Source organism: Rhodococcus sp. TAF43 (genome assembly GCF_052113525.1).
Classification (GTDB): Bacteria; Actinomycetota; Actinomycetes; order Mycobacteriales; family Mycobacteriaceae; genus Prescottella.
Genome location: NZ_JBFRDL010000004.1, coordinates 114,587 through 172,257 on the forward strand (window position 1 = coordinate 114,587; position 57,671 = coordinate 172,257).

The 57,671-nt window shown below is 69.9% G+C and carries 33 protein-coding genes and 1 pseudogene (2 of these 34 running past the window's edge); 20 read left to right on the plus strand and 14 right to left on the minus strand.

What is annotated here, in order from left to right; all coding sequences use genetic code 11:
• The 6 genes from AB4Z09_RS04720 to AB4Z09_RS04745 all read left to right on the plus strand — a co-directional run.
• A protein-coding gene (locus AB4Z09_RS04720; protein WP_442239270.1) for an ABC transporter substrate-binding protein crosses the window boundary here: on the plus strand, positions 1-5 show its 3' end. 1,609 nt of this gene lie to the left of the window's left edge; 5 of the gene's 1,614 nt are visible here — the last part of the coding sequence; its start codon lies off the left edge, out of view; the stop codon is at positions 3-5.
• Positions 6-68: 63 nt separating this feature from the next.
• Complete coding sequence (locus tag AB4Z09_RS04725) at positions 69-1,022, plus strand: ABC transporter permease (protein ID WP_114722107.1); 954 nt, start codon at positions 69-71, stop codon at positions 1,020-1,022.
• Positions 1,015-2,124 (plus strand): ABC transporter permease, encoded by a 1,110-nt coding sequence (locus AB4Z09_RS04730; protein ID WP_114722106.1) that lies wholly within the window; start codon positions 1,015-1,017, stop codon positions 2,122-2,124. The genes AB4Z09_RS04725 and AB4Z09_RS04730 overlap by 8 nt, the downstream gene beginning before the upstream one ends.
• The gene (locus tag AB4Z09_RS04735; RefSeq protein WP_442239271.1) at positions 2,121-3,200 is read left to right on the plus strand and encodes an ABC transporter ATP-binding protein; all 1,080 of its coding nucleotides are present in this window, start codon (positions 2,121-2,123) and stop codon (positions 3,198-3,200) included. Before AB4Z09_RS04730 ends, AB4Z09_RS04735 begins: the two co-directional genes overlap by 4 nt.
• Positions 3,200-4,189, plus strand: a complete 990-nt coding sequence (locus AB4Z09_RS04740; protein WP_442239272.1) for an ABC transporter ATP-binding protein — start codon at positions 3,200-3,202, stop codon at positions 4,187-4,189. Before AB4Z09_RS04735 ends, AB4Z09_RS04740 begins: the two co-directional genes overlap by 1 nt.
• A 40-nt stretch (positions 4,190-4,229) precedes the next feature.
• Positions 4,230-5,648 (plus strand): amidase, encoded by a 1,419-nt coding sequence (locus tag AB4Z09_RS04745; protein WP_174913616.1) that lies wholly within the window; start codon positions 4,230-4,232, stop codon positions 5,646-5,648.
• A gap of 7 nt (positions 5,649-5,655) precedes the next feature.
• Here AB4Z09_RS04745 and AB4Z09_RS04750 read toward each other — a convergent pair whose 3' ends face one another.
• On the minus strand, positions 5,656-7,119 hold the full coding sequence (locus tag AB4Z09_RS04750; RefSeq protein ID WP_174913613.1) for an MFS transporter: 1,464 nt from the start codon (positions 7,117-7,119) through the stop codon (positions 5,656-5,658).
• 228 nt (positions 7,120-7,347) lie between these two features.
• On the opposite strand from AB4Z09_RS04750, the gene AB4Z09_RS04755 reads away from it, so the two are divergent.
• The 4 genes from AB4Z09_RS04755 (at position 7,348) to AB4Z09_RS04770 (ending at position 11,762) form a co-directional block, all read left to right on the plus strand.
• Positions 7,348-7,800 carry a hypothetical protein gene (locus AB4Z09_RS04755; protein WP_442239273.1) on the plus strand — a complete coding sequence of 151 codons (453 nt, stop codon included), beginning with the start codon at positions 7,348-7,350 and terminating at the stop codon, positions 7,798-7,800.
• 112 nt (positions 7,801-7,912) lie between these two features.
• Positions 7,913-10,264, plus strand: a complete 2,352-nt coding sequence (locus AB4Z09_RS04760; protein WP_442239274.1) for an ATP-binding protein — start codon at positions 7,913-7,915, stop codon at positions 10,262-10,264.
• A gap of 113 nt (positions 10,265-10,377) precedes the next feature.
• A complete protein-coding gene (locus AB4Z09_RS04765) occupies positions 10,378-11,538 on the plus strand; it encodes a Rieske 2Fe-2S domain-containing protein (protein ID WP_442239275.1) in 1,161 nt (386 codons plus the stop codon).
• A 44-nt stretch (positions 11,539-11,582) separates the two neighbouring features.
• Entirely contained in the window at positions 11,583-11,762 is a 180-nt protein-coding gene (locus tag AB4Z09_RS04770; protein WP_254622665.1) for a hypothetical protein, read from the plus strand.
• A 49-nt stretch (positions 11,763-11,811) separates the two neighbouring features.
• On the opposite strand, the gene AB4Z09_RS04775 is transcribed toward AB4Z09_RS04770, so the two are convergent.
• On the minus strand, positions 11,812-12,006 hold the full coding sequence (locus tag AB4Z09_RS04775) for a hypothetical protein (RefSeq protein WP_442239276.1): 195 nt from the start codon (positions 12,004-12,006) through the stop codon (positions 11,812-11,814).
• A gap of 155 nt (positions 12,007-12,161) precedes the next feature.
• On the opposite strand from AB4Z09_RS04775, the gene AB4Z09_RS04780 reads away from it, so the two are divergent.
• Positions 12,162-12,290 carry a hypothetical protein gene (locus AB4Z09_RS04780; RefSeq protein WP_258557907.1) on the plus strand — a complete coding sequence of 43 codons (129 nt, stop codon included), beginning with the start codon at positions 12,162-12,164 and terminating at the stop codon, positions 12,288-12,290.
• Positions 12,291-12,462: 172 nt separating this feature from the next.
• Here AB4Z09_RS04780 and AB4Z09_RS04785 read toward each other — a convergent pair whose 3' ends face one another.
• From AB4Z09_RS04785 to AB4Z09_RS04800, 4 genes are all read right to left on the minus strand, one after another.
• Positions 12,463-13,311 (minus strand): 3-hydroxybutyryl-CoA dehydrogenase, encoded by an 849-nt coding sequence (locus AB4Z09_RS04785; protein WP_114722098.1) that lies wholly within the window; start codon positions 13,309-13,311, stop codon positions 12,463-12,465.
• Positions 13,312-13,473: 162 nt separating this feature from the next.
• Positions 13,474-13,647, minus strand: a complete 174-nt coding sequence (locus tag AB4Z09_RS04790; protein WP_174913599.1) for a hypothetical protein — start codon at positions 13,645-13,647, stop codon at positions 13,474-13,476.
• Positions 13,648-13,813: 166 nt separating this feature from the next.
• The gene (locus tag AB4Z09_RS04795; RefSeq protein WP_442239277.1) at positions 13,814-14,971 is read right to left on the minus strand and encodes an acyl-CoA dehydrogenase; all 1,158 of its coding nucleotides are present in this window, start codon (positions 14,969-14,971) and stop codon (positions 13,814-13,816) included.
• A 178-nt stretch (positions 14,972-15,149) separates the two neighbouring features.
• Positions 15,150-15,917, minus strand: a complete 768-nt coding sequence (locus AB4Z09_RS04800) for a TetR family transcriptional regulator (protein WP_114722096.1) — start codon at positions 15,915-15,917, stop codon at positions 15,150-15,152.
• A gap of 225 nt (positions 15,918-16,142) precedes the next feature.
• Here AB4Z09_RS04800 and AB4Z09_RS04805 point away from each other — a divergent pair, with 225 nt between their 5' ends.
• Positions 16,143-40,679 (plus strand): non-ribosomal peptide synthase/polyketide synthase, encoded by a 24,537-nt coding sequence (locus AB4Z09_RS04805; RefSeq protein WP_442239278.1) that lies wholly within the window; start codon positions 16,143-16,145, stop codon positions 40,677-40,679.
• Positions 40,680-40,853: 174 nt separating this feature from the next.
• Here AB4Z09_RS04805 and AB4Z09_RS04810 read toward each other — a convergent pair whose 3' ends face one another.
• The gene (locus tag AB4Z09_RS04810; RefSeq protein WP_442239279.1) at positions 40,854-42,458 is read right to left on the minus strand and encodes an acyl--CoA ligase family protein; all 1,605 of its coding nucleotides are present in this window, start codon (positions 42,456-42,458) and stop codon (positions 40,854-40,856) included.
• Between the two features lie 147 nt (positions 42,459-42,605).
• Here AB4Z09_RS04810 and AB4Z09_RS04815 point away from each other — a divergent pair, with 147 nt between their 5' ends.
• Positions 42,606-43,457: a helix-turn-helix transcriptional regulator gene (locus AB4Z09_RS04815; protein ID WP_174913588.1), complete on the plus strand. Its 852-nt coding sequence runs from the start codon at positions 42,606-42,608 to the stop codon at positions 43,455-43,457.
• Here AB4Z09_RS04815 and AB4Z09_RS04820 read toward each other — a convergent pair.
• Positions 43,447-44,727, minus strand: a complete 1,281-nt coding sequence (locus AB4Z09_RS04820; RefSeq protein ID WP_442239280.1) for an MFS transporter — start codon at positions 44,725-44,727, stop codon at positions 43,447-43,449. The genes AB4Z09_RS04815 and AB4Z09_RS04820 overlap by 11 nt on opposite strands.
• A gap of 74 nt (positions 44,728-44,801) precedes the next feature.
• Between AB4Z09_RS04820 and AB4Z09_RS04825 the strand changes: the two genes are divergently transcribed.
• From AB4Z09_RS04825 to AB4Z09_RS04850, 6 genes and pseudogenes are all read left to right on the plus strand, one after another.
• On the plus strand, positions 44,802-45,509 hold the full coding sequence (locus AB4Z09_RS04825; RefSeq protein ID WP_442239281.1) for a FadR/GntR family transcriptional regulator: 708 nt from the start codon (positions 44,802-44,804) through the stop codon (positions 45,507-45,509).
• A gap of 44 nt (positions 45,510-45,553) precedes the next feature.
• A pseudogene (locus AB4Z09_RS04830) lies at positions 45,554-45,968 on the plus strand (gamma carbonic anhydrase family protein).
• 237 nt (positions 45,969-46,205) lie between these two features.
• The gene (locus tag AB4Z09_RS04835; RefSeq protein WP_174913586.1) at positions 46,206-47,366 is read left to right on the plus strand and encodes a magnesium and cobalt transport protein CorA; all 1,161 of its coding nucleotides are present in this window, start codon (positions 46,206-46,208) and stop codon (positions 47,364-47,366) included.
• A gap of 250 nt (positions 47,367-47,616) precedes the next feature.
• The gene (locus AB4Z09_RS04840; protein WP_114722163.1) at positions 47,617-48,144 is read left to right on the plus strand and encodes an OsmC family protein; all 528 of its coding nucleotides are present in this window, start codon (positions 47,617-47,619) and stop codon (positions 48,142-48,144) included.
• A gap of 63 nt (positions 48,145-48,207) precedes the next feature.
• Positions 48,208-49,281: an ATP-dependent DNA ligase gene (locus AB4Z09_RS04845; RefSeq protein ID WP_174913583.1), complete on the plus strand. Its 1,074-nt coding sequence runs from the start codon at positions 48,208-48,210 to the stop codon at positions 49,279-49,281.
• Positions 49,282-49,284: 3 nt separating this feature from the next.
• Positions 49,285-50,331: a DNA polymerase domain-containing protein gene (locus AB4Z09_RS04850; RefSeq protein ID WP_174913580.1), complete on the plus strand. Its 1,047-nt coding sequence runs from the start codon at positions 49,285-49,287 to the stop codon at positions 50,329-50,331.
• 32 nt (positions 50,332-50,363) lie between these two features.
• Here the strand turns inward: AB4Z09_RS04850 and AB4Z09_RS04855 are convergent, their stop codons facing one another.
• Complete coding sequence (locus AB4Z09_RS04855; RefSeq protein WP_442239282.1) at positions 50,364-51,395, minus strand: phosphotransferase family protein; 1,032 nt, start codon at positions 51,393-51,395, stop codon at positions 50,364-50,366.
• Positions 51,388-52,533, minus strand: a complete 1,146-nt coding sequence (locus tag AB4Z09_RS04860) for a hypothetical protein (RefSeq protein WP_174913575.1) — start codon at positions 52,531-52,533, stop codon at positions 51,388-51,390. The genes AB4Z09_RS04855 and AB4Z09_RS04860 overlap by 8 nt, the downstream gene beginning before the upstream one ends.
• 147 nt (positions 52,534-52,680) lie before the next feature.
• Here AB4Z09_RS04860 and AB4Z09_RS04865 point away from each other — a divergent pair, with 147 nt between their 5' ends.
• Positions 52,681-53,274, plus strand: coding sequence for a TetR/AcrR family transcriptional regulator (locus AB4Z09_RS04865; RefSeq protein WP_442239296.1), 594 nt, complete (start codon positions 52,681-52,683; stop codon positions 53,272-53,274).
• 86 nt (positions 53,275-53,360) lie between these two features.
• On the opposite strand, the gene AB4Z09_RS04870 is transcribed toward AB4Z09_RS04865, so the two are convergent.
• The 4 genes from AB4Z09_RS04870 to AB4Z09_RS04885 form a co-directional block, all read right to left on the minus strand.
• Complete coding sequence (locus AB4Z09_RS04870; RefSeq protein WP_114722089.1) at positions 53,361-53,612, minus strand: WhiB family transcriptional regulator; 252 nt, start codon at positions 53,610-53,612, stop codon at positions 53,361-53,363.
• Positions 53,613-53,637: 25 nt separating this feature from the next.
• Positions 53,638-54,180, minus strand: a complete 543-nt coding sequence (locus AB4Z09_RS04875; protein ID WP_442239283.1) for an HNH endonuclease — start codon at positions 54,178-54,180, stop codon at positions 53,638-53,640.
• Between the two features lie 402 nt (positions 54,181-54,582).
• A complete protein-coding gene (locus AB4Z09_RS04880) occupies positions 54,583-57,192 on the minus strand; it encodes a hypothetical protein (protein ID WP_442239284.1) in 2,610 nt (869 codons plus the stop codon).
• Between the two features lie 21 nt (positions 57,193-57,213).
• Positions 57,214-57,671, minus strand: partial view of an SMP-30/gluconolactonase/LRE family protein gene (locus tag AB4Z09_RS04885; protein WP_442239285.1) — the 3' portion only. 379 nt of this gene lie beyond the right edge of the window; only the last 458 of its 837 coding nucleotides appear in the window; the start codon falls outside the window, past its right edge — the gene reads right to left on this strand; its stop codon occupies positions 57,214-57,216.

The following is a 57,671-nucleotide window of genomic DNA, read 5'->3' on the forward strand; positions in this document are numbered from 1 at the left end:
CCTAGCCGGCGATCTGCCCACACGGACAGCAGGGATGCTCATGGATTCAGGAAGGAGGCGGTGCGGAGATGGCGAGAACAGTGATCGATAAGATCGTCGAGTTGATCGTCGTGCTCTTCGTCGTCAGTCTCGGTACGTTTGCGCTCGTGTCACTCATCCCGGGTGATCCGTCCGTCGCGATGCTGGGCGAGGGGCACACACCCGAGGAGTACGCGCAGGCGCGGGCGGACATGGGTCTCGACGACCCCTTCCTCACGCGATACTGGCACTGGTTGTCCGGTGCACTGCAGGGCGACCTGGGGCAGTCGATGGTGCCGCCGCAAGGGCCGGTGACCGAGAGCATCAGCGCCGCAATGCCGGTGAGTGTCCAGCTCGCCGTCATGGGCCTGTTCATCGCGATCGTCGTCGCGGTGCCGTTGGCGATGTGGTCCGCCCGTCACCAGGGTGGCTGGATCGACCGTGCGATCAGCGCCTGCACGTTCGGTGTGCTCTCGATCCCCAGCTTCCTGTCGGGCCTGCTGCTGATCATGGTCATGGTCAACTATCTCGGCTGGTTCCCGCGGTCGCAGTGGGTGCGGGTATCGGAGGGACTCGGCCAGAACCTCTACCACGCAATCCTTCCGGCGATCACGATCAGCCTGCTGGAGATGGCGATGTTCATCCGCATCCTGCGCAGCGACCTGGTCATGACGTTGAAGGAGAACTTCATCCTCGTCGCCAAGGCGAAGGGCATGTCGAATGCCCGACTGCTCTTCAGTGATGCGTTGCGGCCGTCGTCGTTCTCGCTCATCACGATGCTCGGCATCGTCCTCGGTTCGATGATCGGCAGCACCGTGATCGTCGAGACGCTGTTCTCGTTGCCGGGCATGGGGTCGCTGATCGTCCGCGCCGCACAGCAGGGCGACATGCCGATGGTGCAGGGGGCGGTCCTGGTGATCGCTCTCGTCTACGTGGTCGCCAACGGCGTCATCGACATCGCGTACGGATACCTCGACCCAAGGAGCCGACGAGCCCATGTCTGACACGACGACCGACGACATCGAAATGCCGGCCATCACCGGCCGGGCACTCGACGACGCGAACGCGGAGGAGCTGGCGAACGCATCGGATCTCGCCGAGCGCCGCAACCTGTACCGGGTCGGTGCGATCCTCACCGTGGTGGGCCTGATCGCCGCCGGTGTCGGACTCGGGGCCGCGGGAGTGGTGATGGGAGCACGCCTCGCGATCTTCGCGGTCGGGCTCGTGGCGCTCTACATGGGCGTGCGCCGCCTCGGACTGGCCCGCTTCGGATCCGACTTCGATCTGACCTTCATCCTGTCCTGCGCGTGGCTGACGGTGCTCATCGTGGCCGCGGTGATCGCGCCGCTCCTGCCGCTGGCCGAACACGAGGACACCACCAAGACCCTCAGCGCCAAGAGCTACGCCGAACCGAGCCTGTTCTCGGCGCATCCACTCGGCACCAACAACTTCGGCCTCGACATGCTGGCCCGGTCCATCTATGGAGCACGTTCCTCGCTGATCGTCGCGGTTGCCGCGGTCCTGATCGGCATCCTCGTGGGTGGGGCGATCGGCATCATCGCCGGCTACTTCGGCGGCAAGGTCGACCGGATCATCGGGGTGTTCACGAACTCGTTGCTCGCGGTGCCCGCGCTGATCCTGCTGATCGCACTCGCGTCGGTCCTCGAGCCGAACCTGCGCAACATCTCCTTCGCGCTGGCCGTGCTCGCGATACCCAGCATGGTCCGCATCGCTCGTGCCAACACCCTGGTGTTCTCGCAACGTGAATTCGTGCTGGCGGCAAGGGCGATGGGAGCCACGAAGTGGCGGGTCATGGTGCGAGAGATCGCGCCCAACGTCGCGCTGCCGCTCCTCTCGTTGGGCATGGTGATGATCTCGGTGATGATCGTCGCGGAGGCATCCCTGAGCTTCCTGGGGCTGGGCATCCAGCCGCCGTCACCGACCTGGGGAAACATGATCTCCGAGGGTCAGGGCAAGGTGTTCGAGCAGCATCCGTACATCGTTCTGGTGCCGGGCCTGTTCCTGTTCCTGACGGTGTTCTCCTTCAACCTGGTCGGCGAGAAGGCCCAGAAGCGCACGGGCGGAACACGGGAGGTGAAGCTGTGAGTAGCAACGAGCCATTGTTGACGGTGGACAACGTGTACACCAGGTTCCGCACCAAGCGCGGACAGCTCCGCGCCGTGGACGGCGTCTCGCTCCGGCTCGACGCCGGCGAGACCCTCGGGCTGGTCGGCGAGTCCGGGTCCGGCAAATCGGTTCTGGGCCAGACCATCATGGGGCTGGTGTCGACCGACGGGCCCGCCAAGGTGACCGGCAGCGTGCGCTTCATGGGCCGGGACATGCAGTCCCTGACCCGCAAGGAGCAGCAGCAGCTGTGGGGCAAGGACATCGCGATGGTGTTCCAGGATCCGATGTCGGCGCTCAACCCGTTCAAGCGCATCGGAACCCACGTCACAGAGTCCCTCCGCGCGCACCTGGGTCTCGGCAAGGACGAGGCTCGGGCGCGGGCGATCGAACTCCTGCGCAAGGTCCGGATACCCGAACCCGAGCGGCGGATGGATCAGTACCCGCACGAGCTGTCCGGCGGCATGCGTCAGCGCGTAGTGATCGCGATGGCGCTGGCGTGCGACCCGAAACTGACGATCGCCGACGAGCCGACAACCGCGCTCGACGTGACGGTTCAGAAGCAGATCCTCGAGCTGCTCGAATCGTTGCGTGTCGAGTTGGGCATGGCCGGAATCCTCGTCAGTCACGACCTGGGCGTGGTTGCCGGGCAGACGGATCGCGTCGCGGTCATGTATGCCGGACGGATCGTCGAGACGGCGCCCACCCGGCAGCTGTTCGGCAGCCCTCGGCATCCGTACACCGAGGCGTTGCTGGCCGCGGTGCCTCGGCTCGAGCAGGAGCCGCACACCACTCTCGAATCGATCGAGGGTGGCCTGCCGGACATGACGAAGCCGCAGCAGGGGTGCTCGTTCGCGTCCCGCTGCCGCTATGCACAGCAGAAGTGCCTCGAGGTGGTTCCCGAGCTGACGGTGTGCRCCGACACCGCGGGTGCGCGGCACCCGCACGAGGTGGCGTGCCACTTCCCGCTCGGCGGCCCCGAGGCGCAGGACACCGCGGACACCCAGGCGGAGGCCGGTGCCGCGTCGGGCACCAAGGTGAGAGTGGAGAGCATCTGATGACGGCAAGCGGAGTTGCGCAGGCGCGGACGGAGCGGAAGCCGGTCCTGGCGGTCGAGGATCTGGTGGTCGAGTTCCCGGCCGGCCGCAACCAGACGGTGCACGCGGTGTCGGGGATCAGCTTCGACCTCGTGGCGGGCGAGACCCTCGGCATCGTCGGCGAGTCGGGCTGCGGCAAGTCGACCGCGGGACGCGCGGTCCTACAGCTGCCCAAGCCGAAGTCGGGGAGCGTCCGGCTCGACGGGACCGAGCTGACGGCGCTCAGCGCGTCGGAGCTGCGCAAGGTGCGGGCCCAGATGCAGATGATCATGCAGGACCCCATCTCGTCGCTGAACCCGCGCCGCAAGGTCAAGCACCTGGTGACCGAGGGGCCGCGCATCTGGGGTTCGAGGGACCGCGCGAAGCTCGAGGAACGCGCGCGGAACCTGCTCACGGCAGTGGGACTCGACCCGGAGATGGTGTGGGATCGRCTGCCGGGAGAGCTGTCCGGTGGCCAGTGCCAGCGCGTCTRCATCGCACGGGCGATGATGCTCGAGCCGAAGCTGCTGATCTGTGACGAGCCGGTGTCCAGTCTCGACGTGTCGGTGCAGGCACAGATCCTCAACCTGCTCGAGGCCACCAAGAAGCGGTTCGAGTTCACGATGATCTTCATCGCGCACAACATGGCGGTGGTGAAGAACATCAGCGACCGGGTGATGGTGATGTACCTGGGGAAGGTCTGCGAGGTCTCGCCGTCCTCCGACATGGAGAACATTGCGCTGCACCCGTACTCGAAGTTGCTGCTCGCCTCCATCCCGGACCCCGATCGGCACCGGGACGACGTCGAGACGATCGAGCAGATCGAGGGCGACCTGCCCTCGCCGCTGAATCCCCCGTCCGGATGCCGATTCCGGACGCGCTGTCCGCTCGCCACCGAGCGTTGCGCCGCGGAGGAGCCCCAGCTGCGAAATGTCGGCGAAAACCATTACGTCGCTTGCCACAACGTCTGACACCGCCGTCTCGGCGACAGGCGAACGCTTGGAGGATTGTATGGAGAACTTGTTCGACGACCAGGACATGACCGGACTGGCGGCGTCGATCCGGGACGGGGACGTCTCGGCTCGTGAGGTCGTGGAGTTCTCGATCAGCCGCCTCGCGGAGCGCAACCCTGCGGTCAATGCGGTGGTCAGCGAGCGCGCCGAGGCGGCCCTGGCCGAGGTCGACGCCGGTCTTCCGGACGGCCCGCTGCGCGGGATCCCGTTCCTGATCAAGGATCTTCACGCCGATGTGGCGGGCCTGCCGACCAGCAACGGCTCGCGACTGTTCGCGGGACGCGTCGCGCAGCGCGACACCGAACTCGTTGCCCGCTACCGCCGGGCCGGCCTCGTCGTCATCGGCAAGACCAACACCCCGGAGTTCGGCCAGAACGCGAGCACCGAACCGGTCCTGTTCGGGCCGACGCGCAACCCCCGCCGCCTCACGCACGGGGTGGGTGGTTCGTCGGGCGGCGCGGCCGCGGCGGTCGCGGTGGGCATCGCGCCCGCCGCGCACGCCAGCGACGGCGGTGGCTCGATCCGAATTCCGGCGTCCGCCAACGGACTCGTGGGCCTCAAGCCGTCGCGCGGGCGGATGCCGTCGGGCTCGCCGCTCGCGGGGCCGCTGTCGGTGGAGCACGCGGTGACGCGCAGCGTGCGCGATACCGCGCTGCTGCTCGATCTCACGTGCGGTCCCGCCGTGGGTGCGCCGTTCGGCATTGCTCCGCCCGCACGCCCGTACGTGCAGGAAGTCGGTGCCGATCCCGGCAGGCTCCGCATCGGCATCACCACGGTCATGCCGAACGGTGAACCGGTGCACCCGGATTGCGCGGCCGTCGCCTCCGATGTCGGCGTTCTGCTGGAGAAGCTGGGGCACAGCGTCGAGACCGCCGCCCCCGTGTTCCACCCGGACGCGCTCGCGGCGGCCATGCGGTACCTCATGTCCGCTCCGATGGCGGTCGAGATCGACCAGCGTCTGGCCGAACTCGGCCGGGAACTGCGCGACGACGATCTCGAGACGATGGCCCGCGTGCAGTACGACCGCTGCAAGTCGGACTCCGCGACCGATCTCGCGTTCGCGTACACCGAACTCGAGCGGACGGCGCGGGACATCGGCCGGTTCTTCACCGAGTACGACCTGCTGCTCACTCCGTCGCTCGGGGCTCCCACCCCGCCGCTGGGCCTGCTCGACGCGATGAATCTCGAGGCCATGTGGAAGCACGCCGGCATCTACGGTGCGCTGACATCGCCGTTCAACAGCGGCGGTCAGCCCGCGATCTCGCTCCCGCTGGGCAAGGATTCGACGGGTCTGCCGCTCGGTGCCCAACTGGTGGCCGCGCACGGGCGTGAGGATCTGCTGATCCGGATCGCGTCGCAACTCGAGGCGGCGTACCCGTGGAACACCGCCCCGGTGTGGCCCGCGGTCCAGGACTGACCGGCGGTCAGTCTGGCGGCGGCTGGACGGCGGGCGCGGTGACGTCACAGTGCGGTTGGCACGCGACGGACTCGCCCGCCTCCTCCGCTGCCGGTTCCTCGGCCACCGTGCGGCGGGGGATCATCGCTGCCGAGATCGCGGCACCGATCAGCAGTAGTGCGGCGCAGATCAGCATCGCGATCCGGAAGCCCGACCCGAACGCGGCGGGATCGGTGAGCGCCTCGGTGCCGATGCCGGCGAGTCCGGGCAGGGCTGCGACCGCGAGCAGTTGACTCGTGCGGGCCACCGCGTTGTTCACACCCGACGCGATCCCTGCCTGGTCCGACGACACCGAGCCGAGCACGGCCGCGGTGAGGGGCGCGACGAGCGCGGCCAGGCCCAGGCCGAACACCAGGACAGCGGGCAGGACCTGCGTCGGATACGACGCGTCGGGGCCGATCCGCAGCATCAGCAGCAACCCGGCGGCGGCCAGCAGCGGACCCACGGTCATCGGGATCCGTGGCCCGTGGACCTGCGCCCACCGGCCGGCCCGCGACGACAGCAGCAGCATCAGGATCGTGATCGGGAGCGATGCGACACCCGCCGCCAGCGGGGAGTACCCGGACACGATCTGCAGCTGCAGCAGCAGCAGGAAGAACACGCCCCCGAGCGCGGCGTACACCGCGAAGGTCACGAGGTTCGCGGCCACGAACACCCGCGACGCGAACAGTGAACTCGGCACGAGGGGATACCGGGCGTGGCGCTCGACGAGCACGAACGCCGCGAACAGCGCGATCCCGGCGACGCTCATCCACGCCGTCTTCTCGATCAGCCCGTACGTGAGGGCGCCGAGCGCGAGCGCCGCCAGAATCGATCCTGCGAAGTCGAGTCGCTCGGGCGGGTGCGGGTCCCGGGTCTCCGGAACGTGCCGCGCCGAGACCCACACGACCGCGACCGCGAGCGGGAGGTTGATGAGGAACACCGACCGCCAGCCCGCGACCTGGACCAGCCACCCGCCCAGCAGCGGTCCGACGGCGGCCGCCACCCCGCCGAGCCCGGACCACATTCCGATCGCGGCACCCTGGTCGTCGTCCTCGAACGATGCCGAGATGATCGCGAGACTGCCCGGTGTCAGCAGCGCCGCACCGACTCCCTGCAGGAGCCGGGCCGCGACGAGCGTCGTGACGTCCGGAGCCAGCGCGCACAGCCCCGAGGCGACCGCGAACCACACTGTTCCCCAGATGAATACGCGACGACGTCCCCATCGGTCGCCGAGTGCGCCGCCGAGAAGGATCAGCGACGCGAGTGTGAGGGTGTAGCCGCTGAGCGTCCACTGCACGCCCGCGACCTCGGCCCCGAGGTCCTCGGCGATGCGTGGCAGCGCGACATTGACGACAGTGCCGTCGAGCATCGCGAGCGAGGATCCGAGGACGGTGGCCGTCACGACCCACCGGCCCCGCGCCGACTTCAGGTGAAGCGCCGGAGCGGTCATGTCTTCGATGGTGCGCCTCTGATCGGGGTGACGGGAACCCCCGACCGATGGCCGCGGTTCATGAGGGGACTGTGAGAGTTCACCGGTCACCCGCCCGGATCGCCGCATTCGGTGTGTGTGTCGGGCTACCGTGCCCCGATCGGATTCACAGGCGAACGAGGGGGGAACGGCATGTACTCGACGTGGGGCGAAGCGAAGCGGGTCGGGCGAGCGGCGGCAGTCGGAACGATGTGTATTGCGGCTCTTCTGCTCTCGTCGTGTTCCGGCGAGACGGACCCGGAACTGCCCGTCCCGATCACGACCACCCCGGTCACATCGACACAGCCGCCGGTCGCCGCGCCCACGCCGGCGCAGCTGAACGCCAACCTCGCCCGCGCGTTCGACGCCGGCATCCCGGCGGCCGACAAGATCACGCTCGTCCAGGGCGCCGCGGCCGATCCGCAACTGATCGACCAGGTGGTGGCGGCCGCGAAGGCGAACAAGGCGGTGGTCGAGGTCGTCGACGTGACGGATCTCGGCGACGGCTCGGTGGTCGCGACGGTGGCCATGCGCCTCGACGGTCAGCCCACCCCGGAGAGCGTCATGAACTTCGTGGCGGAGGACGGAGTCTGGAAGCTGTCGCAGGACAGCGCGTGCGGCATCGTGAGCGTGGCTGGGCTGACATCACCCGCCTGCGGGTGAGCGGCGAGAACATCTCGGAATCGTCGAGGCGGGTGATCTGACACGCGCTCGACGGCATCCCTCCCGGCGTACCGTGAAAATGTCGGGGCAGGGTGACGGAAGTGACGGTTCGATGACGCTCGCCGTACGTGGCATGGTCGGGAACCTGCCCATGGCGCTGACCAGTTTCGTCGGCCGTCGTCGCGAGTCGAGCGAGGCACGGCGGCTGCTGTCCACCGCGCGCCTGGTGACACTGACCGGGATCGGCGGGGTCGGCAAGTCCAGGCTCGCGCTGCGGGTGGCCGAGGATTCGCGAAGGGCCTTCGGTGACGGTGTGCGGCTGGTCGAACTCGCCGAGGTCCACGACCCGGAGTCGCTGAAGGATACGGTCGCGATTGCCGTCGGGTTGCGGGTCCGCGCCGCACGGCCGCCGCTGGACATGCTGGTCGAGTACCTGGCGTCGCGTCGGCTCCTGTTGGTGATGGACAACTGCGAGCACCTGGTGGGGGCGGTCGCGGCGCTGTGCGAGGCGCTGTTGCGGAGGTGTTCCCACCTTCGGATTCTGGCGACGAGTCGCGAACCCCTGGGAATCGGCGGGGAGGCGATCCTGCGGGTTCCGCCGTTGACGGTCCCGGATCCGCAGCGCGCACCACCGTTGGACGGGCTTCCCCAGTACGAGGCGGTCACGTTGTTCGTCGAGCGCGCCACGGCCGCCGTTCCCGAGTTCCGGCTCACCGAGGAGAACCGGGGCGACGTCGTCGGGATCTGCCGGCAGCTGGAGGGTCTGCCGTTACCGATCGAACTGGCAGCGGCGCGATTGCGGGCGATGTCCGCGGCGCAGATCCTGGACCGGCTGACCGACCGCTACCGGTTGTTGAACAGGGGCAGCCGTTCGGCGCCGACTCGACAGCAGTCGCTGCGTGCGTGTGTCGACTGGAGCCACGACCTGTGCTCGGAGCAGGATCAGATGCTGTGGCGCCGGTTGGCGGTTTTCGCAGGCAGCTTCGAGTTGGACGCAGCCGAGGGCATCTGCTCCGAGGGCTCCGCCGAGGACGAGCTGTTGGACGGCGTCGCGTCTCTGGTCGACAAGTCGATCTTGATCCGGGAAGAGCCGGGCATTGCCGTGAGGTACCGGCTGTTGGAAACGATCCGCGACTACGGACAGGAGAAACTACGTGAGTCCGGCGAGCATCTGGCGTTCGTGCGGAGGCACCGGGACTGGTACGAGCGGCTCGTGTCGCGGGCCGCGGACGAGTGGATCAGTCCCCATCAGGTGGAGTGGATCGCTCGGCTCGAACGCGAGCAGCCGAACCTGCGCGACGCGCTGACGTTCAGCATCGCCGGGAACGAGGAGGAAGCCGCCGCCGGGCTGCGGATGGCCACCGCGTTGTATCCGTTCTGGCTCTCCCGCGGTCGGCTCAGCGAGGGGCGGCGCTGGCTCGAGCGCGCGCTGGCGCGCCCGACCGCGGCCGAGACGGCGGATCGTGCCAGGGCGCTGTACGCGTGCAGCGCTCTCGCCGCGATGCAGGGCGATGTCGAGGGCGGGATGGCCCGCGTGCAGGAGGGGCGCGAACTCAACCTGGGGCACGACGATGCCGTGTCGGATGCCTTCATCACACACGTCGAGGGACTGCTGGCACTCGCGGCCGGTGACTTCGATCGGGGGGTCGCGTGTTTGGAAGCGAGTCTCGAAGTCTTCCGTTCGGAGGGCATGCGGATGCAGGTCGTCGAGGACCTGGCGGGTCTCGGGTTGGCCACTGCATTGCTCGGTGAGGCGGAGCGGGCGGCGGCGTGGCACGCCGAGGTGCTCGCCATCACCGAACCCTGTGGTGAGGCGGTCTTCCGGACCTACTCGTTGTGGGCCACGGGCATGGCGGAGTTGCAGCGGGGCGACCCCGCGCACGCGGTCGCATTGTTCGAGAAGGGGCTGCGATTGACCCGGTCGGTGGACGATCCGCTGAGCGCCGCGTGGTTCCTGGACGTGATGGCATGGATCGCTGCCGCGGCCCAGGAGTTCGGGCGTGCCGCCACGCTGAGGGGGGCGGCCATGGCGATGTGGCAGATTGTGGACGGTCCGACGGTCAGATTTCCCAGCCTGCTCGTTCACCGCGACGAGTGCCGGCGCCAGATCGTCGGTGCGATCGGCGAGCGAGGGTACGAGGCGGCGCTTCGCCGCGGCCGGGAACTGACTTTCGAGGGCGCGGTTTCATTCGCACTCCGGGAAGAGCCCGCGGCCGTCGAACCCGAGCCCGCCGCCACAGCGACGAGTCTGACCCGACGCGAGCGACAGGTCGCCGATCTGGTGGCGCAGGGGCTCACCAACAAGGCGATAGCCGAGCAGTTGGTCATCTCTCCGCGCACCGCCCAGGGGCACGTCGAGCACGTGCTGACCAAGCTCGGCTTCACCTCACGGACGCAGATCGCGGCTTGGATCGTCGAGCGGACCAGGGACGAATCCCTGGATCAAGACTCGTCGATCGAATGACCGTTCAACGGGAGGACCTCTGGAACAGCAGCTTTCGCGGCGCGAGATTGGAGGGTCGAGCGGGGGCACATGTACAGCCCGCATACGTGCCCCGCAGAACGAAAGGACTCACCATGACCTCAGTGTCCTCAGGGGACGCCGACACCACCGACGAGATCCGAATCATCGAGACGGGAGCGCCCCCGGCGCGATTCGCCCGCGGCTGGCACTGCCTCGGTCTCGTCGCCGACTTCAAAGACRGCAAGCCGCACTCCGTGCAAGCCTTCGGCACCAAGCTCGTCGTGTTCGCCGACAGCAAGGGCGATCTGAAGATCCTCGACGCATACTGCCGCCACATGGGCGGCGACCTGAGCCAGGGCGAGATCAAGGGCGACACCGTCGCGTGCCCGTTCCACGACTGGCGCTGGGCCGGCAACGGCAAGTGCACCGACATCCCCTACGCCCGCCGGGTGCCGCCGGTCGCCAAGACCCGCGCCTGGACCACCACGGAGCAGGACGACCTGCTGTTCGTGTGGAACGATCCCGAGGGCAACCCGCCGCCGCCGGAGGTCGCGATCCCCGCGATGCGCACCGGTGACGCCGAGTGGACCGCGTGGCAGTGGAAGTCGATCGTCATCGACACCAACTGCCGCGAGATCGTCGACAACGTCGTGGACATGGCGCACTTCTTCTACGTGCACTACTCGTTCCCCACCTACTTCAAGAACATCTTCGAGGGCCACGTCGCGATCCAGGAACAGAAGGGCGTCGGCCGCGACGACGTCACCGAGTGGACCGACCCGGATGTCCCGAAGCTGGTGGGCAACACCTCCGTCGCCGCGTACCACGGGCCGTCGTTCATGATCGACGACCTCGTCTACCACTACGACAAGTACGACGTCGAGTCCGTGCTGATCAACTGCCACTACCCGATCTCCCCGAACCAGTTCGTGCTCATGTACGGCATCTCGGTGAAGAAGACCGAGCAGGTCCCGGCCGAGATCGCCGACCAACTGGTGGACGCGATGATCGGCTACATCGGCATCGGGTTCGAACAGGACATCGAGATCTGGAAGAACAAGACCCGCATCGACAACCCGCTCCTGACCAACGAGGACGGCCCGGTCTACCAGCTGCGCCGGTGGTACGAGCAGTTCTACGTCGACGTCGCCGACGTCACCCCGGACATGGTGGACCGCTTCGAGTTCGAACTCGACACCACCAAGCCCGTCGAGGCATGGAAGCTCGAAGTCGCCGACAACCTCGCCCGCCGCGCCGCTGCGGAAACGGTGTAGCGGTGGAGCCCGTCGACTGCGACCGATGCGGTTGCCATGTCCTCGTGACGAAGAACAGCTGGCAGCACACTTCGGTCCAGTGGACCGCCGAGGCGCGGGCGGCGTGTCGGGAACTGGGTGGCGGTGCCACCGATCCGGCATCGCTGGCGCGTAGCTGCCCGGCGATGCAGGACTCCATCGCCCGCGCGGCCGTCGAGGGGCGGATCTCCGTCGTCGACGAGTGATCTCGTGTGCCCGGGCCGGATCACCGGCCCGGGCACACGGAAGACGCTGTCACCGCCTCGTCAGCTGCGCGAGGACCTCCGGCCCCTCCACCTCGAACGCGAACTCGATGGCGTGGGYCGTGATCTCGTTCCCGGTGATCGACGTGATCTCGTCGGCGACGGTGCGGCCGGTCGACCGACCCGAACCGACCGCTACTGTTTTCCTGCCGGACACCTTGCCGTTCTCGGATCGTTGCCGGGTCACGTGAATATTACTCACAGAGATTCGAGCTGGTCGGAAGCGAAATCGACTGTCTTGCAGAATCTCTGCCCGGATCTTGCGTACTCTCGTGAGCGCCGTGCAGCACATCGGACGCGCAAAGAGCGCGTACATACACATTCACTGTGAGGAGTTTTGACATGGGTTCTTCCGACGCTGATCTCGCCCTGATCAAGCAGATCCAGCCGGTCGTCAGCGGCATCGGTGGCCTTCTTTCGGGCGTTGCCGCAGTCCTTGGCCTGGTCGGCGCGCTGAACGCCTTCAGCTGAACGACTGTCGAACCACACCTCCGTTCCACACCCCGGCCGAGTCGCCGGGGGTGGACGGAGGTTGTCGGCATTCGTCCTGACAGCCGCTGCCGCTGTCACTCGGACGGAAACAGAAAGCGCCCCATCGTCTTTGGAGAGACGACGGGGCGCTTTGCCGTGATCGGGTCGGGGACTACTTGTAGCTGTAGAAGCCCTGTCCGACCTTCTTGCCCAGGTGCCCGGCGTCGACCTTGCGGCGCAGCAGGGCCGGCGGCGCGTAGTTCGGCTGTCCGAACTCGGCGTACAGCGACTCGGCGGCGGCCAGTGCGACGTCGAGGCCGACGGTGTCGAGCAGCGTCAGCGGGCCCATCGGGTAGCCGCAGCCACCCTTCATCGCGTCGTCGATGTCCTCGGCGGTCGCGTAGCCCGACTCGAGCATGCGGACGGCGTCGCACAGGTACGGGATGAGCAGCGCGTTGACGATGAAGCCCGCGCGGTCACCGGCCCGGACGGCCTTCTTGCCCAGGGTGTTACGGGCGTAATCCGTGACGGCCGCGACGGTCTCTTCGGACGTGACCAGGCTGACCACGATCTCCACCAGCGGCATGACCGGCACCGGGTTGAAGAAGTGGACACCCACGACCTGCGACGGACGCTGCGTGGCGTTCGCGATCTTGATGACCGGGATCGAGGAGGTGTTGGTCGCGAGGATGCCCGACGGCTTCACGATCTTGTCGAGCTTGCCGAAGATCTCGGCCTTGAGCGCCTCGATCTCCGGGGCAGCCTCGATCACCAGATCGCGGTCCGCGAACTCCTCGATGTCGAGGGTCACGCGCACCCGTGCGATGGCGGCGTCCGCCTCCTCCTGGGTGATCTTGCCGCGGGCGACGCCGCGGTTGATCGAGGTCGCGATCCGGGCCTGGGCGGCCTCGGCGAACTCCTGCTTGGTCTCGAGAATCAGGACCGAGCTTCCGGCCTTGGCACAAACCTCGGCAATGCCGGCACCCATCGTGCCGCCGCCGATTACACCAACTAGCTCCACAGTTGAATCTCCACTGTCGTCTCTTCACGACGCCCGACGGGCGACGTGCTGTCGAGGATCATTCTGCTATCCGGGGACCCGGATCGGTCACCCCGCATCCGTCACCCCGGCGTCGGAAGCACCGATGCCGGGGTGACGGATGTCGTGGGTGTCGTCGAACCGTCAGCTGCCGAGGCTGCCACCTCCGAGGCCACCACCTCCGAGGCCACCACCTCCGAGGCCGCCACCTCCGAGGCCGCCCAGACCGCCGGTCCCGCCGCCTCCCTGACCGCCCATGAGGGCCATCAACTGGGCCAACACGTCCACCAGATCCCCGAGAATGCTGATCGATCCCATGTGTACCAACTCCTCTGCGTCGGCCACGGCACCGGCCYCCGAACGGCCTGCCTACTGCAGATCCCGGATCGAACCGTGCTGTCACCTACTGCGGCACCCCAGGTGCTACACCCTCATTGAACGCCGGGGACCTCGAGCTGTGGAACCGTCGCAGCGAAACCGTTCGTTATTTGAGCAGTGCGCGTGACATCACGACGCGCTGGATCTGGTTGGTGCCCTCGTAGATCTGGGTGATCTTGGCGTCGCGCATCATGCGCTCGACCGGGAAGTCGGTGGTGTAGCCGGCGCCGCCGAACAGCTGGACAGCGTTGGTGGTGACCTCCATCGCGACGTCCGACGCGAGGCACTTCGCGGCCGCGGAGATGAAGCCGAGGTTCTTCTCGCCGCGCTCGGCGCGAGCCGCCGCGGTGTAGACCATGAGGCGGGCCGACTCGATCTTCATCGCCATGTCGGCGAGCATGAACTGCGTGTTCTGGAACGACGCGATGGACGTGCCGAACTGCTTGCGGTCCTTGGTGTATGCCAACGCGGCATCGAACGCGCCCTGCGCGAGACCGAGCGCCTGCGCACCGATCGTGGGACGCGTGTGGTCGAGGGTCTCGAGTGCGGTCTTGAAGCCGGTGCCGGGCTCGCCGATGATGCGGTCACCCGGGATGCGGCAGTTCTCGAAGTACAGCTCGGCCGTGGGGGAGCCCTTGATACCCAGCTTGTGCTCGAGCGGTCCCACGACGAAGCCCTCGTCGTCCTTGTGCACCATGAACGCGGAGATGCCGTTGGCACCCTTGTCGGGGTCGGTCACGGCCATGACGGTGTACCAGGTGGACTGACCGCCGTTGGTGATCCAGCACTTGGAGCCGTTGAGGATCCAGCTGTCGCCGTCCGCCTTCGCGCKGGTACGCATCGCGGCGGCATCGGAGCCGGCCTCACGCTCGGACAGTGCGTACGACGCCATCTTGCCGCCGGCGATGTCCGGGAGCACCTGCTGCTTGAGCTCCTCGGAACCCTTGAGGATCAGGCCCATCGTGCCGAGCTTGTTGACTGCGGGGATCAGCGAGGACGAACCACAGACGCGGGCGACTTCCTCGATCACGATGCACGTGGCGACCGAGTCGGCGCCCTGGCCGTCGTACGCCTCGGGGACGTGGATGGCATTGAATCCCGATGCGACGAGGGCTGCCAGAGCTTCTTCGGGGAAGCGGGACTTCTCGTCGACTTCCTTCGCGTACGGCGCGATCTCCTTCTCGGAGAGAGCGCGGATCGCGGCCCGCAGCTCGTCGTGCTCCTCGTTCAGCTGGAAGAGGGGGAAATCGGGATTGCCGGCCATGGGGACGCTCCTCGGTTGTGCGGGACGGTCGGTTGAGACGGTCGGCTGGCACCGAGTGACTGGGGCACTCAGTGCCAGGTTCGCGTCGTCGTGCTGTGGCGTACCTCTCGACATGTTTCAGCCGATCGCGCACGTGGGTCCACGAATGGCCCCAGTCAAGCATGGCACTAAGTGCCAGTCAAGGGTTGGTGGGTGAGGGTCCGGTCTCGGTGGCCTCGAGCTGCAGGCGCACCCGACGGGCCACCTCTGCGGGCGGCGTTCCCGGCGGATAGGTCACCACCGTCACGGCGTCGGTCGGGCGGGTATTCGTCGAGTCCGTCGACGTCACGGCGGTGGCGGTCGTGTCGCGCGTGCCGGCTCCGAATTTGCGCCGGATCTCGAGCAGCGCGCGCTGCAGTTCCTCGGAGGTTGCATTCTCGTCGCCGCGGATCATCGCTCGCAGCAGATAGTTGTGGCACGCCGTCACGCTCGCCGCGAACCCGACGACGTCCAGCGGCTTCGCGGACGGGACGGCGCCACGCAGGTGGTCGGTGAACAGGCGCTCGTAGCGGTAGCCGGTGACGAGTTCCCGGTCGCGGAGCGCGGGCACCCGCTGGACCACCTGGTAGCGGCGCACCGACAGCTCGCGGTTCTCACGGAACCGGTTGAAGACCAGGCGGGCGGCCTCGCACACCGCCATCCACGGATCCTCGGTGGTGCCCGAGAGGTAGTCGGCCGCCTGCTCGAGCAGTGATTCGTGATCGGCGAAGATCACGTCCTCCTTCGACCGGAACTGCCGGAAGAACGTGCGCCGCGAGACGCCCGCGGCAGCAGCGATCTGGTCGACCGTGGTGGCCTCGTAGCCGTGCTCGGCGAAGAGCCGGATGGCCTGGGTCGCGACATGGACTCGGAAGTCCGCAGGATCGCCGTTGCTGTCGGGTCCGGTGCCCTCGACGCGCTCACTCATGCGTGCCAGTATCCATGCCCGATCCGGTCCGGCCGATCGTCCACTTGCACTCCCGGCCGGTCCGTCCACCTTGTCTGACCTGCCGATCTGGACCGCAGCCACGCGGCGGGCGGATACTGCACATAGGCGCTGCCCGTCGTGGGACGGCTTCCGCCCTAGGGAGTGTTTGTTCGACGACGACGGCGCGAGCCGCCGCGGCGAACCAACCTCTCTTGGGGGCGATACGTGGATTCTGCTGAACCTCACCCCGAACCCCACACTGAGTCGAGCGCTACCTCACGATCGGGCCCGGCGCGCCCCGCCGGCCGGTCCGGCGATCGGTTCCCTGACCGATTTCCACTGTCGGAGGCACAGCGTGCCCTGTGGTTCGCGCAGCAGCTCGTGCCCGACGTCCCGCTGTTCATCGCGCAGTACGTGGAGATCGACGGCCCGCTCGACATCGACGTGCTGCGCGCGGCGAACGTTCGCGCGGCTTGGGAGTTCCAGTCACCGTTCCTGTGCGTCGTCACCGTCGACGGCGAGCCCGTGCAGTACGTCGACCCGGCGCGGGACACGTCGATCACGCTGATGGACCTGCGCGCCGAGGCCGACCCGGTCGCGTCCGCGCACGCGTGGATGCAGCGAGAGGTGGCGACACCGCTCGACCTGTCGGTCGACCGCCTCGTCCAGACTGTGATCCTGCGGGTGGGTGACCGACATTTCCTGTGGTACAGCAGAAGTCATCACATCGCGCTCGACGGTTACGGCGCTGCGACCATGCTCTACCGCATCGCTCACCTCTATACGGCGGCGGTGGAGGGGCGCGAGCCGGATCCGCCCGCCGCGGTCGACCTGCACACCCTTCACGAGATCGACGAACGCTACCGGGCGTCGGGCCGTCACGACACCGATCGCGCGTACTGGGCGCACCGGCTCGACGGCGTGCGCGGCGTGGCGCTGATCGGTTCGGGCGCGCCCGCGGTGGCCGAAAGTCGGCTCGCGACTGCAGCATTGTCCGATGCGACGATGCGGCGACTCGAACGGACGGCGGCACCGCAGGGGTCCGACGCGTCCGCGGCGGCTCGGATCGTCGCCGCCTTCGCGTGTTTCCTGAGCCGGACGACGGGCCGCCGCGACGTGGTCGTGAACATCCCGGTCTCCGCCCGCACCACCGCCGTGCTGCGGCGGTCGGGCGGGATGACCGTCAACCTGTTGCCGCTTCCGGTCGAGATCCGCGACGACGACACGATCGGTGACCTCGCCGATCGAGTGCAGCTCGAAATGGTTGCGGCACTGCGTCATCAGCGTTGCAGCCGCGCCGACATCCGGCGCGACCGCGGTGGCGACGTCGCGGCGCCGATCGTCAACGTCATGTTCTTCCATCCCGAGATCGTGATGGGTCCGCTCGCGACCGAGTTCCACATCATCACGTCCGGGCCGGTGGACGACCTGCTGGTCAACGTCTACCAATCCGGAACGCCGGTCCGAACTTTCGTCGACTTCCGGGCGAACCCGCACCGGTACCCGGAGGAGGTCGAGGCGTCCTACCATCGACGCTTCCTGGAGTTCCTCGAGCAGTTCGTCGCCACCGACCCGCGGTCGCCCGTCACGGACGTGCACGTCGCCGCGGTGCCGTCCCCGGTGGCGGAGGCGTCCGCTCCGTCGCCGATCCTCGACACGGAAACCGAGCTGCCCGGCCCGTCCCCGCAGGCCGCCGACGGCCGGACCACGCAGGTGATCGCGGACGTGTTCACCGTGGTCCTGGGGACACCCCGACCGGTCCTTCCCGAGGACAGCTTCTTCGATCTCGGCGGCGACTCGCTGGTGGCCACGAAGGTGGTGGCCCGCCTGAACGCGGCGCTGCACGTGACGCTGACGGTGCGGGACCTGTTCGAGATGCCCACGGCGCGCGGCCTCGCGCAACACGTCGGCACGCTGGTCGGACCGGACGGATCGCCGACCGGTCCGGCGCCGGTGCCGGTACCTGCCCGCGGTGATCGACCGGATCGGCTGCCGCTCTCGCCGGCGCAGCAGCGGATGTGGTTCGTCAACCAGCTCGACACCGATTCGCCGGTCTACAACATCGCGTTCGCGGTGACGTTGACCGGGGAGCTCGACACCGCGGCCCTGCGTGCCGCGATCGCCGACGTCGTCGAGCGCCACGAGGCGTTGCGCACGTTGTTCCCGGCGGACGTCGGCGGCCCGCACCAGGTGATCGTGCCCGCCGAGTCCGCCGCGGCGGACGTGACCCCGATCGCGGCGGGACGCGACGACGTGTGGGACGCCATCCGGGCGGATGCCGTCGTGGGGTTCGATGTGCGCGAACAGCTTCCGCTGCGCATCCGGCTGTTCCGGATCGGAGCGGACGAGTACGTCCTGGCGGTGGTCGTCCACCACATCGCGGCGGACGGGCAGTCGGTGCTGCCGCTGGCGCGCGACGTGATGGTCGCGTACGGCGCACGTCGGTCCGGCGGGCCGCCGACCTGGACCTCGCTGCCGGTCCAGTACGCCGACTACGCCCTGTGGCAACGGGAGATGCTCGGCGACGAGTGCGACCACGACTCGATCGCAGCCCGACAACTGCGGTTCTGGACGGCCCGGTTGGCGGACCTGCCCCCCGCGATCGCACTGCCGCACGACCGTCCGCGCCCACCGACGGTGTCGACGGCGGGCGGGGCGGTCACGTTCGAGATCGCCCCGGACACGCACCTGCGGCTGCTCGAGCTGGGCCGCGAACGCGACTGCACGCTGTTCATGGTGCTCCATGCCGCCTTCGCGGTGCTGCTCTCGCGCCTCGGCGCCGGTCGTGACGTCGCGATCGGCACCCCCGTGGCCGGACGCGCCGCCGCCGAACTCGACGACCTGGTCGGCATGTTCGTCAACACTCTCGTCCTGCGCAGCGACGTCGATCCCGCGTCCACGTTCGTCGAGGTGCTGGCGCACGTCCGCGACACCGATCTGGGTGCGCTCGCCCACGCGGAGCTTCCGTTCGAGCGGCTCGTCGAGGAACTGGCGACCGACCGCTCGCCGGCGCACGCGCCGCTCGTCCAGGTGATGCTCGAACTGCAGAATCCCGAGACGACGGCGGTGGAGCTGCCGGGCGTCCTCGCCGACGTGCGGGAGGTGGACACCGGCGTCGCGAAGTTCGAACTGCAGCTGAGCGTGCGGGAGTATGTCGACGAGCGTGGGCATCCGCAGGGCCTGTCGGCCGCATTGCATTTCGCGTGCGACCTGTTCGATCGCGAGACGATCGCGGGCTTCGCCGAGCGCCTGCAGCGCATCCTCGTGACGGTCGCCGCGAACGGTGACGCGGTCGTCGGCGACCTCGAGATCGCCGACGAATCCCAACGCGCGCTGTCCGCGCTGCCACCGGACGTGCTCGGCGTCGCCGCGACGCTGCCGGACCTGCTGGCTCGGGCGGCCGCGGCGGATCCGGCTGCGGTCGCCGTCGTCGCGGGTCCGACACGGCTGACGTACCGGGAGCTGTCCGAACGCGCGAACCGGTTGTCCCGCTGGCTGATCGAGCGCGGGGTCGGGCCGGAGACCCGGGTGGCCGTCGCGATGACGCGGTCGGTGGACTTACCCGTGGTTCTCGCCGCGGTCGTCGGAGCGGGGGCCGCCTACGTGCCCGTGGACGTCGACTACCCCGACGAGCGCATCGCGTTCCTGCTCGCCGACGCCCGCCCAGCGTGCGTCCTCGTCGACTTCGCCGGTGCCCGGCGGCTGTCGTCGGTGCCGGTCGACGTCCCGCTCGTGGATCTCGACGACGCCTCGGTTCGCACCGGGGTCGCCGAGATGTCGCCGGACCCGGTCACCGACTCCGACCGCACCGCGCCACTGCGGCCCGACGCGACCGTGTACGTGATCTACACGTCCGGCTCGACGGGCCGGCCCAAGGGCGTCGCGGTCCCGCACCGCAGCGTGGTCACGCTGCTCGAGCGTACGCAGCCGCTCTTCGGCTTCGACGCGACCGACGTATGGACGATGTTCCATTCGTACGCTTTCGATTTCGCGGTGTGGGAACTGTGGGGCGCGCTGCTGCACGGCGCGACCGTCGTGGTGGTCGACCGCGACACGGCCCGGTCCCCCCGCGACTTCCTCGCGCTGTTGCGGGACGAGGCGGTGACGATCCTGAACCAGACTCCCGGCGCCTTCCGTCAGCTGATCGACGCGGACCGGGGGTCGGGCGACGGGGAGCGGGCGCTGCGGCTGCGGCAGGTGATCTTCGGTGGTGAGGTGTTGGATCCGTCTCAGCTGTCGGCGTGGTTCGAGCGCCGCGGCGACGTCACTCCGCGGCTGTCGAACATGTACGGGATCACCGAGACGTGCGTGCACGTCACCCACGTCCCGGTCTCCGCCGATTCGGCCACACACGGGATCCCGGGCTCGATCGGATACCCGCTGCCCGGGATGGCGGTTCGGGTGCTCGACGGGCGCCTGCACCCCCTGCCGCCCGGCATCGTCGGCGAACTGTACGTGGCCGGTGCCCAACTGTCGCGCGGCTACCTCGACCGCCCGGGGCTGACCGCGGGCCGGTTCGTGCCGGATCCGTTCGCGGCCGGGACCCTGATGTATCGGACGGGCGACCTGGGCACCTGGACTACCGACGGCACGCTGCGATTCGCCGGACGAGCCGACGCCCAGGTGCAGGTGCGCGGGTACCGGGTGGAACTGGGCGAGGTGGAGTCGGTGCTGGCCGCGGTGCCGGGGGTCGGCTCCGCCGTCGCGATCGCAGACGACGGTCCGGCCGGCATCCGGATCCTCGGGTACGTGGTGGCGTCGGACGGGGCGCCGATCGATCCGGTCGCGGTGAAAGATGCTGCGGCGCGATCGCTCCCGGGCTACATGGTGCCGTCGGCGGTCACCGTCCTGGACCGGCTGCCGACCACGGCCCACGGCAAGCTCGACCGCGCGGCGCTACCCGCACCCGAGGACGCCGAGCGCACGCGCATCGCGCCCCGTGATCCCGTCGAGGAGGCCGTCGCGTCGGCGGTCGGCGCCCTGCTGGGACTCGAGTGGGTCGGTGTCGACGACGACTTCTTCGCACTCGGCGGCAATTCGCTGGTGGCCGCGCAGTTGGCGGCGCGCGTCGGCGACGCGACGGGCGCCGACCTCGGCATCCGGGACGTGTTCGACGCGCCCACCGTCGCGGGGCTGGCACGCCGGGCCCGCGAGACCGATGCGACGGCGGGCCCGCGGACCCGCCCACCGCTCGTCGCCCGGCCGCGGCCCGCGCGTATTCCACTCTCGCCGGCCCAGCAGCGGATCTGGTTCGTCAACCAGTTCGACACGGACTCGCCGGCGTACAACATCTCGCTCTCCCTGCAACTGTCCGGGGCGCTCGACCGCGATGCGCTCGTCGCGGCGATCGGTGACGTGGTAGCGCGGCACGAGTCGCTGCGGACGATCTATCCGCTCGACGACGCCGGTCCGCGCCAGGAGGTGTTACCCGTCGACCGACTGGATCTCGCGGTCGACAGCGAGGACGTGGGCGACGAGGACGATCTCCGGCGGCGGATGCGTGCGGTGATGTCGCGGGGGTTCGACGTCACGGTGCGGACGCCGCTGCGCGCCGGTCTGTTCCGGATCGGCGACTCCGAGCATGTGCTCACCGTGGTCCTGCATCACATCCTGTCCGACGGGTTCTCGCTCGGGGTGCTCGCGCGGGATCTCGCGGCGGCCTACGCGGCCCGGATCTCCACGGGCACACCGTCGTGGACGCCGCTCGACGTGCAGTACGCGGACTACGCGTTGTGGCAATCGGACTGGTTGGGCGACGCCGACGACCCGGACTCGCCGCTCGCCCGCCAGCTGGACTACTGGACCACGACCTTGGCGGGCCTGCCGGCCGTGCTGGACCTGCCGTGCGATCGGCCCCGACCCGACGTGCGGTCCCAGCAGGGCGGCCGCGTCGAGCTCGAGCTCCCGGCCGATCTGCACGGGCGCATCGTCGAACTCGCCCGCGAACACGATTCGAGCGTGTTCATGGTGATGCACGCGGCGCTGGCCACGCTGCTGGCGCGGGTCGGCGGGACCGACGACATCGCCGTCGGCACGCCCATCGCGGGCCGTGGCGCGGCGGCACTGGACGACATGGTCGGCATGTTCGTCAACACCCTCGTCCTGCGCTGCGACGTCGGCGGGAGTTGTTCGTTCGCGGAACTGTTGCGCCGGGTCCGGGAGGCCGACCTGAGCGCGTTCATGCACGCCGACACCCCCTTCGAGCGGGTGGTCGAGGCGATCGACCCGCCGCGGTCCACCGCGCATTCCCCGCTGTTCCAGGTGATGCTCGAGTTCCGGACCATCGCGCGCCCGGACGTCGAACTGCCCGGGCTGCGGGTCCGCGCGCTCGATCACGGCGACGAGGTCGCCAACTTCGATCTCCAGCTGAGCGTGGCGGAGGAGTTCGACCCGGTCGGCGATCCCGCGGGCATGTCGGCCGGGTTCGTCTTCGCGACCGACGTGTTCGACGTCGAGACGGTCCGCGGCCTGGCCGACCGGCTGGTGCGGATCCTGCGGGCCGCGGCGACCTCGGCCGACGTGATCGTCGGGGACATCGACATCCTCGATCCGTCCGAACGCGCCGCGCTGGCACCGGTCCGCGGCTCGCCCGGCGCCGCGCCGCGGACGCTCGCCGCGCTGCTCGCGACGGCCGCCGCGCCCGACGCACAGCGGCCGGCGATCCGCTACCGGGGCGTCGACCTCTCCTACGGCGATCTCGATCGCCGGTCGAACAGGCTGGCCCACAGGATGATCGGCGCGGGTATCGGACCCGGCTCGGTCGTGGCGCTCGGCATGCCGCGCGGACCCGACTACCAGATCGCACTGTGGGCGGTCGCGAAGACCGGCGCCGCGTTCCTGCCGGTGGATCCCGCGCACCCACCCGAGCGAATCGCGTTGATGCTCGCCGACTCCCAGGCCCGCCTCGGACTCACCGACCGGGACGTGCGGACCGAACTCGCCGGGTCCGTGCCGTGGTGGCTGCTCGACGGCGACGACCTCTCGGTGTGGTCGGACGGGCCCGTCGGGGATGCCGAGCGGGTCTCGCCGGTGCGTCTCGACGATGTCGCGTATCTGATCTACACGTCCGGATCCACCGGAGTTCCCAAGGGGGTGGCCGTCACCCACCGGGGGATCGCGGACTTCGCCGCCCACCTGCAGGCGCGTTGCGCGGCGACGTGTTCGTCCCGCGTCCTGCACCTCGCGTCGCCCAGTTTCGATGCGTCGATCCTCGAACTGGTCCTCGCGGTCGGCGCCGGCGCGACCATGGTGATCGCCCCGCCCACGGTGTACGGCGGCGGCGAACTGCGCACGCTGCTCGCGGCCGAGCGCGTCACGCACTGCCTGATGACCCCGACGGCGCTGGCGGCCACCGACCCGGGTGGGCTCACCGATCTCGGGTGCGTGCTGGCCGGCGGCGAGGTGTGTCCGACCGACGTGGTCGCGCGCTGGGCACCGGACCGCGTCATGTACAACGCGTACGGTCCCACCGAGACCACCGTCGTGGGCAGCATCAGCGATCGCCTGGTGCCGGACGGTCCCGTGACGATCGGCGGTCCGGCCCCCGGATTCCACGCGCTGGTCCTCGACCCGCGACTGCAGCCGGTGCCGGTGGGCGCGCCGGGCGAGCTGTACCTCGCGGGTCCGGCGCTGGCCCGCGGATACCACCGACGCCCCGTGCTCACCGCGTCCCGGTTCGTGGCCGATCCGAGCGGACGCGACGGTGAACGGCTCTACCGCACCGGGGATCTGGTGCGTTGGACCGGTTCGGGCTCGCTGATGTACCTGGGACGCGCGGATCGGCAGATCAAGCTACGCGGCTATCGGATCGATCCCGGGGAGATCGAGGCCGCCCTGACCGAACAGCCGATCGTGGGGCACGCCGTCGTGGACGTCCGCCGGGTGGGGCGGATCGGGGAGCGCCTGATCGCCTACGTGGTGCCCGCGGCCGGCGCCGACATCGACACCGCGGACCTGCACGACGTGCTCGCCGCGCGGCTGCCGTCGTACATGGTGCCGGCGCACATCACCGTGGTGCCCGAAGTCCCGATGACCGTGCACGGCAAACTCGATCGCGGCGCGCTCCCGGACCCCGATTTCGGCGCCGAGGTGTCGACCGGGCGAGCACCCGCGACCGGCACCGAGGCGACCCTGTCCCGCCTGTTCGCCGACGTGCTGGGGCTGGACGCGGTCGGCGTGGAGGATTCGTTCTTCGCCCTCGGGGGCGACAGCATCATGTCGATCCAGCTGGTTGCCCGGGCGAAGTCCGCGGGGCTGTCGGTCACACCGCGCGACGTCTTCGACCACCGGTCGGTCGCCGCGCTCGCCGCAGTCGCTGCCGCGCGGGGCGGCGCCGAGGCCGACACGGTCGAGGAACTCGACGGCGCGGGGATCGGCGAGGTGCCGCTGACCCCCGTCCTCGCGTGGCTGCTGCGGCGTGCGGGCCACCGGATCGGCCGGTTCTCCCAGTCGGTGCTGCTGAACCTGCCGCCGAACGTGCGGGAGAGCGACCTCGTCGACGCGGTGCAGGCGGTACTGGATCGTCACGACATGCTGCGTGCTCGGCTGACCCGTGGGTCGGGTGACGAAACAGACTGGCGGATGGAGGTTCTCCCGATCGGGAGCATCCGCGCGGAGGATACGTTCACCCGGATCCCGGTGGCGTCGTCCGACGGGGACACCCTCGGGAGCCTCGCGGGCGCCGCACTCGACGCCGCCGCCGACCGACTCGACCCGGGGGCGGGGCGGATGGTCGGGGTCGTGTGGTTCGACGGACCGGCGGGCGGCCGGCTGCTGGTGGTGGTGCACCACACCGTCGTGGACGGGGTGTCCTGGCGGGTGATCGTGCCGGATCTGGCGTCCGCGTGGGCACAGGCCGCGAGCGGCCGCACCCCCGCACTGGAGTCGGTGGGCACGTCGATGCGCCGGTGGGCCCACGCACTGTTGTCCGTCGCGGAGCGCCGACGCCGGGAGACTCCGTTGTGGGAGGGCATCGTCGGCGCGGGCGATCCGCCACTGGGCCGTCGTGCCGCGGATCCCGGCCGCGACGTCCATGCGACGGTCGAGGTGCTGCCGGTCGACCTCCCCGCCGACCTCACCGCCCCGTTACTCACGGCGCTGCCGACCGCGATCCACGGCACCGCGGTCGACGTCCTGCTTGCCGCCCTCGCGATGGCGGTGGGCCGATGGAACACCGAACGCGGCCGCGCCGCAATCGATCCCCTCTTCGGCATCGAGGGTCACGGGCGGGAGGAGACGGTCGTACCGGGCGTCGACCTGAGTCGCACGGTGGGCTGGTTCACGTCGATCCACCCGGCGCGGCCCGCTCTGTCGTCGATCGACCTGGACGACGCGTTCGGCGGGGGGCCCGCCGCGGGCAGCGCGGTCAAACTCGTCAAGGAGCACCTGCGGTCCATCCCAGACCGCGGCATCGGTTACGGACTGCTCACCGAGCTCGACGGCGAGGCGGGCACTCGGCTCCGGTGCTCGCCGCAGATCGTCGTCAACTACCTCGGCCGGCTCGCCGCCGGGGACAGCACCGGATCGCGGATATGGATGCCGGTCGAGGGCGACGGACTCGGCGGTGCGCAGGATCCGAACATGCCGGTGGCGGCGCCGCTCGACATCTCCGCCGGGATCGGCTCGGGCCCCGGCGGTCCCGCGTTGCAGTCGTCGTGGTCGTTCGCGACGGGGGTGTTCGCCGAGATCGACGTCCGCCGGCTCGCACAGCTGTGGCGGGACGCGCTCGGGGCGCTCGCCGAGTACGCACGATCGCCCGACGCCGGCGGGCTCACGCCGTCCGACCTCCCACTGGTCCACCTCGACCAGCGTTCCATCGACGCCCTCGAGGCGCAGCGTCCCGGGCTGGTCGACGTCTGGCCCCTCACGCCGTTGCAGGCCGGGCTGCTGTTCCACGCCCGCATGGCGGGGAACTCCCTGGACGCCTACATGGTGCAGCTGGTCGTGGATCTGCGCGGCGAGCCCGATCGGGAACGGCTCCTCGCGTCGGCCCGCGCACTGTTCGATCGGAACCCGAACCTGCGCGCGTGCTTCGTGGACGACGGTGCGGGTGAGACGCTCCAGGTGATCGCGGCGGACGTCGCGGTGCCGTGGATCGAGATTGACCTGTCCGGGCTGGACGAGCCCGCGCGCGAGCATCGCTGGCGGGCGCTGCTGAGCGAGGACCGGGCGACTCCGTTCCCGATGGACCGCGCCCCGCTGATGCGGTTCGCACTCGTGCGCCTCGCTCCCGGGCGGTACCGGCTGCTCGTGACGCACCACCACATCCTGCTGGACGGCTGGTCGACCCCGCTTCTGCTGCAGCAGTTGCTGACGCTGTACGCGGCCGAGGCCGATGCGTCGGTGTTGCCGCGCGGCGGCGAGTACCGCGACTACCTGGTGTGGCTGGCGGACCAGGACGGGTCCGTCGAGGCGTGGCGTGCCGCCCTCAYCGGCGCCACCGAGCCGACCGTGCTGACGTCCCCCCCGGGCGATGCGGACGAGCAGCAGACGGACGACGTCGCGGTGACCGAGGTGGCGCTGAGCGCATCCGAGACCGCGGCGCTCACGCACGCGGCGCGGGAACGCGGTGTCACCGTCAACACCGTCGTGCAGGTGGCCTGGGCGCTCGTGCTCGGCGTCCTCACGGGCCGGTCGGACGTTGTGTTCGGTGCCACCGTATCCGGCCGTGCCCCGTCGGTTTCCGGCATCGAGACCATGATCGGCCTGTTCATCAACACGGTGCCGGTGCGCGTCAGGCTCGATCCACGTGAAACCATCGGGGATCTGCTGGCCCGCGTGCAGGGCGAGCAGTCGGCGCTGCTGGACCATCACCACATCGGACTCGCCGACATCCAGCAGTCGGCCGGACCGGGCGCGGTGTTCGACACCCTCACGGTGTTCGAGTCGTATCCGGTGGACCGGTCGGCGCTCGAACACGGCACCGACATCGCGGGCCTGCGCGTCGTCGGGGTGGAGGGTCTCGATGCCACGCACTACCCGCTGACCGTGATGGTGGGTCTGACCGAGCGCCTCCAGGTGTCCCTGAAGCACCGCGTGGGCAGTGTCACCTCGGCCGAGGCCGAGTCCATCGGCGCGCGACTGCGATTCGCTCTCACGGCGATCGCCCACGACGTCGCGCGTCCGGTGGCGGACATCGACCTGCTGTCCGGTCGGGAGCGGGAGACGCGGGTGCCGGCGCGGGGCGGGCCCCCGCGGCCGCCGCGGTTGTTGCCGGATCTCCTGACCGCGGCCGTCCCGGGCACCGTCGGCGCGCCGGACGCCGTCGCGGTGGACGCGAGCGACGGCCGCCTGACGTATCGGGACCTGGACGAACTGTCGAACCGATGGGCGCGCACGTTGATCGGTGCCGGGGCGTCGCCGGGCGCGGTGGTGGCGTGCGCGCTCCCTCGATCGGTGGAATCGGTGCTGGCGGTGTGGGCGGTGGCGAAGACCGGCGCGGCGTTCGTGCCCGTCGACCCGACCTACCCGCGCTCGCGTATCGGGCACATGGTCACCGACTCCGGGGTGAGCATCGGTGTCACGGTTCGCGCCCACCGCGCCGAACTGCCGGACTCGGTGCGGTGGCTGGTCCTCGACGACCCGCCGGAGGGCGTTGCCGCGGAACCGATCTCCGCCGAGGAACGCTCACGCCGGATGCTCGTGGACGACGTCGCCTATCTGATCTACACGTCGGGGTCGACGGGCCGACCCAAGGGGGTGAGCGTGACCCACCGCGGACTGGCGAGCCTGCTGGCCGAGCAGCAGTCGCGCTACCCGATCACCGCCGACGCGCGGTGCCTGCACATCTGCTCGCCGAGCTTCGACGTCTCCGTGCTCGAGATGTTGCAGGCCTTCGCGGCGGGGGCGACGCTCGTGGTGGCGCCGCCCGACGTCTACGGCGGCGACCCGCTCCGCGACCTGCTGCGCCGCGAGCGGATCACTCACGCGTGCATCACGCCGGCGGCCCTGGCGACCGTCGAACCCGAGCGCCTCGACCACCTCGATGTGCTGGTCGTCGCGGGCGATGCGGTGGGCCCGGAGTTGGTCGCGGACTGGGCTCCGGGGCGGATCATGCTCGACGGTTACGGACCGACGGAATCGACGGTGCTGTCCACGATCAGCGCACCGCTGGTCCCCGGCGCCGACATTCCCATCGGCACACCCGTCCGCGGTACCGACGCCATCGTGCTCGACGGGTTCCTGCGCCGGGTCCCGGCCGGGGTTCCGGGCGAGCTGTATCTGTCCGGGGCGGGCACGGCGCGCGGATACCACCGCCGGGAGGGACTGACCGCGACACGGTTCGTCGCGTGTCCGTTCGGACCGCCCGGCACCCGCATGTACCGCACCGGTGACGTCGTGCGCCGACGCCGGGACGGTGCGCTGGACTATCTGGGCCGCAGCGACTTCCAGATCAAGGTGCGCGGGTTCCGCGTCGAACTGGGCGAGATCGACGCCGTCCTCGTCGCGCATCCCGCGGTGGCACACGCGGTGACGGCGGCGCACCGGCGCAGCGCCGGGGATCCGCTGCTGGTCTCGTACGTGGTGCCCGGTACGGACGATGACATCGACGTGTCGGCGCTGACCGACTTCGCGGCCCAGCGGCTCCCGGGACATCTGCTGCCGAACGCTGTTGTGGTCCTCGACGAGATCCCGCTGACACCCGTCGGCAAGCTCGATCGCGACGCCCTCCCCGAACCCGACTTCACGTCGGCGGCGACGCGGTTCCGCGCCCCCAGCACACCGGCCGAGGAACACGTGGTGGCGGTCTTCTCGGAGGTCACCGGCGTCGAGCGAGTCGGTGTGGACGACAACTTCTTCGGGCTCGGCGGCAACTCGCTCAGCGCGACCCGGGCGGTCGCGCGGATCAACCGGTCCCTCGGCTCGGGGCTCGACGTGCGGGACCTGTTCGAATGCGGCACCGCCGGCCGGCTCGCCGCCCGCGCGGGCAGTGCCGCGGCCGACGACCGGCGGACGCTGCGCGCGGGCATACGGCCCGAACGGATTCCGCTGTCGTGGGCACAGGAGCGGATGTGGTTCGTCAACCAGTTCGAGCCGGCGTCCGCCGCGTACAACGTGCCGATGGCGTTGCGGCTGTCGGGGACGCTCGACGTGGCCGCGCTGCGGTCCGCGCTCGTCGACGTCGTGGAGCGGCAGGAGCTGCTGCGGACGGTGTTCCCGGTGTCGGCGTCGGGGCCGACCCAGGTGACGGTGCCGGCCGACGACGTGGTGGGGACCCTCACTCCCCGGCTCGTCGCCGCCGAGGACGTGACGGCCCGGGTCGCTGATCTGGTGGGTGCTGGTTTCGATGTGGCGGAGCAGGTTCCGGTCCGAGTGACGCTGCTTCGGGTGGCGGACGACGTGCACGTGCTGGTCCTGGTGGTGCACCACATCGTCGCGGACGGGTTCTCGATCGGACCGCTGGCCCGCGACGTCGCGACCGCGTACGCGGCCCGGGTGACGGGCGGGGCACCGGCGTGGGATCGGTTGCCGATCCAGTACGCCGACTATGCCCTGTGGCAGCGAGAGGTCCTCGGGGCGCCCGACGAGCCTCGGTCGCGGCTCGCCCGGCAGGAGTCGTGGTGGCTCGAGCGGCTCAGCGGTGCGCCTCCCGTGTCGGCGTTGCCGCTCGACCGGCCCCGGGGTGTGCGCCGGTCGACGCACGGCGGGCGAGTCTCGTTCACGGTGGGGCCCGACATCCACCGCTTCCTGGTCGATATTGCCCGGCAGCATGATTCGACCCTTTTCATGGTGGTGCACGCGGCGCTGGTGGCATTGCTGTCCCGGATCGGATCCGATCACGACGTGGTGGTCGGCACTCCCGTCGCGGGACGCGGCGAGGCCGAACTGGACGATGTGGTCGGCATGTTCGTCAACACCCTGCCGCTGCGCACCGAGGTCGATCCCGGGGCGTCGTTCGCGGATCTGCTCGACGTGGTCCGCGATGGCGATGTCGATGCGTTCGCGCACGCCGACGTGCCGTTCGAGCGTCTCGTCGAACGCATCGGCGCGGGACGCAGCACGTCGTACGCGCCGCTGTTCCAGGTGATGCTCGAGTACCGCAACGTCGATCGACCACGAGTGCAGTTGCCGGGTCTCACCGTCGAGGCGCTCGACGTGGACCCCGGCGAGGTGAAGTTCGATCTGCAGTTCGGGATCGGCGAGACCTCCGACGGCGGCGACGGGGCGGCCGGGCTGTCCGGTGAAATCCTGTACGCCTCGGACATCTTCGACCACTCGACGGTGGCGGGACTGGCCGATCTGACGGCCCGCCTGCTCGCAGCGGTCGCGGCCGACCCGGCGGGACCGGTCGGCGACCTCGACCTGACCGGTGCGCCCTCGCGAACCGCATCCGAGGACGCGGCGCCGATCGCGGCCGCAACGACACTCGCGGACCTGTTCGCGGCGTCCGCGGCCGCCACGCCGAACTCCGACGCGGTGGTCGCCGCCGCCCAGCGGATCAGCTACCGGGAACTCGACGAGCGTTCGAACCGACTGGCGCGGTGGCTGATCGATCGCGGAGTGGGGCCCGAATCGGTGGTGGCGGTCGTCATGGGCCGGACCGCGGACCTCGTCACGACCCTCGTGGGGATCGTGCGCGCCGGCGCAGCCTACCTCCCCGTGGACCCCGGATACCCCGCCGACCGGATCCGGTTCGTGATCGAGGACGCCGGGGCCGCGTGCGCGGTGGTGGACGAGGCGTTCCGCCGCGAGCGGGTGGACGTCGAGCTGCCCGACGACCTCCCGATCGTGTGCCTCGACGCGCCCGGCATCCGCGACGAGATCGACCGGCACCCGGCGGTGCCCGTCACCGACGACGACCGAACTCGCCCGCTGCACCCCGATTCGGCCGCGTATCTGATCTACACCTCGGGCTCGACGGGGCGACCCAAGGGCGTGACGGTGAGCCACCGCAACGTCGCGACGCTGCTGACCGGTGCCCGGGACGTCCTCGGGCTCGGGCCGGGTGACGTGTGGACGATGTTCCACTCGTTCGCGTTCGACTTCGCGGTGTGGGAACTGTGGGGCGCGATCGGATTCGGTGGCCGGGTGGTGGTCGTGGACTACCACACCGCGCGCGACCCGCACGCGCTGCTGCGACTGCTGCGGGACGAGTCCGTGACGGTGCTCAGCCAGACCCCGTCGGCCTTCTACCCGCTCGCGGACGTCGATGCGGATTCCGCGGGCGATCTCGCGCTGCGCCACGTGGTGTTCGGCGGCGAGGCACTGGACGCGGCGCGGCTGTCCGACTGGATCGAGCGCCACGGCGACCGGACCCCCGCCCTGGTCAACATGTTCGGCATCACCGAGACGTGCGTGCACGTGACCTGGCAGCGGATCGACGCCGCGGCGGTGCGCGCCGACCGGGCGCAGCGTCCGCTGGGGTCGACGGTCGGTGTCGGGCTTCCCGGCGTCCGCGTCCGGGTGCTCGACGATCGCCTGCATCCCGTGCCGCCCGGCGTCGCCGGCGAACTGTACGTCTCCGGTCCGCAGGTGGCGCGGGGCTACCGCGGTCGTGCCGGTCTCACCGCGTCCCGCTTCGTCGCCGACCCGTTCGCGGCCGGACAGCGGATGTACCGCTCGGGCGACCGGGTCCGCCGAACGGCATCCGGGGCGCTCGAGTACCTGGGGCGCAGGGACTTCCAGGTGCAGCTGCGCGGATTCCGGGTGGAGCCGGGCGAGGTGGAGTCGGCGTTGCTGGCGGTGCCCGGCGTGGCGACGGCCGTCGTGCTCGGCCGTGCCGGGGATGCCGGCGGTCTGAGGCTGTTCGGGTACGTGGTGCCCGAAGCCGGCCACGTGGTGGACCAGGAAGAGGTGCTCGCGGCGGTCGGGCAGCGGCTGCCGTCCTACATGGTGCCGGCCGCGATCACGGTGCTCGACGCGTTCCCGATGACGTTGAACGGCAAGGTCGATCGCGCCGCACTACCGGTTCCGGCACCGAGCGCGGGTGCGGGACGCGCACCCGCCACCGACGTCGAGCGGATTCTCGCAGGGTTGTTCGCGGAGATCCTCGGTGTCGGATCGGTGGGCGCCGACGACTCCTTCTTCGGGCTCGGCGGCGACTCGATCATGTCGATCCAGCTGGTGGCCCGCGCCAAGTCCGCGGGAGTGACGCTGACGCCGCGGGACGTCTTCGAACGGCGCACCGTGGCCGGTCTCGCCGAGGTGGCGGAGTTCGCCGAACGGGAGGGGCCGCCGCCGCTGCCGGAGCTTCCCGGTGCCGGGGTCGGCGACGTCGTCACCACTCCGATCGTGCACTGGCTCGCGGACCGGGGCGGGGACTTCGGCCGGTACTCGCAGTCGGTGCTGCTCGACATTCCGCCCGACATCGGAGCCGACGTCCTGGCCCGGGGCATGGGCGCGGTCCTCGACCGTCACGACATGCTGCGGTCCCGGCTGCGTCCCGACGAGCGATCCGGTACCGGCCGGCGGATCGAGGTGCGACCTCCCGGAGCGGTCGACGCCGGCGCGATCGTCCGGGTCGTTCCCGTCGATACGGTGTCCGGTGCCGGTTTCACCGAGGCCGCCCGCACCGCCCTGGACTCGGCGGCGGATCGGCTGGACCCGCTGTCCGGCAGCATGATCCAGCTCGTGCGGTTCGCCGCGGCCGACGGCGTGCGGCTGCTGGTCGTGGCTCACCACCTGGTGATCGACGGCGTGTCGTGGCGGGTCCTGGTCCCGGATCTGGCGGCGGCCTGCTCCGCGGTGGCGGCGGGCACCGATCCGGCTCTGTCACCGGTCGGGACGTCGATGCGGACGTGGGCGGACGGACTCGCGGCGGCCGCGCCGTCTCGGGTGTCCGAGCTGGACCTGTGGAGATCGGCGACCGCCGCCGACGGGCGGTGCCCGGTCGGTCGCGACCTGGATCCACACGTGGACGTCGCGTCCACGCTCGACCGCGTCGAGGTGGAACTGCCGGCCGACGTCACGCGCGCCCTCACGACCGCGGTGCCCGATCTCTTCCACGGATCGGTCGACGACGGGCTGCTCACCGCACTGGCCCTCGCGCTGGTCCAGTGGCGGCGCGAGCGCGGGGGTGACGGCGACACGGTCACCGTCGCTCTCGAAGGCCATGGCCGGGAGCAGCAGGTGCTGCCCGGTGCCGACCTGTCCCGGACCGTCGGCTGGTTCACGTCGCTGTACCCCGTGCGATTCGACCTCTCCGGGATCGACATCGACCGGGCGGCCGGCGGCGGCGATGCCATCGGCGCCGCGGTGAAGGCGGTCAAGGAGCAGCTGCGGGCAATTCCCGATCACGGCATCGGGTTCGGCTTGCTCCGCTACCTGGACGACGCGACGGCGGCCGTACTCGCGCCGCGTCGTCTGCCGGACATCAGCTTCAACTACCTCGGCCGGTTCGACACCGGTACCCCCGATCGCGGCACCGGAACCTGGCTTCCCGTCGAGGATTCCGGCCTGCGTGGCGTCGTCGCGCCGGACCTGCCGGTGGTGTTCGCGATCGACGTCAACGCCGTCACGCTGTCCGGTCCGGACGGACCTCGCCTGGCCGCGACGTGGGACTTCCCGCGGGGCGTCCTGACATCGGGCGAGGTGGATCGGTTGGCGCAATTGTGGAGCCGCGCCGCTCACGCGCTCGCCGCACACGCGCGCACACCCGGGGCGGGCGGATCGACCCCGTCCGACCTGGATCTGGTGGAACTGGGGCAACCGGCGATCGACCGTCTCGAACAGCGGTACCCGGGCCTGGCCGACGTGTGGCCGCTCTCGCCGATGCAGCGCGGCATGCTGTTTCACGCCGAACTGGCCGAGGAGTCCACGGACGCGTACCTGGTGCAGCTGATCCTGACCCTCGAGGGTGCGGTGGACGGACCCCGTCTGCGCCGCGCGAGCCGGACGCTGCTGGGCCGCCATCCGAACCTGCGGACGGCCTTCACACGACTACCGAGCGGCGACGCGGTGCAGGTGGTGGGCAGCGGAGGAGAGGCGCGGTGGAGCGAGATCGACCTCTCCGTCCTCGGGGAGCGGGCCGCGGCCACGCGTCTGACGGAGCTGCTGGACGAGGACCGCGCGACCCCGTTCGACGTCACGGTCGCTCCACTCGTGCGAATCATGCTGGTGCACATGCCCGGTGGCGCGCACCGGTTGGTGTTCACCAATCACCACATCCTGTTCGACGGATGGTCCACCCCGCTCCTGCTCGAGGAGCTCGTCACGCTGTACCTGACGGGCGGCGACGACGACGCGTTGCCGCGCCCGCGCCCGCACCGCGGCTACCTCCAATGGCTGGCCCGGCAGGACCGGGATGCCGCGGTCGACGCGTGGGTGCGCGCCGTCGCCGACGTCGACGACCCCACGCTGCTGCTGCCGGGCCGCGCCGCGGCCACCGAGGCGTACACCGAGTCGCGTGACCTCGCGTACCGACTCGACGCCGCGACGTCGGACCGGCTCCGGGAACTCACCAGGGCCCGTGGCGTCACGCTGAACACCGTCGTCCAGGCATCGTGGGGGATCGTGCTGGGGCTGCTCACCGGACGTGACGACGTGGTCTTCGGGGCCACGGTGTCGGGCCGCCCGCCGCACGTCGCGGGCATCGAAACCATGATCGGGCTGTTCATCAACACGATTCCGGTCCGGGTCCGGCTGGATCCGTACGCGCGCCTCGGCGAGCTGCTGGACCGGGTCCAGGCCGCGCAGTCGGCGATGCTCGACCACCACCACGTCGGGCTGCCCGAGATCCAGCGCGCCGCCGGCCTGGGCTCGATCTTCGACACGCTCACGGTGTTCGAGTCGTACCCGGCCCGTGGTGCGGTGGCGGCGGACACCGACCTCGACGGGATGCGGCTGACCGATGTGGAGGCTCGCGATTCCGCACACTTCCCGCTGAGTGTCGTCGCGTCGGCGCCCGACCGGCTGCACGTGACGATGAAGTTCCGCCCGGACCTGGTCGACGGCGCGACGGTGGCCGGTATCGCCGCGCGGCTGTTGCGGGTGCTGCAGGCATTCGCGGAACTCGCCGACGATCCGCAGCGACGGCTCGCGGACCTCGACCTCCTGACCGGTGTCGAGCGTCGCGCCCTGGTCCCGGTGCGCGGCGGGCCGCGGTCCGAACTCCGCACGCTCCCCGAGATCCTCGACGCCGCCGCGGCCCGCGACCGGGAGGTGACCGCTCTCGTCAACGGCGGTCGCGAGGTCACCTACGGCGAGCTCGATTCGTGGTCCAGCCGACTGGCGCGGACGCTGATCGCCCGCGGTGTCGGGCCGGAATCGCGGGTGGTGCTGGGGATACCGCGATCGATCGAGTCGGTGGTCGCGATGTGGGCGGTGGCGCGTGCGGGCGGCGCGTTCGTACCCGTCGATCCGGACTACCCGGCCGAGCGGGTCTCGGCCATGCTCGCCGACTCGGGCGCCGACATCGCCCTGACGACCACCAAGCACCGGGCGCGACTGCCCGACGGCCCGCGATGGCTGGTCCTCGACGACGAGGCGTTCGCGGCCGAGTGCGCCGACGCGTCCCCCGGTCCGGTCACCGACACCGACCGGACCGCGCCGCTGCGGCTCGACAGCCCCGCCTACCTGATCTACACGTCCGGATCCACGGGACGACCGAAGGCCGTCACCGTCACACACCGGGGCCTCGGCAACTATGCGGACGCGCAGCGGGACGTCAGCGGTGTGACCGCGGAGGCACGGACCCTGCACTTCTCGTCGCCCAGCTTCGACGTCTCGGTCCTCGAGTATCTGCTGTGCTTCGCGGTCGGCGCGACGATGGTGATCGTCCCGCGCACGGTCTACGGCGGCTCCGAACTGACCGCGGTGCTGCGGAAGCAGCGGGTGACGCACGCGTTCATCACCCCGGCCGCGCTCGCGTCGGTGGATCCGTCCGGGCTCGACGACCTCGAGTGCGTGCTGGTCGGCGGCGAGGCCTGGCCCCCGGAACTGGTGGACGACTGGCTGCCGCAGTGCCGAGTCCTGAACGTCTACGGCCCCACCGAGACCACGATCGTCGTCAACGGTGAGGAGTTCGTCGCGCACCAGGAGGCAGCGCATTCCCTGGGCCGGCCCATCGCCGGGGTGACCGAGACGGTGCTCGATTCCCGCCTGCAGCCGGTCCCCGTCGGTGTCTCGGGCGACGTCTACATCGCCGGGCCCGGACTGGCCCGCGGTTACCATCGGCGCCCGGGACTGACGGCGGCCCGCTTCCTGCCCGACCTGTTCGGTGCGCCGGGCGAGCGGATGTACCGCACCGGGGACATCGGTGCGTGGACGGCCGACGGCAAGCTGGAGTATCGCGGGCGCAGCGACTTCCAGGTCAAGGTCCGCGGCTTCCGGATCGAGCTGGGCGAGATCGACGCCGTCCTGACGGGGCATCCCGATGTGCGGTTCGCGGCCACCCTCGGCCGCCGCGGGCCGGGCGGCGACACGGTGCTGGTGAGCTACGTCGTCGCGCACGACGGCCGCCGGATCGACATCGACGATCTGCGGGCGCGGCTGGCCGAGCGGGTACCGGAGTACATGGTGCCGACGGCGTTCGTCGTGCTCGACGACATCCCGCTCACCCCGGTCGGCAAGCTCGACCGCCGCGCGCTGCCCGAACCCGAGTTCGGTTTCACCACCACGGTGTTCCGCGCCCCGACCGATCCCGTCGAGGAGGCGATCACGGCGGTGTTCGCGGAGGTCCTCGGAGTCGACCGGGTGGGCACCGGCGACAGCTTCTTCGACATCGGGGGCAACTCGTTGTCCGCGACGCGGGCCGTGGCGCGACTCGACGAATCCCTCGGTATCGACCTCGGTGTGCGGGCGCTGTTCGAGGCACCCACGGCGGCCGCGCTCGCCGAGCGGATCGAACACGCCGACACCGGCCCCTCCGGTCGCCCGGTGCTCGAGGTGGCGCCGCGCCCGGCGGAGATCCCGCTGTCGGCGGCGCAGCAGCGCATGTGGTTCATCAACCAGTTCGACCCGTCGTCGCCCGCGTACAACGTGCCGCTGGCGGTGCGCCTGACCGGTGCCCTCGACGCGCCCGCGCTGAGAGCGGCGATCGACGACGTCCTGTCGCGGCACGAGTCGTTGCGCACGCGGTTCCCGGTCGGCGCCGCCGGGCCGATCCAGGATGTCCGTCCGGTCGCCGAGGTCGCGGTCGTTCTCGACCCGGTCGTGGTCGCGGGCGAGGCCGAACTGCGGGACCGCACCCGTGCCATGGTGTCCACGGGATTCGATGTGACCGAGCGGGTTCCGGTGGAGGGGGCGCTGCTCGAGGTGGGGTCCGACGTGCACGTGCTGGTCCTCGTGGCGCACCACATCGTGATCGACGGCTACTCGCTGGGGCCGTTGGCGCGTGATCTGATGCGTGCCTACGTCGCACGCACCGTCGGGCACGGTCCGGACTGGGATCCGCTGCCGGTGCAGTACGCCGACTACACGCTGTGGCAGCGGGCACTTCTGGGCGCCGAGGACGATCCCGGATCGGTCCAGTCCCGGCAGCTCGGTTACTGGACCGAGACGCTGTCCGGTGCGCCCGACCTGCTGGGGCTGCCCACGGACCGACCGCGGCCGATTCAGCAGTCCTTCCGTGGCGACCGTGTGGAGTTCGCGCTCGACCCTGGGCTGCACCGACGACTCCTGACCTTCGCACGTGACCACGGAACAAGCCTGTTCATGACGATCCACGCGGCCCTCGCGGTGCTGCTCGCCCGGTTGGGTGACACCGATGACATCGTGGTGGGCACCCCCATCGCCGGGCGCGGCGAGCGCGCACTGGACGAGCTGGTGGGAATGTTCGTCGGAACACTCGCGCTGCGCACCAGGATCGCTGCACGGCAATCGTTCTCGGAGCTTCTGGCGACGGTCCGGGACATCGATCTCGGAGCCTTCGCACACGCCGACGTGCCGTTCGAGCGGGTGGTCGAGAAGCTCGATCCGGCCCGATCCACCGCGTACTCACCGCTGTTCCAGGTCGCGCTCGAGTTCCAGAATCTCGAGAGCGCCCGACTCGAGCTGTCCGGGCTGACGCTCGAGGGATTGTCGATCGGCGCCGGGATGGTCAAGGAGGACCTCGAGTTCGTGCTCGGTGAACTGCTCGACGGCGACGGTGCGCCCGCGGGGATCTCCGGGGGCATCGCGTTCGCGACCGATCTCTTCGACCGCGACACCGTGCAAGGCTTCGCCGAGCGTTTCGTGCGGATCCTCGAGACCGCGCTGGCAGATCCGGGCCGGCCCGTCGGTGACCTCGAGATCCTGCACCCGCACGAGCTGGCGGGGCTGGCCCCCGCGCGAGGCGGGCCGGATGCGCCGACGATCCTCCTCGCCGATCTGCTCGAGTCCGCGGCGCGAAACGCCGACGCCGTCGCGGTCGTGTGCGACGGCCGTGAAGTGACGTACCGGCAACTCGACGACGAGTCGAATCGGCTGGCCCGGCTCCTGATCGCCATGGGAGCGGGCCCGGAAACATATGTCGCGCTGGGGCTGTCACGTTCGGTGTCGTCGGTGCTCGCGGTGTGGGCAGTGGCGAGGACGGGTGCGGCGTTCGTGCCGGTGGACCCGGGCTACCCGGCGGAGCGCATCGAGCGGATGCTCACCGATTCCGGTGCCGGAGTGGGTGTGACGGTGCGGTCGTGCCGGGAGCGACTGCCGGATTCGGTCGACTGGTTGGTCCTCGACGATCCCGAGGTCGCGGCCGCCGTCGCGGCCGAGTCGGCCACACCGATCTCCGACACCGAGCGGATCCACCCGCTTCGTGCCGATCACCCCGCGTACCTGATCTACACCTCGGGCTCGACCGGCACGCCGAAGGGTGTCGTGCTCACGCACCGGGGGCTGGCCAACCTGGCGGCCGAGGAGCGGGAACGCCTGGGCGTGACGCCGCAGGCGCGGACCCTGCACTTCGCGTCACCGAGCTTCGACGCGTCGGTGTTCGAGACGGTGATGGCCCTGAGCGCGGGCGCCACGATGGTCGTCGTCCCCTCCGACGTGTACGGCGGCACCGAGTTCGCCTCGCTGCTCGAAACCGATCGGGTGACACACGGATTCGTCACACCGACCGCGCTGGCCTCGGTGGACCCCGTCGGGCTCGAGAGTCTGCGGACGCTCGTGGTGGCGGGGGAACCGTGCCCGCCGGAGTTGGTGATGCGCTGGGCTCCGGGACGCACGATGCTCAATGCGTACGGCCCCACCGAGACCACGATCATGGCGAACATCAGCGCACGGATGCGGCCGGGCGAGCCGGTCACGTTCGGCGGTCCGATCCGCGGTGTCACCGAACTGGTCCTCGACCCGCGTCTGCACCCGGTCCCGCGCGGGGTCGTCGGCGAGTTGTACATCGCCGGCCCCGCGCTGGCCCGCGGTTACCACCGGCGGCCCGGGCTCACGGCCGGCCGCTTCGTCGCCGACCCGTTCGGTCGGAGCGGCGGGCGCATCTACCGCACCGGCGATCTCGTCCGATGGCGCGGGGACGGCACCCTCGAGTACATCGGGCGCAGCGACTTCCAGGTCAAGGTCCGCGGCTTCCGGATCGAGCCGGGCGAGGTCGACGCGGTGCTCACTGCGCAGCCGAACGTCGGATTCGCCGTCACGCTCGCGCGTCCCGGACCGGCCGGCAACACACTGCTGTGCTCGTACGTGCGCCCGGCCGAGAACGCCCACGTCGACGCCGACGATCTGCGCCGCGACGTGGGGCGTCACCTGCCCGCGCACATGGTTCCCGCGTCGGTGACCGTCCTCGACCGGATCCCACTGACACCGACGGGCAAACTCGACCGCACCGCGCTGCCGCCGCCCCAGTTCATGTCGCCGGCGACGGTGTTCCGCGAGCCGAGCGGCCCGATCGAGACGGCGGTGGTGGACACGTTCGCCGACGTCCTCGGCGTCGAGCGGATCGGGTTGGACGACAGCTTCTTCGATCTCGGCGGGACCTCGCTGCTCGCGACGAAGGTCGTCACCGAGCTGCGGACCCGCCTGGGACCCACCGTCGCGTTGCAGGCACTGTTCCTCGATCCGACGCCGGCGGGTCTCGCCGGACGGATCGCCGACACCACCTCCGGCGGGGTGGACGACGCCCTTCGCCCCCTGATCCCGCTGCGGGGCACGGGGTCCGGGCGCCCGCTGTTCTGCGTGCATCCCGGAATCGGGCTGTCGTGGGGGTATACGGGACTGGTGCAGTACCTGCCGTCGGAGCGGCCGGTCTTCGGACTGCAGTTGCCGGTGATCGCGGGCGGGCCGCAGTACGACTCGCTCGAGGAGCTGGCCGCGCGGTACGTCGACGAGATGACCGCCGTCGCGCCGGACGGGCCGTACGACCTGCTCGGCTGGTCGCTGGGCGGCGTGATCGCCCACGCGATGGCCGTCGAACTGCAGCGGCGGGGGAGGTCCGTCGCGGCGCTGGCGGTCATGGACGCCTATCCCGACGACGGTTCGGATCCCCTGCTCGGCCGGCTCGATCTGGCTGACCTGCTGCGCGGTCTGGGCTTCGAACTCCCGGCTTCGGAGCATGCGATCGACTATGCGGGCGCCGCGCGAATGCTCAACTCCCACTTCGGGACCGCCGATGCTGTCACCGCCGATCACCTCGAACGGATCAACGACGGATACGCCAACTCGCGGCTGCTGGTGCACCGATTCGTGCCCGGTGTGTTCGACGGAGACCTGTTGGTGTTCCCGGCGGCCCGCGGGCAGGACGGCGGCGGCGACCGGTCCGCGGGGGAGTGGAGCCCACTCGTCACCGGCGACATCGAGGAGTGCCCCGTCGACTGCGGGCACAACGACATGATCGAACCGGACTCGGTCGCGGTGATCGGTCCCGCGCTGGCGCGATATCTCGAGCGGCGGGGCTGACCGACTCGACCGGGACCGTAGGCCACCGAACGGGGGATCGCGCCGGACAGACAGAATTCCGTGGTCCGCCGTTTTGTACAAAACCTCGCACTCCGTACAGATTTTCTCCGCGGCACAGTGTGGTTCCCGGTCGGGTGGTGCCCCGCCGGGTGGACCGGCGGGGCACCACCCGTGTCAGCTGTGCGACTTCCGCAGCTCGAACTTGAGCACCTTGCCGGTCGGGGTGCGCGGCAGGTCGAGCGGGAAGACGATCTCCTCGGGCACCTTGTACCGCGCGAGCAGCGCGCGGGTGTGCTCGACGATCTCGTCGGCGGTCACCGTGTGTCCCGGCTTGACGATGACGAACGCCTTGGGGCGCTCGCCCCACTTCTCGTGCGGCACACCGACGACGGCGACATCCAGCACGGCGGGATGCGCGATGATCGCCTGCTCCACCTCGACCGTCGAGATGTTCTCGCCGCCCGAGATGACGATGTCCTTCGCGCGGTCCTTGAGCTGGATGTAGCCGTCCGGGTGCATGACGCCCAGGTCGCCGGTGTGGAACCAGCCCCCGGCGAACGCCTGCGCGGTGGCCTCCGGATCGCGGTAGTAGCCGAGCATGACGTTGTTGCCGCGCAACACGATCTCGCCCATCGTCTCGCCGTCGGCGGGCACGTCCGCCATGTTGTCGTCGACGATGCGGGCGTTCTCGGCCTGCAGCATGCCGACACCCTGCCGGGAGATCAGCGCGGCCCGCTCCTCGGGCGACCGGTCGTTCCACGACTCCTGGAATTCGCAGATCGTGTACGGCCCGTACACCTCCGTGAGGCCGTACACGTGCACGACGGTCACGCCGAGGGTCTCGAGCTGCGCGATGACGGTCGGCGACGGGGGAGCGCCGGCGGTCGTGATCCGCAGCGCGTCCACCGGGTGCGACTGCTCGGCGCCGGCGATCGTGGTGCACACGGCGGGGGCGCCGCACAGGTTGGTGATTCCGAGGTCGTCGATCGCGTCCCAGATGGCGTCGGCACGCACCGCCCGCAGGCACACGTGGGTGCCGGCCGCGGCGGTCACGGCCCACGGCGTGCACCAGCCGTTGCAGTGGAACATCGGCAGCGTCCACAGGTACTTGGTGTTGCCGTCGAAGCCGTTGTGGAACGTCTCGCCCAGCGAGTTCAGGTAGGCGCCGCGGTGGGAGTACATGACGCCCTTGGGCTTTCCGGTGGTGCCGGACGTGTAGTTGATGGCGATGACCTGCTGCTCGTCGTCGACGCCCCAGCGGAGTGGCTCGTCGGACAGGCCGTCGCGGCTGCGCAGGAACTCGTCGTACTGCGCGGTCGTCACACCGGCGGGGACGTCGGGGCGCGGGATCGTCGAGTCCGGTATCTCGACGATCTCGGCGACGCGACCGACATTCTCCCGCACGGTGCGCACCGAGCCCACCAGCTCGGAGTCCACGAACAGGATCCGGGCCCCGGCGTGGTCGAGGATGTACTCGAGCTCGGGTCCGGCCAGTCGCGAGTTGAGGGCGATCAGCACACCGCCGGCCAGCGGCACCGCGAAGTGCGCCATCAGCATCTCGGGGGTGTTGGGGCACAGGTAGGCGACCCGGTCGCCCGGTTCGATGCGGCTGCGCAGCACCCGTGCGAGCTGCGCCACCTCGTTCGCGAACTCGCGATACGTGTAGCGGCGGTCCCCGTGGATGATCGCGGTCTTGTCGGGGAACACCGATGCCGAGCGGTCCAGGAAGCGCAGCGGACTGAGCGGTGTGTGGTTCGCCGAGGCGGACAGTTCGGACACGAGTACCTCCGTGGTGATCGCAAGTGACGGGCGTTACACACCGCCGGATCCGACGCTATGGGGCACAGTCCGGCGGCCGCTACCCTCTGAAGTGGGTATCCGCGGTGGGTGCCCGGAACTCYGACGAACAGCGCACCGAACGAACTGATGACCGACATCCTGAGGCCGAGCGACGAGGACGCGATCCGCGCCGAACTCCGCTACCTGCGCACCAGCACGACGCTGCCGGTGCTGTTCGGAGGCTTGGTTGCCGGACCCGGCGTGCGGCTGTCGGGATTCGTCGGGACCCGCGGTGCGATGCTGCGTGATCTCGTGATCGACACCGAATGTGGACTTGGCGGTCGGGTGATCGCCGAACAGCGGCCCGGTGCGGTCCAGGACTACGCGAACTCCCGGCACATCACCCACGACTACGACCACGAGGTGGCCAGCGAGGGGATCGAGTCGCTGCTCGCGGCGCCGGTCGTGGTGCGCGGGACCACCCGCGCCGCGGTGTACGGCGGCCTGCGCGCCAACCTGCCGATCGGTGACGTGATGGCCGAATCGGTGATGCGGTCGGCGCGCAAACTCGCCCACGAGATCGAGATCCGCGACGAGGTCGACCGCCGGGTCGCGATGATCGAGAATGCGCGCACGGCACCGGACGCGTACCGGGACCCGAAGATCTCGGCGGGCATCACCGAGAGTTACCTGGCTCTGCGGGCGATCGCGGACCGCCTCGACGACGACGCCCTCGGCGCCGAGGTCAGGGCGGTGGAAGGAAAGCTGCGCGGGCTCACCGTCGGGGCGACCGAGCCCGCGAGGGTGACGCTGTCGCCCCGCGAGTTCGAGGTACTCGTCCACGTCGCGCTCGGCTGCCGCAACGCGGAGATCGGCGAGCGGTTGGGTCTGCGCCTCGACACCGTCAAGAGCTACATGCGCAACATCATGACCAAGCTCGAGGTCCGCAGCCGGCACGAGGCCGTGGTCGAGGCACGGCGGCAGGGGCTCATCCCGTAGCGTCGTTGGACCGTCGGATCATGTTCAGCGCCAACGCGATCAGGCAGCTGACGGCGGCAACGAGGGAGAACTCGGCCACCGCGGTCGACATGCCCTGGTAGGTGACGAGGAGACCCGCGGCGATCGCGGGCACGCCGAGCCCGACATACGTGAGCGTGAAGAACGCGGCCAGGACCGCGCCACTGGACTCGCGGGCGTGCAGGGCGACCGCGGTACTGACGCGCTGCATGCCGCCGGCGAACGCCAGTCCGTGTCCGATGCCGACGCCGGCGGTCACGACGAGGAGCAGGGCCAGGCTCGGCACGCGGTCGACGACCGACAGCCCGAGCATCCCGGCACACATCAGGCCGAGGCCGAGGCGCTGGGCGACGAGGGGGTCGAGGCCACGCATGCCCAGCTGCGCCACCACCGAGCACGACATCACCAGCGCGGCCGTGGCCGCCCCGACCAGCAGGTTCGACATGCCGAGCATCTCCGCGATCCAGGACGGCACCACCGACTGGAACAGGCCCACCGCCGCCCACGCGATCGCGGCCGGGACCGTTGCCAGCAAGAAGACGGACCGGATCGCGCGTGGAATCCGTGGCATCTCGATCAGACGCCGCCGCGGTGGGTGCGGCGAGGCGGCCGACGGCTCGGCGCGTTCGGGTGTCGGCAGTACCAGCAGCGCGACGAGTCCCGGGATCAGCGCGAGTCCGAACAGTGTGTAGGGGAGGACGAGTGGATGCGGCAGGTACTCGGCGACGGCGCCGGCGATCAGGGGGCCGAGGGCCGCGCCGGCCGCCGTGCTCGCCGTCGCGGCACGGGCGGCCCGCACGGGGTTGTGGCCGGGCACGTGCTCGAGCAGTGCCGCCGTCCCGGCGGCCGAGCACGCACCCACGGAGAGGCCCTGCAGGATGCGGCCGACGAACAGCCACGCCGTCGACTCCGCGAACGCGAGGACGGCGATGCCCCCGAGGCCCGAGGCGAGTGCCGAGATCAGGACCGGACGGCGCCCGATCCGGTCCGACAACGGGCCGAAGAAGAAGAGCGCCGGCACGAGGGCGGCGGCGTAGACCGCGAAGATCGCCGTCTGCGTGACCGGGCTGAACCCGAACTCGGTGCGGTAGACGCCGTAGAGCGCGGTCGGCATGTTCGCCCCCACCAGCAGGATCACCAGCACGTACCCGAGCCCGTGGAAGTGCCGCGCCGGCCACCGTCGGGCGGATCTCGTCGCGCGGTCGGTCGGGTCGGTCACGGGCGGCGTTCGGAGGTCGGTGGCTGGGCGCACGAGGACATCCTACGTAGGACGTCCTACGTATGCTGGACGGGGAACGTGTTCGCGGCTCGTGTGAGGATGAACCGGTGACGGTGGTGCAGAAGGAATCGGCGTATCAGCAGGCGCTCGACTGGATGCGTGCCCGGATCTCGACCGGAGACTGGCCGATGGGCCAGCGCATCCCGACGGAGCCGGAGCTGGCGACCCTGCTCGGTGTCGGCCGCAACACGCTCCGCGAGGCGATCAAGTGCCTCACGTCCACCGGCATGCTCGAGATCCGTCGCGGGTCGGGCACGTTCGTCCGCGCCCGTACCGACATCGGTGGCCTGCTCACCCGCCAGGTCGCGGTATCCGAGATGCTCCACGTCTACGAGGTGCGCCGCGCGCTCGAGCTCGAGGCGGTGCGACTGGCGTGCCTGCGCCGCACCGACGACGACGTCCGACGCCTGCGCGAGGCACTCGACCTCCGGGATCGGACCGGACGCACCGGCGACGGCGCCGACTTTGCCGACGCGGATCTGGCCTTCCACGTCGCCGTCGTCGCGGCCGCCCACAACCCCGTGCTGGACGAGCTGTTCGCAGGCATCGCCGAGCCGCTGCGGGCCACCTACGACTTCACCGACGGCGTCCACGAACCCGCACTCGGCGCGGCCCACCACGAGCGGGTGGTCGAGGCCATCGAGCGACGCGACGAGTCACGCGCCGGGCACGGTGCCTGCGGCTACCTCGACCTGTTCGTCGCCGCGGTGCACGAGCGGCAGGCCGATGTGGCAGGTCCGTCGAACAGCGGGTAGATGCACTCGGGACAGACATCCCCGAGACGAAAGGTGTTTGCCGCGTGGCGATCTACCGACTGGGCGACCTGGTTCCCGACATCCATCCCACCGCCTTCGTGCATCCCGACGTCGTGGTGGTCGGGGCCGTGACGATCGGCGCCGAGGCGTCCCGGTGCGGACTGCGTCGTCGGGCACAACGCGCACATCGAGGGCGCGGTGGTCGAGGACCGGTGCCTCATCGGATCGATGTCCACGAGTCTGCAGCGTGTGGTGGTGGGCACGGGCAGCCTCGTCGGCGCGACCGCGCTGCTCACCGAGGGCACCGTCGTCCCGCCCCGATCGAGAGTGCTCGGCGCACCGGCAGCCGTTGCGCCGCATCCTGATCCGGACGCCTTCGCGGAGGGGCTGCGTCGCGGTGTCGCCACGTACGTGGCCAACGCGGCGCGGTATCGGTCGGACATGGAGCGCATCGACTGACCGCTCCGGTTGTCGCGTCCGGTGCTGCCGGAGTAGGGTGTCGTCGTTCGGGTCGACCCGCGCCCGCGGATCTGCGGGGTTCGAGGAAGAGGAGGTGGGGCTAGTAATGAGTAGCCAACCTCCGAGTACCAGTTAAACAGGACAATCCACGCCATCCACTCCGATGGCGTTCGACTGGTGTCCGTGGGACCGCGATCGGCGGTCCGGATCGCGGACCTTCCCGAAAGCTGTATTCGTATGCGTGAAAAGCGTCCGATTCGCTCGATCCTCCCTCGCCGCGCCGCCGGTACCGCCGACGACGTGGTCTCGCCCGAGCATTCGATGGCACCGCGACACCCGGGGCAGACGCCACCGGCCGCGGCCCAATCCGGCGTCGTGGAGTCCAGCGTCGTCAACAGCGCGGTCTACCGCGACGGCCGCCGGATCTCCTCGCCGGCGACCCTCGCGGAAGCACTCGCGAGCCTGCCCGACGAGTCGTCGATGGCGTGGATCGGTCTCTACCGTCCGGACGACGCTCAACTGAACGCTGCGGCAGAGCAATTCGACCTGCACGAGCTCGCGGTCGAGGATGCGATCGTCGCGCACCAGCGGCCCAAGCTCGAGCGGTACGGCGACACGCTGTTCGTCGTGCTGCGCGCCGCGCGGTACCTCGACGAATCGGAGAGCGTCGACTTCGGCGAACTGCACATCTTCTGCGGCCCGACGTTCGTGCTCACCGTCCGGCACAGCGAGTCCCCGGACCTGTCGGCCGTCCGGGACCGCATGGAGGGCGACCCGGAACTGCTCAAGCTGGGGCCCGAGGCGGTGCTGTACGCGATCCTCGACGCCGTGGTCGACGGCTACGCGCCCGTCGTCGCGGGTCTGCAGAACGACATCGACGAGATCGAGACCGAGGTCTTCAGCGGCGACCCCATGGTGTCCCGGCGTATCTACGAACTCTCCCGAGAGGTGGTCGAGTTCCAGCGCGCCACCAAGCCGCTGCTCGGCATGCTGCGCGCACTGTCCGCGGGCTTCGACAAGTACAACACCGACGAGGAACTGCAGAAGTACCTGCGGGACGTGACCGACCACGCGACGACGGTGGTCGAACGGGTCGACGGCTTCCGGGAGTTGCTCGGCAGCATCCTCGCGCTGAACGCGACGCTGGTCTCGCAGGCGCAGAACGAAGAGATGCGCAACATGACCGAGGCCAGCTACGCGCAGAACGAGGAGATCAAGAAGGTCTCGGCGTGGGCAGCAATCCTGTTCGCGCCCACCCTGATCGGCACCGTGTACGGCATGAACTTCGACAACATGCCCGAATTGCACTGGGCCGGCGGGTATCCGTTCGCGTTGATGCTCATGGTGCTCACCTGTACCGGGCTGTACACGATCTTCAAGCGTCGCGGCTGGCTGTAGACCGGGCCGGGCGGTCCGGCTACAGTCTCAGGCGTGACCTCACTTCGCGCGATCGACTCCGGTGAGCTGCTGACGCGGCGCCGCCATGTCGATTTCGCGCACGTGTGTACGTCCGGGTGTCGGCGGGTCTGATCCGACCCGCCCCCCGGCGCGAGTGTCTCGCCGCCGGGATCACTTCACGCGCGCCGTCATCGCACGCGCCGTGATCACGCACTCGGCATTCACGCACACGAACGATGGGATCTCACCCGTGACCACTGCATCCGTTTCACATCTGTCCTCGATCGTCTCCGCCACCGCCGACGCGGTCTCCCGGGACGCAGCGAAGGCGAACGTCGTCTTCCGCGCGTCGGCCCGGGCCCACGACGCCGTTGCCAGCACCGTCTCGCTCGGTAAGTACACGGTCGAGGTGGACGAGCCGCCGGCGCTCGGCGGCGAGAACACCGCCCCCAACCCGGTGGAGTACTATCTGGCCTCGCTGCTGTCGTGCCACGTCGTGACGTACCGGTTCTGGGCCGAGAAGCTCGGTATCCGGGTCGACGACATCACCGCCCGCGCCGAGGGCGACCTCGACGTGCGGGGCTTCTTCGGGTTCGACGAGACCGTGCGGCCCGGCTTCGGCGAGGTCCGCGTCGTCGTGAACGTCACCGGCCCGGAGTCGCGGGAGCGCTACCTCGAACTGCACGAGGCGGCCGAGGCGCACTGCCCTGTTCTGGACCTGACGCGTAACCCCACTCCGGTCACCTCGGTCCTCGAGACGCCCGCCGCAAACGGCTGATCGGGGGCACCGGCCGCGGCGAACAGCGCGCGAACAGCGGGTGCGGGTGTCACTATGGACGCCGTGGACCTGCCTATCGCACCACCGCTGCAGCCGATGCTGGCCAAGGCCGCGTCCGGAGTGCCCGAACAACCGGCCGGTGAATCCGTCTGGTCGTACGAGCCCAAATGGGACGGATTCCGCGCCATCGTGTTCCGCGACGGCGACGACGTGGTGCTCGGCTCGCGTGGCGGCAAGGACCTGGCCCGGTACTTCCCCGAGATGGTCGAGGCGGTGCGGGCCGAACTGCCGCCACGCTGCGTCGTCGACGGCGAGCTGGTGGTCCCCCGGGAGATCGGCGGCCGGACCCGGCTGGACTGGGGCTCGCTCTCCGAGCGCATCCACCCGGCCGACAGCCGGGTGAAGCTGCTCGCGGAGCAGACCCCGGCGCAGTTCATCGGATTCGATCTACTGGCGCTCGGCGACGACGACTTCACCGCGCGCCCGTTCGCCGAACGCCGCAACGCACTGCTCGATGCGGTCGGCGGTGGACCGAGCTGTCACGTCACGGCGGCCACCCTCGACAGTGCCACCGCGCAGCGCTGGTTCGAGACGTTCGAGGGAGCGGGACTCGACGGCGTCGTCGCCAAGAGGCTCGACAGCCACTATCTGCCGAACAAGCGGGAGATGGTGAAGGTCAAGCACTCTCGAACCGCCGACGTCGTCGCGATCGGCTACCGGCCGCACAAGAGTCAGCCGGGCATCGGATCGATCCTGTTGGGGCTGTACGACGGCGGCGAGTTGCACATGGTCGGCGGCGCGTCGGCCTTCACCGCGAAGCGTCGCGTCGAGCTGCTCGCCGAACTCGAACCGTTGCGGGTCGGCGACGACGTCGTGGCCGAGGGGGAGGCCACCCGCTGGCGCTCGAGCGCCGACCGCAGCTGGATTCCGCTCCGCCCCGAGCGCGTCCTCGAGGTGGCGTATGACCAGATGGAGGGCGGGCTCGGCGAACGCGGCAGCCAGGCCGGGGTGCGGTTCCGGCACGCGGCGCGGTTCCTGCGGTGGCGCCCCGACCGGGCGCCGGAGTCGTGCACGTTCGAGCAACTCGAGGTTCCGCTCCGCTACGACCTCGCCGACGTCCTGACAGGGGAGGGCTGAACCATGGCTGCCACCAAGCGTTCTCCGGCAGAGGAGCTCGACGTCGACGGCGTGGCCGTCCGGCTGTCGAATCCGGACAAGATCTACTACCCGCGGCTCGGCGCGGCAGGCGGCACCAAGCGGCACCTCGTCGAGTACTACCGCAGGGTCGCGACCGGCGGGGAGTTGCTGCGCGCGCTGCGGGACCGGCCGACCCACATCCAGCGCTTCCCGGACGGCGTCGAGGGCGAGGAGATCTATCAGAAGCGGGTGCCGGCGAAACGGCCCGAGCATGTCGACTCGTGCGAGGTGACGTTCCCGTCGGGCCGCACCGCGGACGTGCTGCGGGTGCGCAGCGCCGCCGACATCGTGTGGGCCGCGAACCTCGGCACCGTCACGTTCCACCCGTGGGCGGTGCGCTGCCCGGACGTCGAGCATCCCGACGAGTTGCGGATCGACCTGGACCCGCAGCCCGGCACCGACTTCGACGACGCCCGTCGCGTCGCGCTCGACGTCCTGCATCCGCTGCTCGATGAACTGGGCCTGATCGGGTTCCCGAAGACGTCGGGCGGACGCGGACTGCACGTGTACATCCGGATCGAACAGCGGTGGGACTTCGTGGAGGTACGGCGCGCCGGAATCGCGTTGTGCCGGGAGGTCGAGCGGCGCAGCGGCGACCGGGCGACCACGAAGTGGTGGAAGGAGGAACGCGGCAGGCGCATCTTCCTCGATTTCAATCAGAACGCCCGGGACAAGACCATCGCGTCCGCGTACTCGGCCCGCCGCACCCCGATCGGGACGGTGTCCACCCCGGTGACGTGGGACGAACTGGCGTCCGTCGAGCCCGACGACTTCACCATCGCGACGGTGCCGGCGTTGCTCGCGGGTCGCGGTGACCCGATGGCGACGCTGGACGACGTCGCCCATTCGCTCGACGGGCTGCTCGAGATGGCCGAGCGTGACCTCGCGGCCGGGCTGGGTGACATGCCGTACCCGCCGAACTATCCGAAGATGCCGGGCGAGCCCAAGCGGGTGCAGCCGAGCCGCGACCGGGACCTGAAGAAGGACTGACCTGCCGGGCTCGACCTACTCGCCGGGGCCCGTCAGTCGGCGTTCAGCAGTTGTTCGAGGCGCGCCATGCAGAACCCGGTGATGCTCACGTTGTCGCCGAGGTTCAGATGGGTGGACAGACGCAACAGGGGCACGGACAGCAGCACCGCCGCGAGCACCTCGTTGAACAGCAGGTTCTGCACCTTCCAGCCGGTCAGTTGCTCGTAGCGGGCGATGGTCTCCTCCCGCGTCGGGGTGCCGGGCAGGCTCGGGTGTCCCTCGTACTCGCTGCACGCCCAGTCCAGGAACAGCACCCAGGCCAGGTCGGCCTCGTGGTCACCCAGATACGCCATCTCCCAGTCGAGTACGCCGGCGACCGACAGGTCCGGCGTGTACAGGATGTTCGACATGCGGGCGTCGCCCCAGACCAACGTCACGTGCTCCGGGTCGTAGAGATTGGCTCCGAGCCAGGTCAGTGCCTTCTCCATCACCGGCGGCAGTTCCGGTGCCGCCCAGCGCACGGCCCAGTCGAGGTAGTTCACGATCTGCTCGACCGGCTTGTCCCCGAACTTGGGCATCGCGAGGAACCCGAGCCGGAGCTCGTCGGGGTCCAGGAGATGCACCCGCGCCATCGTCTCCACGCACTCCCACCACATCTTCGCCCGACCCTGCTCGTCGGCCTCGAAGTAGTTGCCGGCGGTGTGGTACGAGGGGAAGTCGCTGGGCGCCTCGGCATTTCCGATGCGGTCCATCACGTAGTACGGGGTGYCGAGCGGGTTGTCGCCGGCGTCGATCCACCGGACGGCGGGGACCGGGAGATCGGTCGGTGCGAGCCGCTCCGAGACCAGGTACTGGCGCCGGAGGTCGTAGTCGGGGAACAGCGAGACCTCGGGCGGGCGTCGGAAGACGTACCCGGCCGACTCGTGCTCGGCACCTTCGAGGTCGAACAGGTAGGTCTCGGTGGAGAACCCGCGCTCGGTGCGCATCCAGTTGACGATCTTCGCGTTCTGCGCGCCCGGAATGCGCTGCCGGACAATGGGCTCGAGGGCCGCCGCCAGGTCTTCCGCGGCGACGCGCTCAGCCATTGTTCGCACCGGATCGGTTGGCGCTCCAGTCGGTGTAGCCGTAGCGCGGATTCACGCCCATGAACACCATCTCGACCAGCCCGTGCCCGACCTTGTCGCCCATCCGGACCTCGCAGAGCGTCTCGCTGAGCATGCTGACCTTGCGGATCTCGTCGACGTCGGTGATGTCGACGTCGAAGCTGTCACTGAAGTCCTTGCCGCGGTACATGCCCGACGCGTAGCCGTTGTACTCGTCGTAGCCGGCCAGGCCCGGCCAGAAGTCGCACACCGGATTGACCTCGATGACGTCGGTGCTGCGGTCGGCGCGGTGCACGGTGAACGTGCCGGACTTGACGACGCGGAGGTCGTCGCGGAAATCCAGGTCGTGCTCGACGTCGATGATCGGCAGCGGGTCCTTGCCCGAGTCGATCGGGAACAGCACCTCGCCCTCGAACTGCCAGCGCTCTCCGGTGTGCGTCTCGCGCTGCGCGAAGTGCACCACCTCGTCCTCGAACTGGAAGATGCCCATGTAGTAGAAGACGCCGGCGGGCACCTCCGAGGGCTGCATGTTGCCGCCCTCGGGCAGGCTGCCGCCACCGCCGCCGTGGCGCACGCCCCAGGAGTGGTCGCGGCCGAACCACCAGTTGTCGGGGTCGATCTCGATGCGCTCGCCGTCGATCTCGATCCAGCCGCTGATGGTGCCGTTCTGGTAGAAGCGGCGGGCGTCCTCGCGGACCCGGCCACGGCTGCGGTGGAAGGCTGCAGTCTGCTCGTACACCGGGAAGTCGCCGGTGAAGTCGAGCTGCAGGCTCAGGCCGTGCTCGTTGGACTCGACGGTGGAACGCACCTTGCGCAACGGCTCGACGATCTCGTACGTGTACGGCCCGACGCTCCACGCGTTCAGGGCGCCGGTCTGCGGGTTCAGCTCGGTGGACATGCGGACGACGCGGGCCCGTTCGCCCTTGCGGGTGACCATCGCGTAGGCGTCGAGAACGTTGCGGTTCGGGTACTTCGCCAGGCCGGTCATGATGCTGATCTCGCCGGACTTGTCGAAGCCGTACATCACGATGCGCTCGGTCCAGCGCAGGTCGCTCTGCGAGACGTGGTCGAGGGTGGTGGGGAGCTGGTGGATGAGCAGTTCGTCGTGCGGGGTGATCATCGGGAGTCGTCCTTTCGGTGGATGGCTGGCTGACCTCCCCGGAATCTATTACGGAGCGCTCTGCAACGTAATAGATTCGGCGAAACTCGTCCGGTACTGTCCGGTTGTGTGAAGACGAGCAGCGATCGCCGGCCCGGAGTAGTCGGTGTGGGCCGGCCCCGGGACCCTCAAGTCGACCGGTCCATTCTCGCTGCAACCAGGGAAGTGCTCGTGGAGAACGGGTACCAGAAGACCACCATAACTGCGATCGCCCGACGCGCGAAGGTCGGGACGTCGGCGATCTACCGCCGTTGGGCCACGAAGGAATCGATCGTCGAGGATGCCGTCTTCGGGGGGCCTGACGCCTCGCTGCCCGCGGCCACCGCGAGCCTGCGTGACGACCTGCTGGCGTGGACCAGGCTGTTCCTCAATCAGATCGCCGAACCTGCTGCCCGCGCGGCGATTCCGGGACTGCTCTCCGCTTATCTCCACGACCACGGGGCGTACGAGCGTCTGATACTCAGCGCCGAGGATCCGGTACGCGTGGCGCTCGCGGAACGCGTGGCCGCCGAGTTCCCCGACCGGTCCGCCGAGGAGACGACCGCGGCGGCGGACGCCGCCTTCGACCTGTTGGTCTCCGCCACCATCGTGCGCGGCCTCACCAACGGACTCGTCGACGCCGATGCGTTCTGTGCCCGCACCGCCGACTCGTTGGTCCTGCTGGTCTCGGTCGACCGCAGCGAGTTCGACTCGGTTTCGTAGTTCTGCGCGGTTTGTAGACTGCGTCCCAGGTGTGGTGCTTCGGCGGACTCGGCTCACTGGTGTCCCGTCGTGAAATGCCCTCCGGCTTACCGGATCAGCTTGCCGCGGAGGTACTCGTGTCCGCCCCACACACCGGACTGGCGGGTGCCGGCGGCGTACTCGCCGCAGGCCGCGGCGATCGGGCAGCGGGCGCAGACGAGGGCGGCGTAGTCGAAGGGCTCGCTCGGGTCCGGGAACCAGCGGTCGGGGTGACGATCACCCCGGCAGGCGGCCTCGTCCCAGTCGGTGCTTCCGTCGGTGGCCGGCAGCAGCTCGGCCAAGGTCATCATGATGGTCATCGGTTGTGCCTCCTTTCAAGACGATTCACGGTGTCGGGGCCAGGTCGCGCCAGATCGCGCGCTGCCGTTTGACGTCATCCCGCGGAGCTCGGGGGATCCACAGCAGCGGCATGTCGGCCTCCTCCGGTGTCCGGTCGGTCTTGCGGCCGTTGCAGTCCGCGCAGGCGGCGACGAGATTGCCGTAGGTGTCGCCGCCGCCACGACTGCGCGGGTAAACGTGGTCGACGGTGTTCGCGCCCCGGCCACCGCAGTACGCGCACCGGTGGTGGTCGCGCGCCAGGATCGCTGGGAACGTTGCTCGGGTGTCGTCGTCGACGACCGGCCGCGGCGGCGTGTGAACGTACTCGAGCAGCTGGATCGTGCGCGGCAGTGGGATCGCGATGTGCTGGGAACGCACCAGGAACCGCGGGGCGTGTTCGACCAAGGTGACGGCGAGTTCCGCGGCGAGCGTCACAACCGCGCGGGCGGCGGGTACGAGGTCGAAGTCCTCGTAGGTGGCGTTGAGCACGCGCACACGGGTGTTCATCCAGGTTCGGGTGGTGACGGCGGTGGTGGATGGGCGGGCCATGGCAATCGACAACCTCGTTCTCTCCCAGGGGGAGTGGCGGGTTCTCGGGGTGCGAACGGCCCGTGGTGGCCGGTCGGCCGGCAGGTCACCTCATGGCGACCGAGGTTTCGGGGCAGGTGCGCCCCGAGAGGAGGGGCGTCAGGGGACGCTGAATCCGGCTGTGTTGCCGGGGTTTTCGGCAGTCCGATCCAGGATTCGGATCATCGGCTGCGACATGCGCTGCGGGTATGAGGTGGTGTGCATCCGAGTGTTCCCCTTCCTGGTCGTGTGGCCGGCCGCCCAGTGTGCCACGGTTCAGGGGAGGGCGCTGGGGAATTTTTACAGATGGCCGGTGCAGCTCGGATGGGACCTCCGCGGGTCCGGCACTCTGCGGGCCGGCGCTGTACCACGAGCTGAATGCGCTCACTGACGTGCGCGTCTGGCTGCGCGGGCTGCCGTCTTGGCGGATCTTGTGATGCTCGCGAGTTCGTCTCGGGCGAATCCGAGGTGATGGGCGGATCGCATCCAGGTGTAGAGGTCCGACGCGGCACGATACTCGCGGAGTTGCGTGTAGCAGGCCGCCAGATCGAAGGCAGACTTGCGGCCTCGTTCGGCGATCTCGGCGTCCGGGAAGGCGCCCGCGATGTCGAGGATCAGTCGGTGGGCGTGGATCGACTCGGGTAGGCGTCCGAGACCGGTCAGGAGTAGCGCTTTGTTGCGCAGTGTCTTGACGCGGCGGAGCCGGCGTTCGGCGGAGTCGACGGACAGGTCGTGGATCCGGAGGACGTGGTCGTAGGCGGCGATCGCGGCGACCGGGTCGCCCAGTCCGTCGACCATGACGGCGCGGTTGTAGGCGGCCACCTCGCGGGCGTTCACGATGTCGCCGTCGGTCGCTCCGTCGGCGAGCCGTTCGAGCGCCTCGTAGGCCTCGATCGCTGCATGCTCCTCGCCGAGCCGGCCGAGCGCAATGCCGAGTCGCAGGTGACCGCGTGCGTGCACCCGGCGTGCCCGGGTGTCGAGACCGGGACGGCGCAGGGCCGCGCTGCGTGCCACGGCAACGAGCTCCTCCCACCGCCCGGCGTCGAGCAGCAGACCTCCGAGCACGTCCAACGCCGCGAGCCCGAGCATGACGATGTTCTCGTCGGGGTCTGCGCCGGTGTCGGCCGCAATCGCCGCGAGGATCCTTTCGGCCTCCGCGGGTTTCCCGTCGTCGACCGCCCTGTCGGCCTCGTACAGGCGTTCGCGCAGATCGCGGTAGCGGGCCTCTCCCGCCGAGGCGGGGACCGCATCGGTGGGGGAGGAGATCGCGAGGATCCGTTGATTCTCGGTCGCGAGTTCGACAGTGTCGCGGACGTCCGGGTCGTCGCTGTCGGCGTGGGCGGCCACCAGCCCCTGCAGCAGGGTCGCCGCCATCTCGCGTTCGCCTCGTTCTGCCGCGCGTGTCGACTGAGTGAGGCGGCGCCGGGCGTCCAGGCGGCGGATGCGCACGTCCGGATCCTCTGCGAACAGGTCCGCGAAACGATTCAGGGCACTGTCGATCTCGGTGGAATCGAGTCCGGGTGACTGCCACACGGAGAAGAGTGAGTTGGCCGCCCACAGGCGCACGTCGGCGTCGGTGTCGGGGGCCGCGCGATCCACGGTGTCGTTGATGACGCGACGAGACGCGACGAGCTCGCCTGCCTCCCGCAGTAGACGTCCTCGCCAGTACATCGCCTGGGCGATCGCGRCCGGGACTCCGGGCACACCGGCGGCAGTTGCGTAGCGGTGCGGCACCTTCGCCAGCGCAGCGAGTGCGTCGTCGCGACGTCCGATGTCGGCGAGACGAAGTGCCCGGTCGACCATCGCCAGGGCGAGCGGCACGACGAGACGCTCGTCGTGCCCGTGCCCGGGGAATCGCGCATCGAGCTGCTCATAGAGCCGCACGGCACTCTCGGGGTCCCCGAGGCGCGAGGTCACTTCGGCGAGCCGCGACGCAACGCGAACCCGTGCCGCCGCCGTGGCCGGACTCGTGTCGGTGGCGAAGGCGTGGTCGGCGTGCGCGAGGACCTCTCGATCGGCCGCGGTTGCCCCGTCGGCGTCCTCGCGAACACGCCTGAGCACCCACCACAGGATCGCCTCACGCGCATCCTCGGACGCGCAGGTGGCATACCTGTCCACCAGTGCGGCGGCGTGCTCGACGGCGGCGAGGTCGCGCTCGGTGCCGGGTAGCCGCTCGAGCAGTCGGTCGAGATGCCGAGCCTGTTCGGTGGCCGTCTCGAAGCCGGGCTCGACGGGCAGATTCAGGGCGCGCAGGCCGGTGGCAATCGCCGTCGCCGCCGGCACCCCGCGCCGGATCTCGTCGTCGACCAGACAGAGAGACGCGGCATGCAGGAGCGTCCGCGCCGAGGGGAGAGACTCGGCCTCGGCGATGACGCGGTGCATCAGCGAGATCGCGGACTCCGCGTCATCTTCGCTGTCGTAACGGATCTGCGCCGCCTGATAGAGCGCTGCGATACGCAAGTGACGCAACCGCTTGTCGGATTCCGCGGTGAGCGTGAGCGCCAGCGTCTCGAGTCCGACCGCCACCTGATGGCGATCTCGTCCGAGGTGCCGTCGCAGGATCTCGGCGGTGTACATCGCCTCCCCTCGTGCCTGCCGCACACCGAGCGGTTGATCGTCCCCGATGTGACGCGCTGCGAACGACTCCGCCGCTCGCATCACATCCACCAGCACGATCGCATCATCGGGCTCGTACAGGTGGACCCACTCGATTGCCTCGAGCTCAGCGAATGCGCGCGCCTCGCGGACGGCATCGGCGTCGAATCCGTCCGTGAGTTCGGCCATCCTCGCGATACGCCGCTCGACAGCATCGCGTGGTCCGGACGGAGCCTCCATCCGGACGATCATCCCGGTCGCCTCAGCCACCGCTATCGCCTCCACGTCCTGAGCGGCAAACCTCTGCGCGTCCAGCGCCAGAGTCAGGATTTCGTGCGCGAGCTCCTGATCACCTGCCGCCAGCAGCTCGCGCGCACGGCGCACGGCGTCACGAACCATCTTCGATCCTTCCCAGGCGGATCACCGAGTGCGTCGACTCGGTCGGCGGCGGGTGAGCCTGAGGACGGCCCCCGCGCCGGCCGCGGTGACGAAGAATTCGTCCGTGTCAGGGTGTCCGCGACAGACATTGGTGGGCATGCTGCCCTTGGGCAGCGGGTGGCTTGCCTCGACGGTGCCGTCCGGGCCGACGACGTCGATCCGGTCGCCGCTCGTGGTCGCGACCCAGAGACGATCGGAGGCATCGACCGCAAACCCGTCCGGGTTCGCATCGGGCAGGGTCCGTAGAAGGGCCCCACCCTCCGGATGATTACCCACGACATCGTATTTCGTGATGTCGGCGCTGACGGTCTCCGTCAGATAGAGGTGCGTTCGATCGGTGTCGAATCCGATGCCGTTCACGAAGATCGGCCCCTCGATGAGCAGTTCGCTGTCCCCGCTGACGATGTCGACGGCCCAGACCCGACCGGGCAGTGCCCGAT

Coding starts and splice junctions, on each gene's coding strand:
- AB4Z09_RS04725 (WP_114722107.1), top strand. CDS start 69: ATGGCGAGAACAGTGATCGATAAGATCGTCGAGTTGATCGTCGTGCTC.
- AB4Z09_RS04730 (WP_114722106.1), top strand. CDS start 1,015: ATGTCTGACACGACGACCGACGACATCGAAATGCCGGCCATCACCGGC.
- AB4Z09_RS04745 (WP_174913616.1), top strand. CDS start 4,230: ATGGAGAACTTGTTCGACGACCAGGACATGACCGGACTGGCGGCGTCG.
- AB4Z09_RS04750 (WP_174913613.1), bottom strand. CDS start 7,119: ATGACCGCTCCGGCGCTTCACCTGAAGTCGGCGCGGGGCCGGTGGGTC.
- AB4Z09_RS04755 (WP_442239273.1), top strand. CDS start 7,348: ATGTGTATTGCGGCTCTTCTGCTCTCGTCGTGTTCCGGCGAGACGGAC.
- AB4Z09_RS04760 (WP_442239274.1), top strand. CDS start 7,913: ATGACGCTCGCCGTACGTGGCATGGTCGGGAACCTGCCCATGGCGCTG.
- AB4Z09_RS04780 (WP_258557907.1), top strand. CDS start 12,162: ATGGGTTCTTCCGACGCTGATCTCGCCCTGATCAAGCAGATCCAGCCG.
- AB4Z09_RS04790 (WP_174913599.1), bottom strand. CDS start 13,647: ATGGGATCGATCAGCATTCTCGGGGATCTGGTGGACGTGTTGGCCCAG.
- AB4Z09_RS04800 (WP_114722096.1), bottom strand. CDS start 15,917: ATGAGTGAGCGCGTCGAGGGCACCGGACCCGACAGCAACGGCGATCCT.
- AB4Z09_RS04815 (WP_174913588.1), top strand. CDS start 42,606: ATGACCGACATCCTGAGGCCGAGCGACGAGGACGCGATCCGCGCCGAA.
- AB4Z09_RS04835 (WP_174913586.1), top strand. CDS start 46,206: ATGCGTGAAAAGCGTCCGATTCGCTCGATCCTCCCTCGCCGCGCCGCC.
- AB4Z09_RS04850 (WP_174913580.1), top strand. CDS start 49,285: ATGGCTGCCACCAAGCGTTCTCCGGCAGAGGAGCTCGACGTCGACGGC.
- AB4Z09_RS04860 (WP_174913575.1), bottom strand. CDS start 52,533: ATGATCACCCCGCACGACGAACTGCTCATCCACCAGCTCCCCACCACC.
- AB4Z09_RS04870 (WP_114722089.1), bottom strand. CDS start 53,612: ATGACCATCATGATGACCTTGGCCGAGCTGCTGCCGGCCACCGACGGA.
- AB4Z09_RS04875 (WP_442239283.1), bottom strand. CDS start 54,180: ATGGCCCGCCCATCCACCACCGCCGTCACCACCCGAACCTGGATGAAC.